Genomic DNA, 57,478 nt, shown 5'->3' with positions numbered 1-57,478 from the left:
ATAAGCAGTGGGTCACTCCTTCAGGGTATTTATGCGGCACCTATGCGGCAGCCGTCTTTTTGGCCTACTATCAAGATTACATCGATGAAACGATCATCCCGAAAGCGTTTCGCCGAAAAAAACAGCGGGATCTGACAGTAGTGACGGAAATGCTGCGTGTGCTGATTCAGCCTCATGGGTTGCCGACGATCGCTTGGCAAGTCAGTCATGGTTTGACTCGGTTTTTCGATCAATTCCAATTGCCTTACCGCGGACGTGCGACCGTTGTTGGCGGTTGGCATCGAGCGTGCAAACGAATCGACGAAGGCAAACCGGTGATCATCGGTATTTTGAAGCCTTTAGGCAGCACATATGGCAATCATTGGGTCGTGGCTTACGCCTACGCTGAAACCGCCAGCGGAGAACGCTATTTTAAAGTTCATGACAACTGGGGCAACTACAAAAAAGTAATTCCCGCCAGTTGGGTAAACGGTACCGTCACACTTCCTTGAACGAGACGGTTAAAAAAACAGTCACTTTGTGCTAGAATAGAAGAAAACAACCACATTCATTGGAGGCAATCATGGGCGAAAGTTATAAAGATAGTTCGTTGAAAATTTTTAGTTTAAATGGAAATTTACCATTAGCAGAAAACATTGCGAAAGTTTTCGGTACAGAACTAGGGAAGTCAAAAGTGACACAGTTTAGTGATGGAGAGATTGCCATCAATATTGAAGAAAGTGTGCGGGGCGACCATATTTATATCATTCAATCGACGAATGAACCCGTCAATGATCATTATTTAGAGTTGCTGATCATGATCGATGCGATGAAACGGGCTAGTGCGAAGACCATCAATGTCGTTTTGCCTTATTACGCATATGCGCGGCAAGACCGAACCGCCAACCCGCATGAGCCGATTACTGCAAAATTGATTGCCAATATGCTGGTGGAAGCAGGGGCTTCTCGGATCTTGACGCTTGATCTGCATGCCGTCCAAGTTCAAGGATTTTTCGACATCCCAGTGGATAATCTCTTTACGATCCCATTGTTTGCCCATTATTATCGCGAACAAAAAATGACTGGTGACGACTATGTCGTTGTTTCACCAAAAAACAGCGGTGTCCAACGGACCCGTAGTTTGGCAGAATACTTAGATACAGCGATCGCGATCGTCGATCAAGATGAAGCCGATGGCGGCTATGTGATTGGTGATGTCGTTGGGAAAAAATGTATTTTAGTTGATGACATTTTAAATACCGGCCATACATTGGCAAAAGCGGCAGACTTGTTGAAGGAAGCTGGTGCCAGCGAAGTGTATGCTTGTGTGTCTCACGCCTTACTTTCGCCGCCAGCTAAAGAAATTTTGGATCAATCAGCGATTGAAAGGATTTGTGTCACCGATTCTTGTTGGACCAGCGAAGAACGCCATCCAGAAAAACTGCACTACATTTCTTGTGCTGAATTGATGGGGGAAGCCGTTCGCCGCATTCACGAAAATACACCAATGAGTCCATTGTTCCGCCTGGAAAGCAAAGAGTATAAATAAAAATATGAAAAGCACCCGCTATCCCTAGGGACAGCGGGTGCTTTTGCGTGTGGGGGAAGTGGACCAGACACAGCGGATCAGTTCAACTGGTTGCGGTTCAAGACTGTTTCTCGTTTGATCAGCTTATGTGGTACGACCAGCTGTACGCCGTTTGAATCTTCATGATTCAATTGCGCCATCAGCCGTTCGGTAGCGATTTTTCCTAAGGACAACACGTTGATATCGATACTAGTCAAATACGGATGTGTCAAAGTAGCAAAGATCGAATTGTTGAAACTGATGATGGATAAATCGTCGGGGACTTTGTAGCCATACATCGTCGCTAATTGAATGATCCGCACAGCGAACAGATCATCGATCACGACGATGGCCGTTGCTTGGGATTCTTTGATCGTTTCTTCAAACGTGACGTAATCTTCCGCTTTTTCAAAGGTCAATGCTGGATAAAAGGGGAGATTTGCCAGCATCATGGCTTTTTGGTAGCCGAAGAAACGCTCGAAATACAGATTTTCATGGGTCGTATTAGTAGCAAATAAAATCTTCGTATGCCCTTGGGCGATCAGATGCTCGGTTGCTTGCTTGCCTAACAACTGGTTGTCATTATCGACAAAAACGATTTTGTCTTCATTGCTGTATGGTTGACCAATCAAGGTAAAGGGGACTTCTTTTTCGACCAGATAATCGATGATGGGGTCTTTTTCATCGGAATAGACCAAGATAAAGCCATCTACTTGTTTTTGCAGGTGCATTCGTTCCACGTTTTTTAGTAATGTAGCAAAGTCACGGGCGGAGGCAACGGCAACCGTCATTTGATGATGGCGGGCCTCTTCATTGATGGCTTCGATCGTTTCTAAATAAAAGGGGTTTCCTAGTCGTTCTTTCGAATCAAGGGGCGGCAAGATCACGCCGATGGCACTAGATATCTGTTTGCCGAGATTTCGAGCCGCAAGATTGGGGACGTAGCCCATTTCTGCCATTACTTTGCGCACTTTCTTCTTAGTATCTTCAGAGATACTGGGATGATCGTTTACGACACGAGAAACCGTGGATGTAGCGACGCCAGCCTTTTTGGCGACATCTTTGACCGTAATGCTCACTGATTTCCCTCCTTTTTTAGCTTATAGTATCACAAAGTGTCGGCACAAGGGTAGAGCCAATCAAAAGAAAGAAGAAATGCAGACATTTCTTCTTTCAGAAGGCTTGTTTAGCGAATCGCTGTACTGATTTCGTCTTCTAAAACATAGTCTTTGCCATACACCTTGATTGGCAATGCCTCACCGCTGATTTTTTTCAAAGTCACCGTCGACTCATTGACGGAAACAAAGAGCAGACGTCCACGATAGTTGATGTGGAAGGCATAGCGGCTCCACGTTTTAGGTAAGAATGGCGCAAACCCTAAGTGGTCGTGATCGGTTTTCATTTGAGCAAAGCCTTGAACGATCGCTAACCAGCTGCCGGTCATAGAAGTGATGTGCAAGCCATCATCGGTATCATTGTTGTAATTGTCCAAATCAAGACGAGCAGTCCGCTCATACATTTCCAACGCTTTTTCTTCCATGCCTAATTCCGCTGCTAAAATCGCATGGATACTTGGAGAAAGGGAAGATTCATGCACTGTCATCGGCTCATAGAAATCAAAGTTCCGTTGTTTTTCTTCTTTGCTGAATTGATCGCCGAAGAAGTAGATCCCTTGCAAAACATCGGCTTGCTTGATAAAGCAAGAGCGCAAGATATGATCCCACGACCAATTTTGGTTCAACGGCAAATGTTTTGGATCAAGATCGGAAACGGGCATCAAGTCTTTGTCTAAGAAGGTATCATGCTGGACGAAGACTCCAAGCTCTTGGTCTTCTGGGAAGTACATATTGTCGATGATGTCTTGCCATTTGGCTTGCTCTTCGTCAGAGATCGTGACAGTCGCTTCGTCTTTGAAGGCTTCATAGCTGGCTAAGGTATAAGCTAAGACCCAAGTAGCCATTTTATTGGTGTACCAGTTGTTATTGATATTGTTTTCGTATTCGTTTGGTCCAGTGACGCCATGGATCATGTATTTTTGCTGACGTTTTGAATAGTGGACACGATCTGCCCAGAAACGTGAAATCGCGCTTAACACTTCTAATCCTTCTTTTTTCAGGTAACTTGTATCGCCAGTATAATTCGTATAGTTGTAGATGGCATAAGCGATGGCACCATTTCGGTGGATTTCTTCGAAAGTGATCTCCCACTCATTGTGGCATTCGATCCCAGTGAAGGTCACCATTGGGTAAAGGGCACCTGCTAAGCCTTGTTTTTGTGCATTGATATGGGCTTGCGGCAATTGGTTGTGACGGTATTTCAACAAGTTGCGGGTCACTTCTGGTTTTGCTAATGCCAAATACAATGGGACTGCATAGGCTTCGGTATCCCAGTAAGTCGCACCGCCATATTTTTCACCAGTAAAGCCTTTCGGTCCAATGTTCAGACGCTCGTCTTCACCATAATAGGTTGAGAACAATTGGAACAGGTTGAAACGAATCCCCTGTTGCGCCGCAGCATCGCCTTCAATGATCACATCGGCTAAATCCCAGCGGGCTTTCCAAGCAGCGACTTGTTCTGCACGCAACGCATCATAATCTGCTTTGTATAAAGTGCCTAATTCGGTGACTTTTGCTGGATGATCATGAGCGGGAACATCACGACTCGTAATGATCAAGACTTCTTTGATCAATGAGAAGGTGTCACCGGCTGCCCCAGAAAAGGCAAAGGTATCAGCGACGCAAAGTTCGCTTTTCACGGAATCAGTCGGTGTTTGGCTATGACGCATAGCAGAAGTGACAGTGAAGCGTTCAATGTCAAAATTATTTTCTACAGTCCGAGTGGTCAAGTAATGGAAGGTTTCGGTTTGGCCATGATCTAATTCTTCCCAGAAACGTTCGTCGTAGTTGCTGTCTTCGTTATGGACGTTGTTATCTAGTTTAGAAACGACTTTAATCTCAGCGTCGCCTTCAATGATCTCAGCATCCATCTTAATGAGGGCAAGTTCACGTTTTACGATGCTCAAGAAGCGTTCAAAAGAGAATTTAACCGTTGCACCTGCCAAAGTGACAGTAAAGTTGCGGCGTAAAATCCCGGTTTCCATGTCTAGTTCTAAACGGAAATCACTTGGGCTGATTTTTGCTAAGTCGACTAATTGGTCATTGACAAATAGGTCCATTGCAATAAAGTTGACCGCATTGATCACTTTGCCAAAATAGTCAGGATAGCCGTTTTTCCACCAGCCAACACGGGTTTTGTCTGGGTACCAGACACCTGCGATATAGGTACCTAAGTGATGATCGCCGCTGTATTGTTCTTCAAAGTTGCCGCGCATTCCCATGTAGCCATTCCCGATGCTTGTTAGCGACTCTTGCAGTCGACGATTTTCTTTATCTAAGGTAGATGTCGCGATTTTCCATGGATCGATCTCGAACAATCGTTGGATTTTTTTCATGAAAGTCCCTCCAGAATCTTTTTGATATCTCTATCATAAGCGCAAACGATTGCATCGTCAAGTGAAAATTGTTGCGTTTAAAGAATTTCCTATTAGGAAACATCGAGAAAGAAAGATTCAGTTATATAAAGGTGGAAAAGCGAATAGAATCCCTTTTGATATTTCTGGGTTTACAAAATCTTTTTTCTCCGTTAGAATGAAATTATTAAGAAACCGATTGCGTAAATCGATTCAGGGAAGGAAGAAGGAAGATGAAAAAATTATTGAGCTTCGAATTTTGGCAAAAATTCGGAAAAGCGCTAATGGTGGTTGTCGCTGTTATGCCAGCCGCTGGTTTGATGATCAGTATTGGGAAAACGATCCCAATGATCAATGCCGACTGGGCATTCTTGATCACCACAGGAGGCGTCATTGAAAACATTGGTTGGGCAATTATTGGTAACTTGCATTTATTATTTGCATTAGCTATTGGTGGTAGTTGGGCTAAAGAGCGAGCTGGTGGGGCATTTGCTGCCGGGATCGCCTTTATTTTGATCAACCGGATCACTGGTTCGATCTTTGGCGTGACGAGCGCGATGTTAACCGAAGAAGGCGCCTTTACCCATACGTTGTTTGGGACAAAGATCATGATCGACGGTTTCTTTACTAGTGTATTAGAAGCACCTGCTTTGAACATGGGCGTCTTTGTCGGGATCATCGCAGGTTTTGTGGGGGCAACAGCTTACAACAAATACTATAATTTCCGCAAATTACCGGATGCGCTTTCCTTCTTTAACGGCAAACGCTTCGTGCCTTTCGTAGTGATTGCTCGTTCAGTAGTCGTCGCATTAGTGTTATCGATCGTTTGGCCCTATATTCAGGCAGGCATCAACAACTTCGGTTTATGGATCGCGCAATCACAAGAAAGTGCGCCCGTTTTAGCACCGTTCTTGTTTGGAACCTTGGAGCGGCTGCTCTTACCATTCGGGCTGCATCACATGTTGACGATCCCGATCAATTACACCGAATTAGGTGGAACTTACACGATTCTTTCTGGCGCACAAGCCGGCACCCAAGTCTTTGGACAAGACCCATTATGGCTTGCTTGGGCAACGGATCTAGTGAACATGCGCAATGCTGGCGATACGTCACAATATCAATTTTTATTGGAAAACTTTGTTCCTGCCCGCTTTAAAGTTGGACAAATGATTGGTTCATCTGGGATCTTGATGGGCTTGTCTTATGCCATGTATCGCAATGTCGATGCGGACAAACGGCACAAATATACCTCTATGTATTTATCAGCTGCTATCGCTGTCTTCTTGACAGGGGTAACAGAACCGTTGGAGTTCATGTTTATGTTTGCTGCCGTACCGCTTTACATCGTTTATGCAGTCGTACAAGGGGCGGCATTTGCGATGGCAGATATCGTCAACTTACGGGTCCATTCTTTTGGGAATATCGAGTTGTTGACCCGTACCCCAATGGCGATCAATGCCGGCTTAGGACAAGATTTGATCAACTTTGTGTTAGTGACCATCGTTTTTGGTGTCGGGATGTATTTCTTGGCAAACTTCTTGATCAAAAAATTCAACTTTGCAACACCAGGTAGAAACGGCAACTATGAAACAGAAGGGGCCAGCGATGCGCCAGCAACTGCTTCGGCGGATGGCAACTTGAACCCAGATTCACAAGTCGTGAAAATCATTCATTTATTAGGTGGACGTGAAAATATCGCCGACGTTGATGCATGTATGACTCGTTTACGGGTCTCTGTGAAAAATCGAGAAGCGGTCGGCGATGAAAAAGCGTGGAAAGCCGCAGGGGCGTTAGGCTTGATCGTAAAAGACAATGGCGTGCAAGCAGTCTATGGACCGAAAGCAGATGTCTTAAAATCAGACATTCAAGATATCTTAGATTCTGGTGTCACGATTCCCGAACCGACTGCTAGTCAAGCACCAGCTGAAACCACTACCCATCAAAGCCAAGGCGTGACAGCTGAACTAGCTGCCGTTGCCACTGGAGAAGTGATGCCGATCACCTCTGTCAAAGACCAAGTGTTTGCGGAAAAAATGATGGGTGACGGTTATGGCGTGCGTCCAGAGCAGACGACAGTTGTCGCACCAATCAGCGGGAAAGTCACCAACATCTTCCCAACGAAACATGCGATCGGCTTGCTTTCTGATGAAGGCATCGAAGTATTGGTTCACATGGGCTTAGATACCGTTGACTTAAACGGTGCCCCCTTTACGGTAGCTGTCACTGAAGGACAACAAGTGGCGGTCGGTGACAAGTTAGCGGAGATGGATCTCGCTGCAGTAAGTGCTGCTGGCAAAGACACCACCATCGTTGTAGTGTTGACCAACAGCGATCAAATCGATTCCTTTGAATTGACCCAAATCGGCAAGCAACAAGCAGCCGCAGTTGTTGGAATCGTAAAACTATAATAAAATGACAAGCGGGTCGACTCTTTTGTTGACCCGCTCTCTTTTATTTTTAAAAGGAATCGTACAAGCAAACCGAGAGAAGGAGCCTTATTCATGAAGGTATTAACATTGAACACCCATAGCTGGTTAGAAGAAAATCAGCTAGAAAAATGCAAAATGATCGCACAAGAGATTGCAACAGGCGACTATGACATCATCGCCTTGCAAGAAGTCAACCAAACGATCGCTGCTCAAACCATCGTTCCTGATGGGCTTTATTGCCCGACAGATACGCTGGTGGAAATCAAGGAGGACAATTTTGCTTTACGCCTAGTGGAAGAACTGCAACTGTTAGACTGTGACTACTATTGGTCATGGACCTACAGTCACGTAGGCTATGACATTTACCACGAAGGCAATGCCTTATTGTCCAAACAGCCCATCATTGCCAAAGAATATCTTGCTTCACAAGCCACGGATGTCTGGGATCATACCACGCGCAAAAACCTGAGCGGCGTGACTGAAGCCGATGGGCAGATCGTACAAGTCGTTAGCTGTCACTTTTCTTGGTGGCAAGACGGTAAATTTGCCTACGAGTGGCAACAGACAGAAGCATTTTTAGCAGAACGGGCAGATACCTTATTGATTCTAGGAGATTTCAACAACGATGCGGCCAGTTCTGGTCATCAACTCGTCCTTGACAGCTCCTTACAGCTGCAAGACAGCTTTTTAACGGCTACCGAAACGATTGGTGAAGCCTCTGTCGTTAAAGCCATTGATGGTTGGCAAGACAATCGAGAAGCATTGCGGATCGATTATGTTTTTGCATCTAATGACCTGCAAGCAACGGAATATGAAGTCGTTTTTGACGGAACGCGTACTCCGATCGTCAGCGATCACTTTGGAATCAAAGTGGTTTTTGCTTCAAAAACAGAGCCAAACTAGCAGAAGCGACAGCAAAAAAGCAGTGCCAACCGGCACTGCTTTTCTTTTTGGGGAAGTTAAATCGCTGATCGAACAAGGAGGAAAAAGAATAAACTCAATAAAAGAATGAATGCTAATGCCCCATAGGTAAAACTCTTTTCGCCCCACGTTGCGGTTTCCTCCTGACTCGAAAGACTTCTTCTTGTAAAAAAGACGAGTCCTGCGCCGATGACATTCGCTGTCAGCAACTGTTGAAAGAAGATCAGAAATAAATACTGACCCAAAAGGCCTTTTTTACTCATGGAAAACCGTTGAATAAAGTACAGGCAAGCCCCTTGCAGCAAAAGGAGACTACTTAACAAGACCCCTAAAGCGGCTAACGGTTGCGAGTTGAGGTACTGGGCAAAGGTCATCCCATGGTTGAAGGCAGTCAAGGAAAGATAAAGATAGTAAGCACCGGCGATCAAAAGCCAATAACTCAGTAAAATCAATGGAAACGCCCATTTTCGTTTAGTCATGGTTGCCCTCCTGTAAAGTGAATAGTCCGTAGGAACGGATCAAATAATCAATCAAGCAGCTCAGTCCGATCAAAGACTGGCTAGGGATTTTCTTGCGACCGATTTGAAAAAAATCGCAATAATAGGTCAGGTGAAACGTTGAATGGCGAGCAAAATAATTATCTCCTGGCGCACTCAATGTCAAAACGGGAATCTGACGAATCGCAAAAGTCGTCAGATTCTCTTTGACGTTTTCTGTTTCGCCGCTCAGTGAGGCGATGATCACACAATCTTCGGCAGTGATCATCGGCATGACCATATCAAATTCCGTTTTGTTCGGCAATACGATCACTCGTTTTTCCATAGAAAGCATCATTTTGGAAAACTCCTCCAGTGCTTTCTTTTGGGAAAACCCAGTTGGGTAGCAGTAGATGGTTTTGCTGCGGTCAAACAAGCGGTTGAGGGCAGCTAAGTCTACCGTTTTTACATAGTTGAGGGTGGCGAAAATATCCTCTTGTTGCTTTTCAAAAATCGTTTTTTGCTGCGAAATCGTTGTTGCCTGTTCTTGCTGATGCCGTAGAAAATATTTGAACTCGGAATAGCCAGAAAAACCAAGTTTTTTCGTCAACCGTAAAATAGAAGACTTTGAGACGTGAACCTGCTCGGATAGCTCGACGATCCCCATAGATAGAACGGTGGCGCCGTTGGAAAGAATATAGTTCAGAATGCCACGATCAAGTTCACTTAACTCTGCTTGGTGCTGTTGAATCAAATACTGTAATTTCACAAAAACCCCTCCTTATTGATTAAGTATAGCTGAAAAGCCAGGAGGGGAGGCGAAGAACGCTGGCTAGTGTAATTCTGGCCAAAAGGCTTGATTTGCTTCGATCAATTCATCGAGTAATTCTTTGGCTACACGGGCATTTGGTACCACTTTTGAAAGAATCAGTGCTTGCCACAGCTTCTGGTAAGAACCCTCTGCCCAAGCCTCCACGACTAATTTTTCTACGGCGACTTGTTGTTCCATCAATCCTTTTTGGAAGCGAGGGATCTTGCCTTGTGTGATTGGTTCTGCCCCGTTACTGCCGACGATACAAGGCACTTCCACCATTGCCTGTTCATCAAAGTTGACGATCGCTCCTTCGTTAGGCACGATCAACAGCATTCGTTCTTGCGTGTTATAAGCAATCGCTCGTGCAAGGTCAACAATGTAGCTGGCGTGTTCATCCACTTCAAGCGTGGTGTCAGTCGCTGTCTGGTTTTCTACGATGCGTTGGCATTCACCAAAAACGTGTTTTTCGCGGCCAGCCATGACTTCATTTGCCCGTGTAAAAGATGGGTTGGTGTGCGCCACTTCATCTTGAGGGAAAAAGTAATACTTCAAGTAGGTATTTGGCAAAGTGGATGGATCAACCTCGTACACTTCTTTTGCTTTGGCAAAGGTGTGCATCCAGCTGGCATCAGCATGTTGGCTCGCTTCGATTTCTTCTGGCAATGAATAGCCGTATTTTGCTACATGCGCTTGGATCTGCGGCAGCAAGTCATTGCCAGCTTTGTCTCGTATATCTGTCCACCAGCCAAAGTGATTCAAGCCATAATAGCGAACGACCAATTCTTTGCGAGAAGCTAAACCGATCGCTTGCGCCATCCGTTCTTCGATTCCCACTGGCATATCACAAATATTAATGATCTTAGCATCAGGGCGCAATTTACGAGTCGCTTCTGCGACGATCGCTGCAGGATTGGAATAATTCAACATCCACGCATCAGGGGAATATTTTTCCATATAATCGACTAACTCCAATACACCGCCGATAGAACGCATCCCATAAGCGATCCCGCCAGGACCACAAGTTTCTTGGCCGACCACACCATATTTCAAAGGGATTTTTTCATCCTTTTCGCGCATCGCATACAAGCCAACTCGGATATGCGCCATCACAAAATCGACATCCTGAAACGCGGTTTCGGGATCAGTGGTTGCTAAAAAGCTGATTTCGGGTGCGCGTTCTTTCAATAAAATCTCGCAAGCTTGTGCCACTTTTTCTTGTCGTTCTTCCAAATTGTCGTAAAACTTGATTTGGCAAATCGGGAAACGATCCAAGTGTTCCAAAAGCATCAAGACGATTCCTGGGGTAAAAGTACTGCCGCCTCCGGCAATCACGATTGAAAATTTTTTCATTTTTGCTTCCTCCTTAGTCTGATACAGCTAATAATTTTTCGAATTGTTCTCTTACTTGTGGCACATCCAGGCCAACGATTACTTGGAAGGCGTTGCCGTTACGAACGACGCCATGGGCACCAGCGCCTTTAAAGATGTCATCTGGCAGCACTTGGTCTTGATCTTTGACGGTGATTCTTAGGCGAGTGGCACAATTAGTGACTTTATCGATATTGTCGCGACCGCCAAACCCTTCTAAGTAGACTGCGGCTTGTTCGGTGTAGCGATTGGCACCGGCAATCACTGGAGTTCCAGTGTTGGCTTGTTTTTCTTTGTAATCTTTTTTGGTGTATAGTTTGACTTCGCTATTGTTTTCTTCCCGTCCTGGTGTGGCTAACTTAAATTTGAGGATCAAGAAGCGGAAAACAAGGAAATAAAGCGCAGTAAAGGCTAACCCAATCACCAACTGCGTGAAGATCATACTGCGATGATTTTGAAATAGCGGAATCCAGACCTTCGCTAACAGATCGATCAAGCCGCCCCCCATATCTCCAACGACCCCGAAGGCAAACATCGTTGCCGCCATGGTCGCTGCTAAAACAGCGTGCACCGCAAAGAGGGGTGGTGAGATAAAGAGGAAGGTAAATTCCAATGGCTCAGTGATACCAGCTAAAACGGCAGTTAAAGTGGCAGGGATCAAAATCGCTAAGACTTTCTTTTTATTCTCAGGCTTGGCTGTGAAATAAAAAGCAGCAGCGATCCCCGGTGCAGCAAAGATCTTAGAATTGCCATGTAAAGCAAAGCCCCCTTCAGGGAAAAGCTCTTTCAATGGTCTGGTGGATTGGGCAAATTCTTGTAAATGTGCCATCCAGTATTTGGAGATTCCTTCTTCGACGACAGCAGGACCAAAAACAAAGGGGGTATACACGAAATGATGGAGACCTGTGGGGATCAATATTCGCTCTAAGAAAGTATAGAGCCAGACCCCAAAGACCCCAGCACTTGCTAGAAACCCTTGCATGGACCCAATGCCAGCTTGGACTTTCGGCCAAATCAATGCAATCAAGAAAGCGACTGGCAACATCAAAAAGAATCCAAGGATCACGACAAAGGAAGAGCCTTGGAAGATTCCGAGAAAATCAGGCAGCTTCGTATCGAAAAACTTGTTGTGAAGATAGACGACGATCGCCGAAATAAAAATTGCTCCGATAATACCAGTATCTAATGTTTTGATGCCGGCGATCATTTTCAAGCCACTCTCACCGCCGGGATCAGCTGCAAAGTTGACACCGAAGAAGTGACCAAAGTACTCGATCATGCCAGAAATAAAATAATTACAAGTAATATAGACGACAAAGGCTTCCATTGCCGCTCGCGCATTGGCTTTTTTTGCGAGACCGATCGGTAATCCAATAACAAATAGTAATTCCATTTGGTTGAAGACCGTCCATGCACCGTTTTCAATGATCGTCCAAATGTTGAACCAAGTAGAGCCTTCAGTGGCGATGCTCCCCACAAGCATCGGATTTTTAAAGATAATACACAGCGCGACCATGATCCCCGAAAATGAAAACAAGAGGACCGGGGTAAACATCGCACCGCCAAACCGCTGAACTTTTTCCATCATAATTTCTTAACATCTCCTTTCAATTTTTACTACAACCTCAGTATAGAAAAGAAAGATAGCGGTTACAATAAAGCGAGGTGGCATAGGAACGTAGAAGCAAACAAAGAGAAAAGGTAGCAACTGCGGGGAAATTTCCCATAAAAAAACAAACCTGCGAAAAACAGGTTTGTTTGCTAAGTACGTGTATTTAAATTTCGACGTTGCCATAACGATTGGCAAGGGCGGTGCGGATCAAGCGCTCTGCCAAATGCTCATTTCTTGCGAGAAGTGGTCCGTGGAAGTAAGAGCCGAACACATTGCGGTAAACCACGCCTTCGGTTTGGTCTTCGCCATTGTTTCCTTGTCCCTGGATGACTTTCCCCAATGGTTTTTCCCCTTTACCTAAGAAAGTACGGCCATTATGGTTTTCAAAGCCATAATAGGTCTCATCGAATTCTTCATTGTGGATCACGATGTCACCGATGAACCGGTTGTTTTCCTGGCTTAAGGTGTAATGATCCAAGGCACCGATCCCCTTGATTTTCTCGCCGTTGGCACCGATGTAGTAATGACCCAGCAATTGATAGCCGCCGCAAATTGCCAGCATCACGCCATCATTTTCGATATAGCTGGTCAGGGCTTCTTTTTTTGATTGGATATCTTGTGAAACGATCACTTGTTCAAAATCTTGCCCGCCACCGAAGAAGACGAGATCATATTTTTCAGGATCGAAGGGCTCGTGAATGCTGACGACTTCTGCGTTGAAGGTCACGCCTAGTTTTTCGGCCACGTAGCGCAGCATCAAGAGATTGCCATTGTCGCCATAAGTATTCAAAATATTTCCATACAAGTGGGCAACATTCAGTTGATACTTAGTCACGACTCATTCCTCCTTTGATATAGCCTTTTTCCGCAAGCTTTTTGCGTAGCTGCAGGACTGCAGTGTAAGTCGCTAAAATATAGACTTTTTCTGTTGGTAAGTCTGCAATTTGCTTGATGACGTCATCAAGTTCAGGGGTTTCAATGATTTTCTCTTCAGGGATCCCCGCAACTTTTAACCGCAACGCCATATCTTTGTGACGATCACCACCAGCGATCACTTGAGGAATCCCCATATCGGCAAACGCTTCATGGTCGCCATCCCAAATCCAGCTGACGTCGATCCCATCTGCGTAGTTGGCATTCAACAAGCTGACTAGTGAGAAAGGATAGGGCGACAGGCCGATCATATCGATGACTTGGTTCAAACCAACAGGGTTTTTAACTAAGACTAACGTACATTCTTTGTCCCCGATGCGGATCACTTCTTGGCGGCCAAAGACTTTTTCGTCATAGGCCAAACCAGATTTGATTTTTGCAGGTGCTACGCCATAATATTCCGCAACCGCAGTTGCCGCCAGCGCATTGTAGACATTGTACATCCCACCAACTTCGATGCGATAGTCATTGCCATCGATCACAAAATCAGCAGAGGTGTTGTCCATTGCGGTCATTTCCGTCAGTTTATAATCCAATTCTGGTCGATGGAAGCCGCAATTTGGGCAGTAGTATTTCCCAAGATTGGCATAGGTGATCATTTTATAATGCAAAATGTGATGACACTCAGGACACAACACGCCATCCGTATTGTAATGGGCCATCTGCTCTTCATCTGGCAAATGATCAAATCCATAGTATTTCCGCGGATTGACAGTTGCCACCGAATTGAACAGTGGCGAATCCCCATTGCAGAGGATCGTTGCTTCCGGTGAGTTTGCGGCACCTTCAACGATCATTTTATAGGTCGTATAGATCTCGCCATAACGGTCCATTTGATCGCGGAAAATATTGGTGAAAACGAACAATTCCGGTTTGATGTACTTCGTTACTTTGCTGAGACTGGCTTCATCGATTTCTAAAACCGCAAATTTTTTGCCTTTTTTAGGGCGTGCCGATAGAAAGGTTGAAACGATCCCTTGGACCATATTGGCGCCGGTGGGGTTCGTTAATACTTCATCAAATTCTTGGCGCAAAATATTGACAGTCAAGGCAGTCGTCAATGTTTTGCCGTTGGTGCCTGTGATCACGACGACTTGGTAATCTTTCGCCAAATGATCTAATATATGTGGATCAACTTTTAATGCTAATTTACCAGGCAGGCTTGAGCCACCTTTGAAAAAGTTCTTTAATACCCATTGAGAGGTCTTACCGACTGAAACAGCCAGATGACTTCGTATTCCCATAATGTAACCCTCCATTAGAGCGAATGCTTTCGTTGTGCAAATTCAATTTATCATACCATATACCAAGAAAAAGGTTAAATTGCTTTTGCGATTCTTTAAATTTCTACAAAGACCATTCTGATAAATGGCTCTTTTACTTGCGATGATCAAAGGCTTGAAAAGCAAAACAGCAAACCTTCTGCCAGGTTTGCTGCTGCTTTAACCGATAATGATTTTTTCCGTTGGGTACTCGTAGCCTAAGTCACGTGTTTCTTTTGGTACGAATAACATCAAGGTGTACAGCATACCGACACGGCCGATAAACATCAAAAGAGCAATCACGAGTTTGCCGATGGTTGATAAATCGCCCGTGATTCCTAAAGAAAGCCCTGTGGTTCCAAAGGCCGAGGAAACTTCAACAATGATGGCGATCAAAGGGATATCCTCGATGGCGGTCAAGAATAAGACACAAAAGAAGCACATGCCCATCGAAAGCATGAAGACCACCACTGATTTACGGACGTCATCTTGATCGATCCGGCGACCGAAGATATTGATATTGTCCTCACTTTTCAAGAAGGCATAGAGGTACAGCCCAATGATGGCAATGGTCGTCGTCCGAATCCCCCCACCAACAGAGCTGGGACTACAACCAATAAACATCAGCAAGGAGAAAACGATCAACGTCGTGGTTTGGAAGTTGCCTAAGTCATGGATCTGCAGGCCAGCATTCCGCGTTGTCATGGAATAAAACATGCTGTTCATCCACATACCACTAAAGCTGTAATCTTTGAATAAATAATCTTTCTCAAGGAAAAAGATCGCTAATGTACCGCCGACAAAGAGGATCACGAAAGCCAAAACAGCAATTTTTGTGAATAAAGAAAAGCGAAACGGCAAGCGGCGGCGTTGTTTTTTCATTTTAAAAAGGACCCATTCCCGAAAGTCCATGATCACTGGAAATCCGATCCCCCCGATAAAAATCAAAATCATGATACACGTCAGGAAGAAATAATCATGGGAAAACGGCAAGATGGAATTGCCCGTCACATCAAACCCTGAGTTGGTCACAGCAGAGATCGCTTGATAAAATCCATAAAAGATCGCGTCACGCCAATTGTCATAATACCCGTAAAGATGAAAATAAACAGCGAAGATCGTACCTGCTACCAACTGACAAACTAAAATGATGGTAAACGTCGTTCGAATCATCCGAACGATCCCGCTAAGCTTTGGCTGGTTCATATCTGTCATGATCAATTGGCGCTGCTTTAAACTGATTTTGCGCCGTGAAACGATCGCAAAAAAGGTCGAGATCATCATGATCCCTAAACCACCAACTTGAAAGAGGACTTCCAATAAAATGACCCCGCGGTCGTTAAATACGTCATTGATCGGGAAGGTAGTCAACCCTGTGACACTGACCGTGCTGACCGCCATAAAGAACAGATCGATAAACGCGACATGAGAGCCCGGTTCCCGAAAGAAGGGAAGTGAAAAAAGCCCCAAAGAGACCACCGTCATCACGATATAATAAAAAACAATCACTTGGATTGAAGATACATTCTGGGAAATAAACGTCTTGCTCCTGCGCTGCGTCAAGCGAGCAAAGCGGGTAAAGTTCATAACAAAAACCCCTCACTAATTAAACTATCCCCAGTATACCAAAGAACCAAGTAGATTTGAAAGAAAGCAGGATAGAATTTATGTGGGGCAGAAATTGCGCAAGGAAACGTTTCTGGAGTGATTCTTTTCATTCGGGCAAAGGAGCCGCCAATCAATCCTTGTGTTTGGCAGCGATGGTCTGCCTTTGAATGATCTTCAATCATTGTAAGGATTTTTGAAAAGGTAGGCACGATTGAATGGTGTAAAGCAGTAGTCTCTTTTTTGAGAGGCACTATCCCTTCAATCGATTTTTTAGCAAGAAAAAGGATGCGGAAGTTGTATATACATGTTAAAATAATAATGTGAGAAAAACGCTTTCTTTAATAAAGAAAGCCAGAATGGAGAGAAGTAGATGAATGCCAACCCTTATGATATCAAGTTAGTAGCTGTCGATATGGATGGAACCTTTATGCGCACGGATTATACGTATGATGTTCCCCGCTTCAAGGCCGTGTTGGCCCGCATGAAAGCAGTCGGCTGTCAGTTTGTCGTTGCCAGCGGCAATCAGTATTACCAGTTGCGGGCTCAATTTCCCGGCTATGATCACGAGCTGAGTTTTGTTGCAGAAAACGGAGCACTTGTCAAAGACAAAGAAACAGTGCTTTTTGCAGCGGACATTCCCCGAGAAACGGTTTTCGCAACCTTAGATTTATGTAAAAAATACCCCGAGGTTAAAAATGTAATGTGTGGGCTCAATAGTGCTTATTGTGAACGGGGAACGGTCAGTGATGCTTTTTTTGAATTAACAAATAAGTATTACCACAAATTGCAATGGGTCGATGACTTTGCCCAAGTAGAGGACACGATCCTGAAATTTGCCCCAACCGTTCCTGTCGAAAAAACGGCCTATTATTCGGAACTATTTCAAAAAGAACTAGCTGGTTTGCTAGTGCCAACAGGCAGTGGGCATGGTGCCGTGGATCTGATCGTGCCTAACTGCCACAAAGCATCAGGATTGGCACGCTTGGTAGAGCGATGGGGGATCACTCCTGAGCAATGTGTCGCTTTTGGCGATGGCGGCAATGATTTGGAAATGTTAGCCTATTGCCAGAGAGGCTATGCGATGGACAATGCGCCAGAAAACGTCAAAGCCGTTGCCACCGCTGTCTGTCCCTCAAATGATGAGGATGGAGTATTAGTCACATTGGATCAGCTGTTCCCGATAGTCTAGGCGTTCTTTAAGATTCTTAAAAATAGGTAAGTATTCCGATCAATTTTCACGATTTCAGAAGAAAACGCTGGCAATTTATGAGAAGATAAAAGAAATAAAAGATAACAGCGACGATCCGCACGGAACAATAGAGAGAAAAGCGCATCAATTTTTTGAAAATCGAGACGGAAATGGGGAAGATCATGAAGAACGTGAAAATTATTTTTTTTGATGTTGATGGCACACTGATCGACATGAACAAAAAGCAAATCTCTGAAAGAATGTTAGCCACATTAAAAACCTTTAAGAAGCAAGGGATCCTGTTGTGCATTGTGACTGGCAGAAGTCCCATCGCGTTGCCGCAATTTGAAGGCGTGACCTTCGATGCGTTTTTGACCTTTAACGGATCGTATTGTTTTAATCAAGCCGAGGGGATCCACCAAAACCCTATTCCTAAAAAAGATGTTCAGCAAATCATAGAAAATGCGACGGCGCTCAAGCGTCCAGTAGCAATCGCAACGAAGGATCGTACCGTTGCCAATGGCAAAGATGCTGATTTAGTTGAGTATTTTTCCTTTGCTCATCAAGAAGTGATCGTGGCAGAAGATTTTGAAGAGTTGATCCAACAGCAAGACATTTTCCAAGTGATGTTAGGTTCAGGGAAAGAAGACTACGCCAAAGTGATGGCAAATACTACAGAGGCGAAAATCACCGCCTGGTGGGATCGGGCAGTCGATATTATTCCAGCCAGCAGCGGGAAAGGAAGCGGCATTGCCAAAATGCTGGCTTACTATGGCTTGGATAAATCCGAAGCCATTGCCTTTGGGGATGGCAACAATGACATTGAGATGCTGGAGGCAGTTGGTTGGGGTCTAGCAATGGCCAATGCTTCGGATGAGTTAAAAGCGATCGCTGACGAAGTGATTGGTCACGTAGCCGAGGAAGGTATTTATCAATACTGCTTAGAAAACGGGTTGCTGGGTGAAGCCGTGCAGTGATGGGCAATGCGTCAGTTGCTGTTGCCCGCTAAGAACATGCGCAGCCAGGATTGCTACTGCGTGTCAGTTTGATCAAATAAAAAAACTGTTTCCGAAATGCATTAGGGAAACAGTTTTTTATTGATATAAAGTTGTTTAGCAATTTGTACGGTTTACAGCGCCTCTACTGCTTCGATCGCCTGATAGACTTTTTCGGGTGTGATCGCAGGATCGATCAAAATAAAGGTTTCTTCTTCCTTGACAGCATAGGTCAGAACCGAGGCGAAGTAATCCCGATCAAGGCGCGTCACGTGGAGATCCTTCAGCTTCATCGGCAAGTGCAAAGCTTCGTAAAACGGCCGTAATTCTTCAATCACATCAAAATCATTGGTATAGGCAAGCTGGACCCAAATGCAGTAGGCGACTTTATTGCCGTGCAAGACACTATGGGTCTCATTCAAATAAGACAAGCCGTCATGCAGCGCATGCGCACCGGACGTGCGGCCAAACTCTACTGCAAAACCGCCAACTTCGCCTGCCAAAGCAATGATCGCGTCGGTGATGCGGGCAAAGGCGGGTGTCAGCTGCCCAGCTTCTAGGTCTTTGACAGCTTGGATCGCATCGGCAATCAGCAAGTTTTTGATCAAAAGAGCGCTTTGGAAACCTAGCCGTACTAAGGCAGTCTTGTCGTCTTCTGCCATGTTGCGGACGATGGCTTCCATTTCATAATATTTGGCTAAGGTATCAGCGATCCCTGCGATAAAGTAATCAACAGGTGTGGCTAGTAAAAAACGGGTGTCGACGATCGTCATGTAGGCACCTTTTTTGGCATAGTCGATTTTACAAATCGTATGATCGGGGTAATAGGCGACGATCACCGGGGTAAAGGGCGCACAGTTGGAAACCAATGTAGGGATCACGATCAGCTCTGCGCCAAGGGTTTGGGCGGTGATTTTTGCTGTATCAGCGACCTTGCCGCCGCCGATTGCCACCACGGCATCTGCTTGCTGGATCGCTTCAGCTAAGGTTTGCGCATTTTCATAACTCGATGATCCATCGTAGCGGTAGATCGGGTAGTCAAATGAATGAGGGTAATAGTTCGAAAACACATCGAATGACTGCTCCCCAGTAATTACTGCTACCTCTTGGAACTCTCGTAAATACTCCGGCAAATCAGTTAAGACCCCATCGCCCGTAATATAACGGTTTGGACCTGGACGGACTTCATTAGCTAACATCAAACAAACACTCCTTTATAATCGTCAGAATTTTCTAATCAGTGTAGCGCGAAAATGCCCTGACTGTCAATTTCCTTTTTGGGAAAAAACAGAAAACAGCCGATCTGCTGACGAGGCAGATCGGCTGTTAGTGATGAATTGTAAGGAACGTTCCCCAAAATGTTAAGCCCAGTTTTGGCGAATAAAGCCGGCTCGACCGGAGCCTTCGCTATAAGCATTGTAATGGGCTGCATTTTTTTTGTAAAAATCTTGATGATAATCTTCTGCAGGATAAAAAAGTTCTGCTGGTTCGATCTTCGTTACGATCGGACGGTCAAAGCGGCCGCTAGCTTGCAACTGCGCCTTTGATTTTTCCGCAATCGCTTTTTGTTCTTCACTATTGTAAAAAATCACTGGACGATAGGAATCACCACGGTCGGCAAACTGACCAAACGCATCCGTGGGGTCTGTCTGCTGCCAATAGATGGCAACTAATTCTTCATAAGAGATGACTTCAGGATCAAAGGTGATTTCAACTGCTTCGGTGTGACCGGTGGTACCTGTCGTTACTTGTTGGTAGGTTGGGTTAGGGACATGGCCGCCAGTAAAGCCCGAAACCACTTTGAGGATGCCTGGCTGTGAATCAAAAGGCTTCACCATGCACCAAAAACAACCACCAGCAAAAATTGCCGTATCATTCATAGGTATTCCTCCTTTGCTTCTATGGTATGCTTCTAGTAGAGAAAAACAAGAGATATGCTTAGATAACTTACTAACGAAGAAAGGAACCGCCCATGGAAAGCATGTTAATTTTACTACGGGGGAATTCTGGCAGCGGAAAAACCACTATTGCCAAAGCTGTTCAGCACGTTTTTGGGGAAGAGGCAGTGCTGATTTCACAAGATGTTTTTCGGCGAGAAATTTTTTGTGTCAAAGATACCCCTAATAATTTAGCCAGCGGTTTGATGAAAGAAGCTGTCCTATATGCGAAGGGGAAAGTGCCGATGATACTTGTTGAGGGGATTTATTCTCGTGAAAAATACCAAGACTTTCTCGACTTTCTAATGAAACTCTTTCCCCAAAAAAAGCTAGTTTATTATTTTGATCTTTCTTTCGAGGAAACGGTCAAAAGACATCAGACCCGAATGCAGCGAGACTATTTTTCCGAGGAAGCGATGCGTAAATGGTGGCTTGAGCGAGACTTGCTTTTCCCAAAAGGATCTTCAGAGGAAAGACTGATCAAAGAAGGCCTAACGATAGCAGAAACAGTCGATCAGATCATCGCAGATTATCAAGAAACAAGAAGGAGTGATTGAATATGGCGCGAATCATTGAACAAGGAACAGACCAAGAATTGGCTGCGTTAGAAACAGCATTAACAGCATACACAAAGCATCAAAAACCATTTACACAAACAGAGACCTATCAGAACTTTAGCAGTGTAATCAAAAAAGAGGGTGTGGTGATTGCTGGCGGTATTGCCTACGCCTCAATGTATCATATCGGCTATCTTGACACCCTGTGGGTCAAAGCATCCGAGCGGGGAAAAGGGTATGGCAAGCAGATTCTTACGGATCTTGAACAGCAGTTGAAAGCATTTGGCTGTGAAAATTGCCAGACGGCGACTTTTGATTTCCAAGCACCAGATTTTTATCAGCGAGTGGGCTATGAAGAAATCGGGAGAATCGCCCATACGCAAAATCAGCTAACAGAAATTTTTCTAGTAAAGAAATTACGTGATTGAATCCCAAAGAAACCGTTGAACAAGGACGAAACCAATGAAAGAGAGGCACAACCAATGTTAGATAAATCAATTCCATATGCAGAAATCTGGATGAAGCGAGCACACAAAAGCACACCGATCCAGCCCATTCAATCCGATAACTATTCGCTACGCAGCTACCAAGCAGGAGACGAAAGGCACTGGGCACGGATCGAAACATCCGTCGGAGAGTTTGACAATGAGGAAGAGGCATTGGCGTATTTTGAAAAAGAATTTATGCCCGAGCAAGCACAGCTAGGACAGCGAATGTTTTTTGCCCTTGATCAAACAGGTACACCGGTCGGCACGGCTACCGCTTGGAAAAAAGCCAAGCAAGACGGTACACCGGTTCCGCTAGTCCATTGGGTAGCAGTAATGCCGCAAGCTCAACGTCAAGGGATCGCTCGCGGCTTGGTCACGCAAGTCGTTTCTGTCTTAGAGGCAGCCAACGAGCCGATGTATCTTCATACGCAAACGTGGAGCCACGCAGCAATCAAGCTCTACCAGCAGCTCGGTTTTTTGATCATTGCAACGGATATCAATGGGAATGAAAATCCAGAATACCCACTGGCTTGTCAAGTATTGGCAGAAGTGGCCCGAAAAGCCAGAAATGATTAAGAAGTACCGGCAGCAAAAAATCCGTTAACTTTTCGTAAAACTCTTGCGTAAAAGGCGGCGTGTGTCGAATTTAAGTCTGTAAAAATTCTCCTTTTTCAAGTATAATACCAAAGGAGTATGAGGAAGGATGGGCGAGATGGCACAGCTTTTTTTTAAATATGGCGCAATGAATAGTGGGAAAACGATCGAGATACTGAAAGTTGCTCACAACTATGAAGAACAAGACAAACCAGTCGTGATCATGACAAGTGGATTGGACACGAGAAGCGGCGTGGGAAATGTTTCGAGTCGCATCGGCTTAGAGCGAGACGCGATCCCGATTTTTGATGAAACGGATCTATTTCATTTGATCAAAGACCTCGGTTATAAACCTTATTGTATTTTGATCGACGAAGCACAGTTCCTAAAGAAGCATCACGTGCTGGCTTTCACCAAAATCGTGGATGAGTTAGGTATTCCTGTAATGGCCTTTGGTTTGAAAAATGATTTCCGCAATGAATTATTTGAAGGCTCAAAATACTTGCTGCTTTACGCAGATAAAATCGAAGAGATGAAAACCATCTGCTGGTTCTGTCACAAAAAAGCAACCATGAACTTGCACTATATCGACGGAAAACCCGTTTACGAGGGCGATCAAGTACAAATCGGCGGCAATGAAGCGTATTATCCAGTTTGCCGCAAGCATTACTTTCACCCGGGAATGAAAAAAGAAGGAGAATAATCAATGTACGATCAGTTACAAGCAATCGAAGACCGTTACGAAGAATTAGGCGAATTACTAAGTGATCCAGCCGTGATCTCTGACACCAAACGCTTCATGCAGCTTTCAAAAGAAGAAGCCAATACACGGGAAACGGTGGAAGTCTACCGCCGTTACAAAGAAGTCGTTGAAGGAATCAAGGACACTGAAGAAATGCTTGGGGAAAACCTAGATGCAGAAATGGCTGAGATGGCCAAAGAAGAACTCTCTGACTTGAAAAAAGAAAAAGACGTTTTAGAAGAACGCATCAAGATTTTGTTGTTGCCAAAAGACCCGAATGATGACAAAAACATCATCATGGAGATCCGTGGTGCAGCAGGCGGCGACGAAGCAGCCTTATTTGCTGGCGATCTTTTCAATATGTATCAAAAATATGCGGAAAACCAAGGCTGGAAAGTCGAAGTCATGGATGCCAACGTCACTGGGATCGGCGGCTACAAAGAAGTCATCATGATGATCACTGGCGACAACGTCTTTTCAAAATTGAAATATGAGAGCGGCGCCCACCGAGTGCAAAGGGTACCGTCTACCGAATCACAAGGCCGAATCCATACGTCTACGGCAACGGTCGTGGTTATGCCTGAAGCAGAAGAAGTCGAAATCGATATCGCAGACAAAGATATTCGGACCGATATTTACCATGCCTCTGGTGCCGGTGGTCAGCACGTTAACAAAACAGCTTCTGCTGTTCGTTTGACTCACTTGCCAACAGGGATCGCTGTTGCGATGCAAGATGAGCGTTCACAGCTGAAAAACCGTGAGAAAGCGATGAAAGTCTTGCGGGCACGGGTCTATGACCAAATGCAGCAAGAAGCACAAAGCGAATACGATGCAAACCGTAAATCAGCAGTGGGTACCGGCGATCGTTCTGAACGGATCCGGACCTATAACTTCCCGCAAAACCGCGTAACAGATCACCGTATCGGGTTGACTATTCAAAAATTGGATCAAATTTTAGCTGGAAAACTCGATGAAATTGTTGATGCACTGATCGTTTACGATCAAACATCAAAATTAGATGAGATGCAAAATGGCTAAAACCTATCGAGAAGTCCTTTCACGGGCTTCTTCTTTTTTAGAAACGAAAGGACTGGACGGGTATGCGATCCAATACCTGTTTTTACAGCGAAAAAACTGGCAGCAACTCGATTGGCTGCTGCAGATGGACCAACCCATCCTAAGGGAAGATGAGGCACAGATCGCAGCAGATCTTGAACAGTTGCTACAGCATGAACCCCCGCAATATTTATTGGGGTATGAAGAATTTTATGGTCATCGATTAAAAGTGACCCCTGCAACCTTGATCCCGCGTCCAGAAACCGAAGAGCTGGTGGAAAACTGTCTGGCAAAACTACCAGCAGATCAGCCGCTAAGAGTCGTTGACATTGGGACGGGTACAGGAGCGATCGCCATTGCCTTAAAATTGGCACGTCCCCAGTGGTCGGTAAGTGCCGTGGATCTTTCAGCAGAGGCGTTAGCCGTTGCTAAAGAAAATGCGACAGCCTTAGGTGCAGAGATCCGCTTTTTCCAAGGAGATACCTTGGAGCCTGTGGCAGATCAGCAATGGGATCTGATCGTTTCCAACCCGCCGTATATCAGTGCTGAAGAGTGGTCGCTGATGGATATCAGCGTACGGGAAAAAGAGCCTAAAATGGCGCTTTTTGCTCAAGAACAAGGGTTAGCGATCTATAAGCAATTAGCACAGCAAGCACCGAAGTGTTTGGCACCAAGTGGGCAAATGGCGCTGGAAATCGGCTTCCAGCAAGGACAAGCTGTTCAACAGCTTTTTGCAGCCGCTTTTCCCAACAAAGAAGTTACCGTAGTAAAAGATCTTGCGGGTCAAGATCGGATGGTGTTTGTCAGTCATCCACAAGATGTGGATAAATAAATTTTTTTTGCTACAGAAAAAGTGCAAAAACCTTATGAAATGAACAATTTGGGAATAAATGGAGTTATAAACAAGGTTATCCACACTTGACAAACGACTTATCCACAAAATGTGGATAAGAAACGAGAAAATGTTGATAAGTGTGGAAACTTCTCAAAAAAGGATGTGGATAAATTGTGGAAACAAAAATTTTTGATCAATCAAAGTTAAACGAAGCAGCAGCTATCTTAGCTGAGGGGGGATTAGTGGCGTTCCCGACGGAAACTGTCTATGGACTAGGGGCTAGCGCGCTTTTGCCAAAGGCTGTTGCGCAAGTGTATCAAGTCAAAGGACGACCTAGTGACAACCCTTTGATCGTTCATATTGCCGAGCCAGAACAGTTGGAACCGTTTGTGGATAACAAGCATCCTTTTGCTGATAAATTGATGGAAACTTTCTGGCCTGGGCCCCTAACCTTGATCTTTTCGATCAAAAAAGACAACTTACCTAGCATCGTTACTGGCGGCTTATCCACAGCGGCGTTTCGGATGCCCAACAACACCAAGACGTTAGCGTTGATCAAACAAGCCCAACAGCCATTGGTTGGTCCTAGCGCAAATACATCTGGTAAACCAAGCCCAACATCAGCTGCGCATGTTCAGCATGATCTGGCAGGCAAAATCGCTGGCATCTTGGACGATGGGGTGACACAGATCGGTGTCGAATCAACGGTCTTAGATTTGAGTGACCCAACGGCACCGCCGATCATCTTACGCCCTGGTGCAATCTCTAAAGAACAGCTTGAAGCAGTCTTACAAACAAAAGTCCTCGTCGATCAGCATTTAGTAACAGAAAGTGAAGCACCCAAAGCGCCAGGCATGAAATACAAGCACTATGCACCGAATACCAACGTCATGATGGTCAATGACCAAGATTGGTCGGCAGCCATGACTTGGGCGAGAGAACAGCAGCTTAAGGTAGGTGTTTTAGCTGGACCGACGATCGCCGAGCAGGTCCGCTTCGAAGCTGCAGCCATCTATTTATTTTTTGATGACAGTGTGGAAGCTGCGACAAAAGGGCTGTTTGCGGGGTTACGGGCGTTAGATGAATCGATTGCTGAGCTAGATGTCTTATTCGCACCCACGTTTCCAGAAAGCGGCTTAGGGGCTGCTTATATGAATCGGTTGAAAAAAGCTGCAAATCAAAGTTTCTTTCAAGAAAATTAGCAAAAAACCAGAATTCATTATAGGTAGCTTATGAAGAAATGTGATACAATGCTACCATTAAGGTAAAGGGGTGTTGTAAGCATGGATTATCAAACGTTTGATCCCGAATTGTGGCAAGCGATCGAAAAAGAAACGAATCGTCAACAAAACAATTTGGAATTGATTGCGTCTGAAAATATCGTTTCAGAAGGTGTAATGGCTGCGCAAGGTAGTATTTTGACAAATAAATATGCTGAAGGTTATCCAGGTCGTCGTTACTATGGCGGTTGTGAATTTGTTGATGTGGTAGAAAACTTAGCAATTGAACGGGCGAAAAGTATTTTCGGTGCGGCATATGCCAATGTTCAACCGCATTCTGGTTCTCAAGCCAACACAGCAGCTTATTTAGCGTTGATCGAAACAGGCGATACAGTATTAGGGATGGATCTTTCCGCAGGCGGTCATTTGACCCATGGCTCACCAGTGAATTTCAGCGGCAAGACCTATAATTTTGTTAGTTATGGTGTTGATCCTGCAACAGAAGTCATTGACTACAATGTCGTTCGTATTTTGGCGCGCAAGCATCAACCGAAACTGATCGTTGCCGGTGCCAGTGCTTACTCACGTACGATCGATTTTGCGAAGTTCCGTGAAATCGCTGATGAAGTTGGCGCAAAATTGATGGTGGATATGGCGCATATCGCTGGTTTAGTAGCGGCTGGTCTTCATCCAAACCCAGTTCCTTATGCGGACATCACGACTTCTACGACCCATAAAACATTACGCGGCCCTCGAGGCGGCTTGATTTTAACAAATGATGAAGATTTAGCGAAAAAAATCAATAGTGCCGTTTTCCCTGGTATTCAAGGCGGCCCATTAGAGCACGTGATTGCAGCGAAAGCTGTTGCATTTAAAGAAGCACAAGATGCGTCGTTCAAAGAGTACTCTGAACAAGTCATTCGCAATGCGCAAGCAATGGCGAAAGTCTTCAACCAAGCACCACAAGCCCGGTTGGTCTCTGGTGCAACAGACAATCACCTATTATTGATCGATGTGCGTGGCTTTGATTTGAACGGAAAAGAAGCAGAAGCATTGCTGGATCAAGTCAATATCACCGTCAATAAAAACTCGATTCCTTTCGAATCATTAAGTCCTTTCAAAACGAGTGGGATTCGCGTGGGGACACCAGCGATCACTAGTCGTGGCTTTAAAGAAGAAGATTGTGTCGAAGTGGCGAAATTGATCGTCAAAGTTTTAGAAAAACCAAATGATGAAGCCGTCTTGGCAGAAGTAGCGACGCAAGTCAAAGAATTGACGGACAACTATCCACTTTACAAAAACAAATAAATTGGGACTGTGACAGAAGTTAAGGTCAGACAAGACGTCTCACGCGTTTTTCCTACGCTCCAGCTCCTTTGATCACCAAAAGTGAAAAAGGGGCTAGAATGAACGTAGAGGCGTGTTACATGCCGTCTTGTCTCCTTCCTTCTAACACAATCCTTTTTTTGAGGAAAAGCAGTATTGCCTGTGGCAGATGGTTGTAACAAGAGCCGATTTGCTTTAAAATAAGAGAAAAACCAAAGGAGATTTTTTTAAATGGGTAAATTTCAAGTAATCGATCACCCGCTGATCCAACACAAATTAACAATGATCCGCGACAAGAACTGTGGAACAAAGGTTTTCCGTGAAGTTGTTAATGAAATCGCAATGTTGATGGCGTATGAAGTGTCTCGCGACATGCCGCTTGAAGATCTAGTGATTGAAACACCAATTGAAGAATCAACACAAAAAACACTATCTGGTAAAAAGGTAGCGATCATTCCGATCCTGCGCGCAGGTCTAGGCATGGTTGATGGTATCCTTGAATTGATCCCAGCCGCAAAAGTTGGTCATATCGGGATGTACCGTGATGAAGAAACGCTAGAACCACACGAATACTTCGTAAAATTACCTGAAGATATCGATGAACGTCAATTATTTATCGTTGACCCAATGTTAGCTACGGGCGGTTCAGCGATCATGGCGATCGACGCACTGAAAAAACGCGGCGCTTCAAACATGAAATTCGTCTGCTTAGTTGCTGCACCAGAAGGCGTGAAAGCATTGCAAGATGCCCATCCAGATGTTGATATCTACACTGCAAATCTTGATGAACGCCTAAATGAACACGGCTATATCGTTCCTGGTTTGGGCGATGCCGGTGACCGTCTATTCGGTACAAAATAAATCAATACAAATAAGACAAAGGCAACTGCTTCAAGTTTTGCCTCGTCAATGATGCCATGGAAGAAGATCGACTGCCAAAACGGTTCGATCGGTTATCCATGGCTTTTTTTAGCTTTTCATAAAATCAGACAATGAAAAAAGGAGAAAATCAACTGATTTTCTCCTTGCATTAAACGGGTTATAGTTTGGTTAATTGTTTGTAATTGATGATCAATACACCATTACTTTGCGAAACTAATTTCTGGTTTTCTGGGGTTTCGTTCAGCTCGACCACCGCAGAGTTTTTCAACTGCTTTGTGATGGTACCAGTTTGTTTCTTCCCATGGAACGTGAACATGACAGGAGTAGCGACCTCAAACGTTGAACCTTCTTGTGACGGGACAATTGTTGTTTCGAATTTACCAAATGTTGCCATGTAAAAACCTCCTTGATACTTCTATTATATCACAATTTTCGGAAAATTTCAGTAAGTAGATTTTTTTCAGCAGACCTCTTTACAAAACAACCGTTTTTGCATATAATTTTCTTTGTGCCATACAACGCCAGCTTAGCTCAGTTGGTAGAGCAACGCACTCGTAACGCGTAGGTCACAGGTTCGAATCCTGCAGCTGGCATAAGAAATGAAAAACCATGAATCTTCTTTTAGAGGATTCATGGTTTTTCTTTTGCAGGTGATAAGTAATCTCAATTTTTCCTGATTTACCCGATAACTGTTCTTATTCGCCCATTAGCATTACATGGCATGTCCTATTTCGCACACGATTTTGATCGAAATCAACAAAATAGATATAGCCTACAGAGCCGATCTCTAGCTTGCCGTTACTTAAAATAAAACTTTCGCTTGCACCGAAAAAACTCGAGCGAATATGGGCATCGCCGTTTAAAATCGTTGCTGGATCTGTTGGGTAGTTTGGATCGTCCAGACTCATCAAAAATTCTAAATGCTTTGGTCCAGGATAACGATAATCGGTATTTTCTGATAGTTCACGAGGAATAATTTTATCGAGAATTCGGTTTAAATCAACTTGAAGAAATTCATCTCCGTTAAAGTCTGTATCATGCATGTATTCTTCAAAGATAACAGAACAGGTCGTATGGGGAGACTGTACGAGACAGATTCCATTTGAAATTCCGCTTTTTTCAACCATCGTTTTCACTTCTTCTGTGATGTTGTGGTAAGACACTCGATTCCCGTTAGAAGTTAACGTCAGTTGCTCTTTTAAAAATTTCACAGTGTTAATCCTCCTTTTTATGCTTCACCGCTTGTTTGATCATTTCTGTAAGGGTTTGAACGGGATCATCTGCTTGCACAATGCCGCTTGTCCCTCCGGTACCATCAGCACCTGACGACAAAGCTTTTTCAACATCGGCCGCACTAGATATACCAGCAGCCTGCAAAATCAGGATTTCTGGATCAATTTCCCGAACAACACGATTTGTTTCCGTCATGTATTGAAGATCACTGGTTTGTCCTGTCCCAATTAGTTCGGTTGGCTCGCAAACCATCACATCCGGTTTCAGGGAAGCCGCGGCTCTCGCTTCAGTCAATGAATTCGCACACACAATTGTTAAGAGACCCAATTCATTTGAGCGCTGAATCGCTTTAGTCAGTTCTTGCAATGTCATGGGGTGTTCAGCATGGTTTAAAAAGGTAGCTTCAGCTCCGGCTTCTGCCACTGCTTCGGGTAAAACATAGCCCATTCCACGACCAATTTCGATTCCGTCTAAATGTTGGACAGTGACGAATAAATGTGTTGTTGCCTGTTTAATTAAAGAAACGTCTGCATGCTGAACAGTAAATAGAATGTCGATGTCATACAAAGATGACAACTCATCAGCAGCTTTTGCCAATGCCAATGCTTGTTTTCCATAAAGATAGGCTTTGGGATTGATGACAAAGAATGGCGTTCTTAAAGTTCTTTTTTTCATTAGCTTTCTCCTTCACGATAAGGTTTGGTATGAAAGACTGTAAAATAGTGCTCGAGTGTCTTGGACATTCCATTGCTTGCTGAATGAAGTAAATCGAAATAGTCATTTGGTTGATTTTTGTGAATTTCATTCATAGCAGCAGTGACAAAGTCAGTAAAAATATTTATTTTCCGGATACCTTCTAAGGCACATTTTTCAAGATTTTCATCGCCAGAAGAGGATCCGCCATGCAGAACAAGAGGAACATTGACAGCATGGTGTATTTCCTTTAAAACGTCAAAATTTATTTTGGGAATCCCTTGATAATGTCCGTGAGAGGTGCCAATAGAAACTGCCAACGAATCAACCCCGGTTAATTTGGCAAATGCAACAGCCTCAGAAGGTTCTGTGTAAATAGATTGACTATTTCCGGCTGATTCCAGACTGTTTTCCGACCCGACGTGCCCGATTTCGGCTTCAACAACGACACCATTTTTATGAGCGTAATCGGCGATCTCCTTTGATCGGCGGACATTTTCTTCAAATGGCTCCTCAGAAGCATCGATCATTACGGAAGTAAAACCTAAATGAATGGCTTTTTTGATGACCTCTTCATCGGTACCATGATCTAGGTGCAGAGCGATAGGTGCAGTGCTTTTCTTTGCCAAAAATTTTCCAATCATGGCAGCCTCTTCTAAAGTCAACATGTTCATATGGGACTGAGCGAAGGCCAATATCAAAGGCTTGTTTAAACGTTCAGCAGTCTCCGCGTATGATCTTGCACTAGTTAAGTCGAAAAAATTTGCTGCAGGTAATGCATAATTGTGTTTTTCTGCATGTGCGAATAGTTCTTTTGTTGTGACCAACATAGGGCATTCTCCTTATTCTTTGATTTTCTTTTCGATTTCCGCGTACATTTCTTCTGTACCAATCCCTGTTAAGAGTGGCAGCCCCATAATTACGCGATCTTTGATTGAGTCTGGAACAACCGTTGTACTCACCACGATGTCATAGTCATCAATTTTATTCATCTCATCTGCCACTTTGGATTGATACAGTTTCACTTGATCAGTCATCCCTTTTTCTTTCAGCCATTCTTTTACCTTGTTTGTTACAATTGTTGAAGTTGCAACACCTGTGCCGCACATAATCAATAGTTTTTTCATTATCATTTCCTCCTATTATTTTGATAGTTGTTTCTTGGGACGAATTTTATTTACATAAATCAATCCAAACAAAACAGAGACACCAATTATGGCTAAACCGCCCCAGCTTAATATTTTGGTTAAGCCGACATAAAGGAATGTGGTCCATAAACCACCTTCAGCCATAGCAGTGATCATAGAGTTTCCTTGTAGATCAAAGTTTGCGGATCGAGCAGCAGTAGTGACAAGCGGTGCTGCCCACGAAGTAATATAGAGAATGCTTACCATATAAATCGTTCCAGCAATTACTGTTCGAATGATGTTTCCTCCAAAAACAGCAGCCATCAAGCAAATCAGAAAGGGAATGGTTGCTAAATCACCAAAAGGTAAGGTCGTATTGCCAGGTAGAACTACGGCTAACAAAATAGTGATCGGAACTAGCAGCAATGAGGAAGAAAGGACAGCTGGATGACCAACTGATAATGCTGCATCCATACCGATGTAAAGTTCTCTTCCAGGAAACCGTTTTTTGACGAACTCATTTGCAGATTCAGAAATAGGTGTTAGTCCTTCCATCAGTAAAGCAACCATTTTAGGCATCAAAACCATCACAGCGCCTGTTTGGACGGCTAATTGGCCGACACCTGCTGTGTCATATCCGGCAAGTATTCCCATGATGAGACCAATCAAAAAGCCCATAACAGTGGAGTCGCCAAAGACACCAAATTTTTTCTGAATGGTTTCTGGATCTGCTTTCCAATCTTTTAGTCCCGGAATACGATCAAAGAGCCAATTCATCGGTAGTGCAAAGATGAATCCGGGTGCGGCGGTACCATGAGGAAAAGTGATATTAGGAAATCCGTAGAACTTATTAATGATCGGACCTAAAATATCTCCCATTAAAAGAATCATCATCAAATAGATGACGGTGGCCGCGATCCCCATTGCAAAGTCTCCAGTGAGGGCATAAATCAGAGAAGAGATGAAGGCTGCGTGCCAAATATTCCAAATATCTACATTCAATACTTTAGTCAGCCCTAAAATGATGAGTAAAACATTTAGGACCACACCAATCGGAATCGCAAGGCTTCCTAAAATCGTCCCGTAAGAAATTGCCGCTGCGGCAGGCCATCCGACATCAATCGTTGTCAAATTTAATCCTAGACGTTCAACCATATGTTGGGCGGCAGGACCCAAGCTGCTGCTTAGAAGGTCAATCACCAAATTCAATCCAACAAACCCGACACCAACAGTTAAGGCTGAAGTAAAGGCTTTGCCAGGCTTGGTTCCCAAAATTATTCCAAAAATAAAAATTAAAATAGGCAAAACAACGATTGAACCTAGATCAACGAACCACTGTAATGCATTTAACATAATTGTTCCTCCTTTTTATTGCAGTCCATTTTTTTCAATAATCGAAAGATACGCTTCTTTAGTCGTTACTGAGGATAGGGCTTCCAAAACCCCTGGTGTTTGAAACATAGAGATAAGATTTTGTAGCATACCCAATTGCTCATGTGGTTCCTTCAATGCAAGCATGAACAACAGAGATACATCGATTTTCTTTTCTTGCGAACCCATTTCAATAAATGAAAGGGGAGAGGCAAGTGACATAAAAGCGACTTGGGATCGTAAAACAAATTTGCTGTCCGTATGTGGGATCGCTACCCCAATGCCGTTAATTTTTAAACCTGTAGGAAAGGTTTCTTCTCGCTGTACGATATTTTGATAGAACTGATCATTTACACAATGAGTTTTGATGAGTTCGTCTGCTAATAGTCGAAAAGCTTCCTCTTTTGTTTTAGAATCTTTTTCAAGTAACACGATTTGGTGATCAAAAAACATGATCAATTTCCTCCTCTTAACAATCTTTGATACAGTTCTTCTTGCGTTTGACTATTAACGATCCATTGAATTTCTTCGGCTGAGTTAAACAATCCGTAAATCGAAGCGATCAACTCTTTTGCCTCGATCATGTTTTCTTCAGCAATCGCAAGCAAAACAATTAGTTGGATTTTTGTGTCTCCCCAAGTAATTGGCGCATCGAGGGTGAGAAAAGCAAGTTTTGTTTCTTTCACTGTATGTGGATCAGCATGTGGAATGGCTACTCCCGTCTTTAAGCCCGTGCTTCCTAGTTCCTCTCGTTCAAATAGAGAATGCTTAAATTTTGTTGTAACAAGCTTTTTTTTCAGATAATCATCTGCTAAAAAATCCAGTACATCTTTTTTTGCTCGAAACTTTTTTTTGACAAAAAGGAAAGTAGGATCTAAATATTTTTGTAATAAAGTCGTTTTCTGGTATTTTTTTGAGTAAAAATTTTTCTCATTCTCATTAAGATTAGATATCTTTGCTGAGATTCTTCCTATTTCTTCGGTAGTAGGAAGCGGCGAAATATAAATAACTGGCGGTGCTGTAATGTCCAATGGAATAGTTGATATGATCAGATCAACAGCCTCAAGAGATGTACTGGCCAGTTTACTCAAAGGAATGATCTCCAATACGGTATCAGCAGCGATCGTCTGTTTGATACGGTTAAAAATCAACTCCGATGTAGCAAAACCAGATTGGCAAACAATTAGTATATGGTTAGTAATTTTTATCTTTTCAAAGGCTAGCTGAAAATGGATCGTCAGAAAAGAAACTTCGTCTTCTGTTAATAAGATTTGAAATCGCTCCTCTAAATCTCCAATTGCATATTTGGTCAATGTATACATTGTTGAGTATTGTTTTTTGATACTTTTTATCAGTGGGTTTTTCAATAAAATTCCTGTCTTTGATCGATGGATCATGGGAACGATATGAGCCAGCAATGTTTGCAGCAATAATTTATCTTGTGTCAGATCTGCGTTTAACATATGTGACATTTTTTGAATAATTTGTATCGTACAATTTGTGATAGTAGATTCGTGAGGCTCATCCATTTGACCAAAAGGTTCGATGCCGTGTGCTAATAACAAGGAACATACATATTGAATATCTGTATCACTAAATTGAACAGGTAGTTGCTGTTGGATCATTTCAGAAAAATCAACCGCGATCATATAGAATTTCATTCGTCTAAGTTCGTCAAATACTAGCTGCTCTTGTTTTTCAATGTGTTTATCTATAAGAAGTCTTGAAAGAAAAATTCGCAATGAAAGCTTCAAGGATTCAATAGAATAATTATTGACTGGATGGCCGATTGTTTGAGTCATGTCTGAGACAAATTTCTTCGTTAAATCGAGAACCTTAGAGTCAAAGAGATTGTTGACCAAAAGATTTTCACTGGCTTTGGCGTCGGTATACTTCTCTAAAAAAGATTTGAATACGTTTTGAGCAGCAGATTCAACTGAGGTTAGCTTGAGTCCGCTAGTAGTCATTTTTGTTGATACTTGATGGAATCGACAGAAAGCAACGATTTCATCAACATCTTTCTTTATTGACTGGTTGCTAATATAAAAATATTCAGAGAATTCCTGATAATGCATTGGTTTTACTGAAAACAGATAGTTAGCGAAAATAAAGATTTTACGATAATTAGGTGAAAATAGTTCGAGTTTAGTCTCTTTTTTTGCTAACAATCGATAACCATTCTGTTTTGCTGATTCAGAACCAGATAAAAAGATTCCTTTTCTTGGTACTTTTTTGATAGCTAGTCCCGAATCTTTTAGTTTCTTTTCTAAAGTCGTTAAATTGTTATAAACCGTTTTTTGGGATACATTTAACTGCTTTTGAAAAAAAGAGGCAGGGCGAAACTCCGTTTGTTCTAATAGTAGTTGCAACAGTAGTTGTTCTCGATCATTTAAAATCATTGGTTCACCTCCGGAAGCGCTTCCTTAATTGTATTCTAGTGAAATTATGTGGTGGCGTAAATAACATTTCATTACCACATTAATGTGGTAAATTAGGCTCGTCGTGCATCAATTTATATTTTGAGCAGCTTAAGAGAAGTAGTCACGGGTTGCTATTTCTTTGAAATGAAAATAGGGTGGCAATTTTTGACTGAGTTAAAGTTGCTTTGTTCGGTTACTTCGGTTACATTGAGCAAAGAATAATCAAAATAAAGAAGAATAGTTGAAATGAAGTGATTTATTACTAATAAGATATAGACGTATTCAGCGAGTTTTAATAGAAAAATATGCTTCTGAACTTCCTGTCTAATAGATATACTGTAATTATACTCTGATTGATCAGATATGAATCAGAAGTTAGGTCCGCTCTCGTTGTAATTCTTATCAATTTGAATTATTTTTAACCCTCTTTTCCCGAAAATCATTAAAGTTTCTAAATTTTTTGTGAATGCTCATGGACAATCCTTTCTTTTCTCCTCAAATATCACTATAATGGATAAAGATTCTACAGAAGAGAGTGTGGACATGGAAAATTCACGAATAAAAACGAACGATAATCGAATTGACTACGGTGTGATTCTACCCGTATTTTTATTATGTCTGATTGGTGTGGCGTCCTTGTATGTGGCGTTGACGCATGATCCAAATAACCCGAATATGTGGCGAACCTTAGGGTTTCAAGCTTTATGGTATGTGTTAGGTATTATTGCGGTGATTATTATCATGCAGATCAAATCAAAATGGCTCTGGAAATTGACTCCCTATATTTATGGAGCTGGATTAGCCGTCATGTTGGCGCTGTTGAAATTTTATGACCGGACAATGGCTACCTCGACAGGGTCAAAAAACTGGTTCCGTTTTGGTCCCTTTACCCTCCAGCCTTCAGAGTTGATGAAGATTGCCTATATTATGATGTTGGCGTTAGTCGTCACGCAGCACAATGTCAAGCATCGGGAACGGGATTTGAAAACAGATGGGTTGCTGATTGCGAAAATGTTGGCCGTCACGATTCCAGTACTGATCCTGATTACCTTGCAAAACGACTTTGGTACGATGCTGGTCTTTCTGGCGATTTTCGGTGGGGTCTTCTTGATGTCGGGGATCTCTTGGCGAATCGTTGTGCCAGTGATTGCGGCATTCGTGATTCTCGGTGGCGGAACGATTTTCTTAGTGACCACCGATGTTGGTCGTGAGTTGCTGTACAATACAGGGATCTTTAAAGAGTATCAGTTCGCCCGTATCGATTCGTGGCTAGATCCTTTTCATGATACCCAAGGGCAATCCTTCCAATTGGCGTACGCTCTGATGGCGATCGCATCTGGCGGGATGTTCGGGAAAGGATTTAATGTCAGCGATGTGTATGTACCAGTCCGAGAATCCGATATGATTTTTTCAGTGATCGGTGAGAATTTTGGGTTTATTGGCAGCGCGTTTGTCATTTTATTGTATTTTATTTTGATCTACCGGATGATCCGCGTATGTTTCGATACCAACAATGAATTTTATGCTTACTTGGCAACTGGGATCATTATGATGATTCTCTTCCATGTGTTTGAAAACATTGGCGCAAACATCGGTCTCTTACCGTTGACGGGGATTCCACTGCCGTTTATTAGCCAAGGAGGATCTGCCCTATTAAGCAATATGATTGGGATCGGTTTGATTTTATCGATGCGCTATCAAGCTGAGACCGCACCAAAAACACTTTAAGGAGTTCACATGATTACATTTTATTGGTACCCAAAATGCAGTACATGCCGAAATGCGAAGCGTTGGTTAGAAGAGCACGAGATTCCCTTTGAAGCGATCGATATGGTGACCACACCGCCTCAACCGGAACAATTGCTGGCTTGGATCCAATCAAGCGAAGCACCGTTAACCCGTTTCTTTAACACAAGCGGCATGAAATACCGTGAATTGCAATTAAAAGAAAAAGTGCCGACCATGACTGCCCAAGACGCAGCCGACGTGCTGGCAACCGATGGTATGTTGATCAAGCGCCCACTGCTAGTTAGCGGCGACCGCTTTTTGATTAATGGATTTAAAGAAAATGAATATGAAGGAGTCTTACTAGAATCATGGAAAAGAAATGCTTAAGAAAAAAAGATAATTTGTGGGTTTTGTTTAACGGGAAAGAATATTGTGTCGGTTTAACAAAAGAAGCGCAAGAAGAACTTGGTGCGGTCACGTTTGCTTCGATTCAAAAAGCAGGAACTGCTTTAAAACAAGGAGAGACCCTTGTTGAGCTAGAAGCGGAAAAAGCAGTCAGTGAATTTCCAAGTCCATTGACGGGCGTGATTTCTTCCGTAAATGAAAAAATCGATCAATCCATTGATACCTTAAATGATGAAGACGAAATGAATGCTTGGCTGGTCAGCTTCAAAGAGGTTGACCCAAGTCAATTTGAAGCTTTGTAAGTCAAATCTGTAAAAACGACTATTTTTTCAAAAAGAATTGACAGTCGGATAAGACGTTGCTATAATTTGCTCAATAAATGAATGCTTTGAAAAGAAGAGTACATGTTCTTAACGTACACAGAGAGCCCTGTTTGGTGCAAATGGGCGACGGAGAGAGGATGGAAGATGGTCTTTGAGCATGATAGGTGAGTGGAAACAAGCCTATCACGGGAGGCACCCGTTACAGTGCAGCAGTATGCGAAGCAATTCAAGTACTGAGCGAGGTTGTTGATGTGAATCGACAGTAAATCAAGGTGGTAACGCGGAAGTTGTGCTTTCGTCCTTTGTAACAGTATAATGTACAGAGGATGAAAGCTTTTTTTGTGTTTAACCAACCAAAGAGGAAAGATGGGAATAACATGGCATTAATCGAATTGTCGCATGTAAAAAAGTCATTCGGCAAAAAGCAAACGGCTGTCCACGCCGTCAATGATGTTTCACTGCAAGTGGAAAAAGGCGATATCTATGGAATCGTCGGCTACTCTGGTGCTGGGAAAAGTACATTAGTTCGTTTGTTGAACGGCTTAGAATTGCCGACAGCAGGAGATGTAGTCATTAACGGTCAAAATATTTTGGCGTTGAAAAACAAAGAATTGAGAAACTTCCGCAAAAAAATCGGCATGATTTTTCAGCACTTTAATCTATTATGGTCTCGAACGGTGGCGGAGAACATCGAATTGCCATTGGAGTTGGCTGGCGTTGAAAAAGCAAAACGACGTCAACGAGCGCAAGAGCTGATTAAATTAGTTGGGTTGGAAGGACGGGAAACTGCCTATCCGGCACAATTGTCTGGCGGGCAAAAGCAAAGAGTCGGGATTGCTCGTGCATTAGCGAATGAACCAGAAATTTTGCTGTGTGATGAAGCAACGAGTGCGTTAGATCCACAAACAACAGAAGAAGTGTTGGATCTCTTACTTTCCATCAATAAAAAATTGCATTTGACGATCGTGCTGATTACCCATGAAATGAACGTCATTCGTAAAATCTGCAACAAGGTCGCGGTGATGGAGCATGGGCAGATCGTTGAAGAAGGATCAGTACAATCGGTTTTCCGTAACCCGCAGCAAGAAGTGACCAAACGTTTTGTTCAGCAAGATTTGGAACCAGAAGAAGATGTTGAAGAACTACGGCAAGCCTTCTTACGAGAAAATCCGCAAGGGCATTTAGTGACCTTGACATTCACACAAGACAACGCCAATGAACCAGTGATTTCACAAGCGATCCGCCGCTTTCAGATCGATGTCAATGTCGTTTACGGAAAGATCCAACAAACCAATGAAGGATCCTTCGGCGGCTTGACGGTCTTATTGACAGGTGAAGCAAGTGAGGTCGAAAAAGCGATCGCCTTTTTCAAAGAGCAGCAAGTGGGCGTGGAGGTGATTGAACGTGGATAAGTCATTTGTAGAAACCTATTTTAATTTTGAAAAAGTCGACTGGACCAACATGCAGCAAGCCACTCTGGACACTTTGTTTATGACTTTTTTCTCAATGGTTTTAGTGGTTGTGATCGGTTTGCTTCTAGGATTGGCGCTTTATTCACTAGGGCGTAAACAAACGGCGGGAGCCAACATTTTCTATAATGTGGTTTCCATCATCAGTAACGCCTTTCGCTCAACGCCATTCATGATTTTGATGGTCTTGATCATTCCGTTTACAACATTATTAGTCGGTTCGTTCCTAGGGGCAAAAGCAGCGATCCCAGCATTAGTTTTATCGGCTGCGCCGTTTTATGCTCGGATGGTGGAAATTGCTTTTCGTGAAGTCAATCCTGGTGTGATTGAAGCCGCCGAAGCGATGGGCGCCAGTTACTGGGAGATCATTTATAAGATCGTGATTCCAGAAAGTGTTCCGGCATTGATTTCAGGACTGACGGTCACAACGATCTCAATGATTGGTTATACCGCCATGGCAGGTGCGATTGGTGCCGGTGGGCTAGGCGCTTTGGCTTGGCAAGAAGGATTTCAACGTGGAAATTACACTGTTACGCTTGTTGCAACAGTGATTATTTTAATTATCGTTTTCATTATCCAAGGGGTCGGCGATTTCCTTGCGAAGGCCACCGATAAACGGTAAATGAAACGAAGAACAAAAAGTGGAAAATATGGGAGGAAATGGATATGAAAAAGATTTTTGGTATTGCAACAACCTTATTGTTAACTGCCGCTTTAGCTGCTTGTGGAACGGGCTCAAATTCAGGAAGCTCTGATTCATCTGCGGCTGAGGGAGAATCAACAAAATTAGTGATCGGTGCATCGGTTACGCCTCATGCGGAAATTTTAGAACAAGCCAAACCTTTACTAGCAGAAGAAGGCATTGATCTTGAAATCAAGACCTTCGATGATTATGTGTTGCCAAACAAAGCATTGGAAAATGGCGATATCGATGCCAATTACTTCCAACACATTCCTTACTTGAACAAACAAATCGCAGACAATGGCTATGACTTTGTTAATGCCGGTGCGATCCATATCGAGCCAATGGGTCTTTACTCAAAACGAATCTCTGATATTTCAGAACTAGAAGATGGTGCAACGGTTCTTACTTCCACTTCTGAATCTGACTGGGGTCGTATCCTAACGATTTTACAAGATGCTGACTTGATTACCTTAAAAGACGGCGTTGATACAGAAACGGCAACCTTTGATGATATTGCTGAAAATCCGAAAAACTTAGAATTTAAACATGACGTCGATCCATCTCTTTTGGCGACTGCTTATCAAAACGACGAAGCAGACCTAATTGCCATCAATGCGAACTTCGCATTTGGGATCGATTTGAACCCAGCGGATGATTCTGTTTTATTAGAAGCGGATAATTCTCCTTATGTCAACGTGATTGCTGTCCGCAGTGGTGACGAAGATAGCGACAAAATCAAGAAATTGATCGAAGTGCTTCATTCAGACGAAATCAAAGACTTTGTTGAAGAACAATGGCAAGGTTCAGTGAAAATCGTTGATGCTGACGCAAAATAATTCACTGATAGTAAAATGATTTTAAAAAGAGCGTACCGCTATTCAAGTGGGCGCTCTTTTTGTTGCGGAAAGGCAATGATGGGTTGGAAGAAAGAGACGTCTTGCCAAATGCATTCATAGAGCAAGGGCAACTCGGGATGCTTCTTTAAAAGTTTTTCGTAGTGGGGAAGCTGTGTCAAGAAAACACGGACCAAGCATTGTGAACGTTCAGATAAGCGAGGATTTAATGGCGGATAGACAAATAAATTGCCCTCCAATAATGCCCCCAGCAGATGGGCTTGGAAAATTTTCGGCAAAAGAACCTCTAACGGCTGCTCGATTGGATACTGCCTCAAAATTGGGGTGATGATTTGGCATAAGAGGACAGATTCTTCTGCAGGTACATAGAAAGGCTCCAGTGTTAGAAGCTGTTTCCATAAAAACAAATAGCTGCGTTCACCGACTAAGTAGAAACTTGGAACAAAGTGTTTGGGAAAAACTTGTTGAGTAAACGTGATTGATGTGTTGGGATAAAAAGCAGTTTTCCGTAACTGATGGATTTGTGTCAGCTCCTGAAACGCTTGATTGGGGGAGATAAGCGCTGGGTTTGCTAAGAGGGTAAGGCGAAAAAGCACATAGCGCAGTTGTCGTTCGTTGCCAGTGATTAAAGGATAACTGCGGCGATCGATAGCTAGTTGATAAGGTGCTAAAAAGTTAGAAAAGGATGAAAAGCGCCGATGCAAACTGGATGGGCTGAGATAATAGCGTTTGTAGAGGTCTGCAAAGGAAATAGTCGGCATTTTTAACAAGAGCAAGAGTAGCTGATAATTTGCACTTTTATTGAATAATGCAGCAATCATTTCCATATGGGGGAGGGAGCAACTGGCTGATTGCTGCAAATGACGGTCTGCACGAATGTGCCCTTGTTGTACATCATAGTGGAAGAATGGGTCCTCGTTTAAATAGCTTGACAGTAGCCGACGGATCGTTTTGACAGAGATTTTTTGGGCGGCAGCAGCTTTATTCAAAGGCAGGGGATTTTCGGTTAAAAGTGTTGTGGAGAGTCGCAGCATTTGCATAATATCTTTTTCAAGGATATTTTTCAACATCATGCACCTCTTTCAGCTAAATTTTGCAACTGTCCTTATTATAAGGGAACTTCATTCGTTATTTTCACTCGCAAAAAATAGTCAATAAAACGTAATAAAAAACGATGTTTTTGTCGAGTATTTATTTGAAATTGCTGCTAGACAGAATTAAATGAAAGGAGGTATGCAAAAAAAAACCACCTTCTAAAATAAAAAGGGTGGTTTTTTATATAGGTGTCGTTATAAAAAGAGAATGGCGAATGGGCGTTAACGAGTCTCGCTAGGCAATAAAATCGTTTGCCGCTGCCCATCATCATACACATAGACTTTTTGGGGATACAGGTCGGAATACCGGTAAGGTAGATCAACACCAAGTTCGATTTGACTTTGTGCTTGAGAAAAAAGCAGGGTGACACGACCATGATTGTTTTGGACTTCAAAGGTGAGCAGATTTGTCAACGGAATAAACCCTTTTAAATCAAGATCAATGATTAACCAGATACTATCGATCAGTTCGCTAGGTAGTGTTTGAACAATACCGCCAGAAGCGTAACGACTGCGGTGATCATCAAATGTTTCAAACATAATAAACCCCTCCTTCAAGTAGGCTTGCCATTAACATCAAATTTGTCTATTTATCATAATGAAGAACCGTCAAAAATGCAACTACTTCTGCTTTTCTTTTTGGTCAGCGACGCATTTTAACTATTTTCTTAAAAATTTGTTGGGTTGGCTGGACCAAGCTTTCCCAAAGACGTCTTTCAATGGGAAATAGTCAGTTGCAGCATACCAGCTCTTCGTAAGAATGAAAAGGACTCTTGAAGGGAAATCCCTTCAAGAGTCCTACATTTCTTAGAAGTGTCTGTTGATTGAAGACGTGGTCTTAAGAACGGTGTTCTATGATTACTCTTCGTCTTCACCGATAACTGCTGGTTCAGCAGCTTCGCCGGCTTCTTCATCTTCAGAGATTTCTTGTGGTTCAGTAACCGCAACGATTTGTTCTTCTGGATCGGTCACGATCGTGTACTCGTCGTTCTTAGGCAGATCAGCCACTGTTAATGAATCGCCGATCTCTAATGACGTCACATCGATCTCAACACGTTCAGGCAATTTGTCTGGTGTTGCTGATACAACGACTGTATACAAGTTTTGTGCTAGAACACCACCAGCTTTGACACCAGCAGATTCACCAATTAAGGTTACTTCTGCTTCTACTTCTGTTTCTTCATTCATATCGACAGATAGGAATTCAACGTGGGTTAAATTGCGTGTGAAGGTATCTGATTGATACTCTTTGATCAGTGTATTGACTTTTTTGCCTTCTAAACTGATCGTGATTACGGTATTCAATCCATTTTCACGCAAGATTTTTTCTAATTCTGCTGCATTGACAGCAATCGGTGTGCTTTCTACTTTGTACCCATTGACAATTGCAGGTACTTTTCCTTCGTGACGCAACTTGTTCCGTAAAGAACGTGGGCGAACTTCTCTTTTCGTAACTTCTAATGATACTGACATAACTCAATTCCTCCTAAAATTTTCTCGTTAGTAACGAGATTTTTTAAGCAAATTTTGTTAACTCTGCACATTAAGTGGTACGTGAGTGAAAACACGCAAAAGGGCAGTTGTGTACACAACTGCCCCAGAAAGTTTTGGTTCAACTTTTCTCCACCAGGTCATAACGCTGTGTATGAGAAACTATATTTACTTTACTCTTTAACCTTACGCAAAAAGACAAAGAAAGTCAAATCATTTGAAATCCTGGCAGTTTCCTTTCGCTAGATCCTAAGCTATAATAGCCACTATGGAGAAAAATTTATGCGTTTAGATAAAGTGATCGAGCAACAATTGAATACATCCCGGAAAGAGATGAAACGGTTGTTTCAGCAAGGAAAAGTCTTTGTGGATCATAGGATTGAGCGAAGGCCCGAGCGCAACGTCGATAGCAGCTTGCATCAAATCATGGTTGCGGGGCGGCAGTTGGAAACACAGGAACGCTATTATATCGTCAACAAACCCAAGGGTGTCGTTACAGCCAATCTGGATCAACAGCACCAGACAGTGATCGCTTTGATTGCACCCGAAGATCAACATCCTGATCTTTATGCCGTCGGTCGATTGGATCGGGACACGGAAGGGTTGGTATTAGTTACGACGAATGGTCAGTTAGGCTATGACTTGCTGCATCCCACCAAAAAGGTGACCAAGCGATATGAAGTGGTGGTCAATGACTTGGTGACTCCTGAGGATGTGGCGGCATTTGCTGCAGGGATCACCTTTCATGGTGGTGTCACTTGCAAACCAGCTGCCCTAACGATCATCGATGCCCGAGCGGATCATTCCTTTGTTTCGTTAGAAATTGCTGAAGGCAAGTTCCATCAAGTGAAAAAGATGTTTTTAGCCCGAGGGAAAAAAGTCATTCAGCTGAAACGAACAGCGATGGGTTCGCTGGTTCTACCAGATGATTTAGCAGTGGGCAGTTATCGCTCGCTGACGCAAGAAGAATTAAAAGGACTGGCGGCGCATTTCCGCTGAGAAAGAGGGAGAAAATGAAGTATAAAACATTATTATTTGATGTCGATGACACGATCCTCGACTTTCAAGATACCGAAGATCAAGCCTTAAAAGCACTGTTTGAAGCTCATGGCTTGGAAATGACTCCAGAGCGCAAACAAAGCTATCAAACGATCAATCATGATTTGTGGCAGCAGTTTGAGCAAGGGAAAATCACGAGAGACCAAGTCATCAATGAGCGTTTTGGCTTGTTTTTTGAAACGCAAGGCATTCAGGTCGATAGTCCAGCAGTTGAATTGGCGTACCGAGAATTTCTAAATGAAGGACATAAACTGTTAGACAACAGTGATGAGATCTTAGCGGAGTTGGCGCAGCATTTTGACCTATACGTGGTTACGAACGGGGTTTCTGAAACCCAGTACCGTCGCTTGGAAGATGCCAAATTGAAGCCCTATTTCCGTGATATTTTTGTTTCAGAAGACACGGGTTATCAAAAACCAATGAAAGAATATTTTGACTACGTGTTTGCCCGCATACCAAACGTTAAAAAACAAGAAACAGTCATTATTGGCGATTCACTGACTTCAGATATCTTAGGCGGACAATTGGCAGGGATCGACACGATTTGGTTTAATCCAAAGAAAAAAAACAGTGGTGAGATTCAGCCTACCGTTGAGATCGAACGTTTGCAGCAATTACTTCCTTTATTGCAGCACTGATTCTACAGAAACAGTAGTAATTTGCCGAATTTTCGCTATAATAGAACCAGTGTGAATTTTTTAAGATGAAAGAGGTTAATTGAATGACGAATGGCAAGCCCATTATTATTGGTGTGACAGGTGGATCAGGTAGTGGAAAAACAAGCGTGAGTCGGGCGATCTTTAATCATTTCCCCAACCATTCTATTATGATGCTTGAACAAGACTCCTACTATAAAGACCAAAGTGATCTGAGCTTTGAAGAACGGTTGAACACCAACTATGACCATCCTTTTGCATTTGATACTGATTTGTTGATCGATCACTTGCAGCAGCTGCTTGCATATCAAACGATCGAAAAACCTGTCTATGATTATGTCGCTCATACTCGCAGCGAAGCAACGATCATTCAAGAACCCAAAGAAGTCATTATCTTGGAAGGGATCTTGATTTTAGAAGATGAGCGATTACGTAATTTAATGGATATTAAACTTTATGTTGATACAGACGATGATATTCGGATTATTCGCCGAATCAAACGTGATATGGAAGAACGTGGCCGGACGTTGGATTCTGTGATCGAACAATACTTGACGGTCGTAAAACCGATGTATCATCAATTTATCGAACCGACAAAACGGTATGCTGATGTCATCGTACCAGAAGGCGGCGAAAACCACGTAGCCATTGATTTGATTACGACCAAAGTGGCAACCTTCTTATCCTAAGGTTTCTTGAATCCATCGATTTGAACGTTTCTTTTGAGAAGAAACAACTGGTTCATGTAAAACTGCTGATAAGTGCTCTTTCTTGAAAGATGTTTATCCGCAGTTTTTGATTTTATAAAAAAAAAAACAGTAGTATTCCGACTAATTTTATGGTAAAGTAATCCTCATGCGACGAGTCGAGAAGGTCTAGCATTAGCTGACCAGATTGATAGCAGAGGCACACCGCGTAAGCAACCTACCGGATTTGTAGGGTGTCGGAATATTCCTTTTGTGGAGATAGGGTATTCTACTAGCAATAGTACTGTGAGTGAAAAAAGCTGTGAACAATTTTGTTCACAGCTTTTTTTTGTTTATTTACGTGAGAGAACAGCGATAGATGGTGGAAGGCTCTCCCCAAGGGTGGTAGCCAGTGCCGATCGGTTCGAAAGCAAACTGCTCATAAAAAGTAGAAAGATCCGTACATAGATACAGAGAATCAAAACCAGCTCCAGCAGCGCGCTGTTTAGCTGTTTCGATCAAAAGGCGGGCACCGCCTTGGCCACGCCACAAAGGGTCCACATACAAGGCGCAAAGCCAAGGCGTCAAATCCATCCGACTGATGAAGTCGTTGGGGATCAAGCCGCCGCAGCCGATGATTTGATAAGGTCCGTCGGATGCCATCTCATCGTTGACCAGCAGTAGCCATTGCGACAAAATGCTTGTTGAAAAACTATGGGTCAGGCTGTCTTCATAAACCATGAGGGAATCGGGGCCAGCCCACTGTTTTTGGAAGTAACGGATCGCTTCTGCTAAGTATTCAGGGTGTTCTTTAAGGGTGATGACCTGCATTTTTTTCTCCTTTATCCTTCTTTAGGTAAGCGAATCTGAAAAATAACCCCTCGTGGCTGCAGATCTTTGACCAGAATTTGTCCTTTGTGCTCTTCGACGATTTGCTTGGCGATCGCTAAGCCTAAACCATAGCCGCCGGTCTCCTTGGAGCGAGAACGATCCTCGCGGTAGAAGCGGTCAAAGATGCGAGCTTTCTCTTCATCGGAAATAGTTGGTCCCGTGTTTTTGACCTCGATCAGCCATTGCTTGTTAGAAATCTCCGATAAGAGCGTAATTTTATCACCACTGCTGGTATATTTTAAGGCATTATCTAGGAGAATCACGAGGACTTGATGAATTTTCTTTTGATCAAAGCAAGCGGTCGTTTTGGCAAAATTTTCGACAATAAAATGTTTTTGATCCAGTTCGGCAATTTCTTTGAAAGGTTTGACTAAGTCATCGATAAAAGGAACTAATTCGACGGTTTCTTTCGTTAACAGCAGTTGATTGGAATCACTGCGGGCAATCGTTAGTAGATCTGCCGTTAATCCAGTTAGCCGTCGGGTTTCCGCTAACGCTTGTGCAATGCTTTCAGATTCTTCAATGATCGTATGATTGGGCTTGGTAAACAGGCGCTCCAGACTATTTTGAATGATCGTCAATGGTGTGCGCAGCTCGTGAGAAGCATTTTCGACAAATTCTTGTTGTTTCTTCCACGAGGCTAAAATTGGGCGCATGTTCAAGCTGGAAAGCAAGTAGCTGATTCCGATCGAGAGAATCCAGAAAAAAATCATCGATAAAATCAAGATGGTTTGGAAATTGTTCATGGCATTTTTGATTTGATTGGTGTTCGCTAAGACTTGGATATAGCCGACCCCGGCGTCATTGGTTGGGGCTTTGGTGGTGATTGAGCGAAACAAAAGTGTCTCTTCTTCCTCTGACAAGGACTGATCCACCACTGAAAAAGACGTGATACTGTCTAAATGGCTCGTATCTAAAGATAGACTTGCCAATTGTGAAAAACGGCCGCCTAAAGTCTGTTTGTTTAAAATCTCGCCGTCCTCAGACCAGAGGATCAACTGGGTGTTGAAGCGATTGGTACCAGGGATCTTCGGCATTGCACTATCTGGTGGCAATACCTCTAGATTGGATTGTGAAGCGCTGATCTCAGCTTGGATCAAGCGGGTATCTTTGACTGCTTGTTCCAAAGAAATATCGGTTTGACGATAAGCCGATTGGTTGAATAATTGGAGCACGATCGTTCCTAAAAGTAAGAAGACCAAAGCAAAGGCACTGACATTTAGGAGAAAGGAGTGCAGCCGTTGTCTCTTAGAGCGTTCTTTATTCATAGACTAGGCTCCTTGCATAATATAGCCGACATTTCGCAACGTACGGATCTCTTTGTCGATTCCTGTCTGGCGCAAGTGTTTTCGCAGATTGCTCATGTAGACTTCTACGACAGTCAGGGTCGTTTCTGAATCGAACCCCCAGATGCGATCAAAAATCTGTTCCTTGGTCAAAATAATGTTTCTATTTTGTAGAAAATAGAGCAGTAGCTCAAATTCTTTCCCTTGAATCGGTAAAAGCTCCCCTTGATAGCTGACCTCGTTGGTGCCAAGGTTACAGAGCAACCCATTATATTCCAGTGTATTTTCATTGAACAAACCTAAGGAGCGTTTTAGCAACGCTTTGATCCGCATCAATAATTCTTCCCGATAAAAAGGCTTAGTCAAATAATCATCAGCCCCTTTTTGAAAGCCGGTTACTTTGTCTTCTAAGCCGTCTTTGGCTGTTAAAATCAGGACGGGTGTTTGGAGTCCTTTTTTTCGTAATGCTGAAAGCACCTCATAGCCGTTCATCTCAGGCATCATCAAGTCAAGAATAATCAAGTCATAGATCCCCGTTTCCGCCTCGTACAAGCCTTCACTGCCATCATATGCTTGCGTGACTTCACCGATTTCGCTGACGATCTCTTTCATATTTTCAGATAATGTTTTGTCATCTTCGATTACTAATAATTTAATCATGTTCCCACCTCTTTAAGGATAAGAATAGCACGAATAGCATAAAAAATGCTTAAAAAAACTGTTTTGTCTTAAGCTGCATTTAAGATAGCTGCCGTAAATTCAGTGCATGGATTTCAAGGGAGGAACATTTTATGAAATTAAAAAAAGTCTTTCAAAGAAAAGAGACGAAATATCTATTAACTAAGGAGCAATTTCCAGCATTTCTTGGCGAGTTGCAGCAAAAAATGACGATCGATGAATATGGGCAACACACGATTATGTCCTTGTATTACGATACCCGGGATTACCGCTTTATTCGTCATTCGATGGACAAACCGAAATACAAAGAAAAATTTCGGGTCCGCAGCTATGGGGTACCGACAGAGCAACAGTTGATTTTTTTAGAGATCAAGAAGAAAGTCAGTGGCGTGGTCTACAAACGCCGCGTTCCGATGCCCTATGCTGACTATTGCCGCTGGATGCAAACGGGGGTCTTGCCGTCAATGGAGGAAGCCCCGCAAATCGCCGCGGAGATCCACTGGTTATTTAAGAAAAACCCGGACCTGCTGCCGAAAGTATTGATTGCCTATGATCGCCTGTCGCTGTTTGTTGATGATGATAGTGAATTTCGTGTGACGTTCGATCAAAACATTCGCTTTCGCACCTGTGATCTCATGTTAGGTTCCGGCAGTGACGGTGCGCTAGTCGCACCGGAAGTCGGAGTGTTGATGGAAGTCAAAGCCCTCGGCTCTTATCCAATATGGTTTGTGGAACTGCTGAACAAATACAGTGTGCGCAAAGGCAGCTTTTCAAAATATGCCCAAACCTATCAACGGCATTTATTCAAGAAGGAGGAACGGTTACATGTTATCTAGTCTATTTTCTGGCGATACGAGCACCCTTGAATGGAGTAGCTTATTGATCTGTATCGCCGCCTCATTGCTTTTAGGATTATTAGTGGCAGCGATCCATATGATCCGCAATGTCTATACGAAAAACTTCGTCATTACCTTGGCAGTCTTACCGATTCTCGTTCAATCGGTGATCATGCTAGTCAACGGCAATCTTGGCACAGGGGTGGCGATCTTAGGTGCCTTCAGTTTGATTCGTTTCCGCTCGGTTCCCGGGGGTTCTAGAGAGATTACCAGCGTCTTTTGGTCGATGGGGATCGGTCTGGCAACTGGGATGGGGTATGTCGGCTATGTTGTCATTTTTTCCATTATCGTGGCGCTTTTCTTGACCCTTTTATATACGATGCCCTTTGGCGATCGACAAGCCACGAGTGAACGGGAACTGAAGGTCACGATTCCGGAAGATTTGGATTATCCACAATTATTCGATGATCTCTTTGAAAAATATACGCATTCTGCCAAACTGACATCGGTTCGAACGACGACGATGGGAAGCTTGTATGAATTGCGCTATCAGTTGCTGTTAAAAGACCAAGCGCAAGAAAAGCAAATCATTGATGAAGTTCGGGTTCGTAATGGCAATTTACCTGTTGTTTTAGGCAAGCTCACCGCTAACCGCGATGAGCTGTAGAAGGAGGAACCTTTTATGAAAAAACTCATTTATCCACTCTTGCTCTCATCGCTGCTCTTAGGCGCTTGCGGGCAAACCGATAGTACTAGCACGAGCAGCAGTTCCAGTTCCGCAGCAGCAGTTTCCGGTTCTGCCGCAGTGACCAACGTTTCAACGACCCTTGATGATTCTGTGGACTATTACGGTAGTTACGAAGAAGAAGATGTTGATGCTTCCTACGATGAGGCAACTGCTACGCAACTTGAATTGAATGGCAGCGACACGACGGCTGTTGATGGCGTTTCAGTGGAAGACCAAACCGTGACGATCACCCAAGCCGGCACCTATGTCGTCAGCGGGTCGTTAAGTAATGGCCAACTGGTTGTCAACGTCAACAAAGAAGAAAAAGTCCATCTGATCTTTGCTGGTGTCACGATCACCAATGAAGACGGGGCGGCCGTCGTCATCGAACAAGCAGAAAAAGTCATCACGACCTTAGCCAGTGATACGACGAATACTCTGACGGATGGCAGCAGCTACACCTTGGCTGAAGGCGAGACAGAACCAGATGCTGCCTTTTATAGTAAAGAAGATTTGTCCATCAACGGCGATGGGACGTTGGTGATCACAGGAAATTACAGCAACGGATTGCGCAGCAAAGATGATTTGGTTTTAGCAGGTGGTACGATTGAAATCACAGCGAAAAACAACGCCATCAAAGGAAAAGATTCCGTATCGATCTTGGCGGGGAACTACACACTGAACACCACTGAAGGAGATGGTATCCAAGCGAATAATACGGAAGATGCGGAAAAAGGCTACGTTGCGATCGATGGTGGTACCTTTACGATCCAAAGTGGTCGTGACGGGATCCAAGCAGAAACAAATTTAAGCATCCAATCAGCTGATATCACGATCAAAACGGCTGACGGAGCCCAAAGTCAGTCGCTAGTGACGGATGAAAGTTACAAAGGATTGAAAGCTGGCGGTGTGATGACCATCAGCAGCGGCACCTTTACGATCGATAGTGCGGATGATAGCTTGCATGCCAATGATACGATCAACATTGCAGGTGGCACGATCACTGCCAGCAGTGGCGATGATGGGATCCACGCCGACAATGAATTGACGATCTCCGACGGAACGATTTCTATCGAAGAATCCTATGAAGGATTAGAAGCAAGTGTAATCACGATTGCAGGTGGCACGACACACGTCGTGGCTAGCGATGATGGGATCAATGCCGGTGGTGGCAGTGATACGGATGAAACAACGGGACAATTTGGTCAAGACAGTTTTGGCGGCGGCCCTGGCGGCGGCGATACCGCGGATGACAGTAAACAGATCACGATCACTGGTGGAACGTTGGTCATTGATGCCGAAGGGGATGGCCTGGATAGTAATGGCAATGTCACCATGAGTGATGGCGTCGTCATCGTAAATGGTCCAACGACCGGTGGCAATGGTGCTTTGGACTATAACGGCACATTTGAACTCACCGGCGGCGTCTTGTTAGCGGCAGGCACGACCGATATGGCCATGAACGTTAGCGGTGGTAGTCAACAGTCGATCGGAATCAGTTTCGATCAAACCCAATCAGCCGAGACCCTAGTGACCTTAAAGGACAGTCAAGGTCAGACGATCTTGTCCTATGCCCCAAGCAAAAGCTACCAACACGTGGTTCTTTCCAGCCCAGATTTGACCGATAGCAGCTATACGTTGGTCAGTGGTGGGACGAATGATGCACAAGCAGTCTCCGGTTATTATGCTGGCGGAACCCTCAGTGATGGGACAGAGTTAGGAACATTGTCCGTCACGGATACTATCGCTAACTTGACCCAATCAGGTGCAACAGCGACAACCAATCAGATGGGCGGTGGTTTTGGTCGTTAGTTGAAGTTTCACCGATCATCACCAAATGGTTATCAATAAATCGAACAGATCGCAGGAAGCCGTTGCGGTCTGTTTCTATGATTCAAAAAATCAGGAGACGGTTTAAGGTCAATTTAAGCTAGGATCCTTATAGTCGAAAGACAATAAATAGCTATTCAGGAGGAACAAAGATGAATTTTTTGAAACGAGGTCTCCAAAGTTTATGGGCGAAAAAAGGCCGGAGCCTGTTGCTGATCGCCGTATTTTCTGCAATCTTGATTTTTGTATTGGCGGGTCTGACGATTCGCAGTGCGGCACTAGTAGCGACTGAAAATGCCCAGAAAAGTGTTGGCGCAACTGTGACGTTGCAAGCAAACCGCGAGCAGGCTTTTCAGCAAAGGAGCTCTTCTTCTGACAGCGATGACCAAAGCACCCGACCAGATCCAGGGAGTTTTCAATCGACACCAGTAGCGATTACTGATGCCCAAGCGATCGCCGATTTAGACGGGGTTGCCTCATATAGTTTTGAAGTCAGCACCTCTGCTGATGCCGTCAGCGGGATCGAACCGATCTCCAGCAGTGACTCATCGACAGAGTCAGAAGCAACCGATAGCAGCGAGACGGGGCAAATGGACGGTATGCCAGGAGGAATGCCTGGCGGTAATATGAGTACGGGTGATTTCCAAATCACTGGTGTATCAAGCAGTGCGGCGTATACGACTTTTTCGGAAGGAACAGCGACGATCACGGATGGAGAAGGAATTACTTCTGAGGATGAAGGTACGAACCAAGTCCTGATCGAATCCTCACTAGCTGAAGCGAATGATTTGGCGGTCGGAGATACGTTTTCGATCACTGATGCAGAGGACAATGAAGTAGACGTGACGATCAAGGGAATCTATGAAACGAGTGAAGTTGGCAACAGCATGAGCCAAATGTTCAACTTTCTCAATCCAGCCAACACGATCTTTGCTTCTTATACCCTTGCCAATACGTTGAGCGGCAATGAGGACACCATTGACTCGGCAACCTATACCTTGAGTGATCCGTCTGAGATGACAGCATTCGTGGAAGAAGCGGAAGGGTTGATCGATACAGAAACCTACAGCATTCAAACCAACGATCAAATGTATCAGTCGATGCTGACACCATTGAATAATGTCGCTAGCTTTGCAAAAAATATTATTGTGTTAGTTGCTGCTGCCGGTATCATTATTTTGACGTTGATCGTGATGATGTCGATTCGGGAACGTCGCTATGAGATTGGTGTATTGCTCTCTTTAGGCGAGTCACGGGCCAAAGTGATCTTACAGTTTTTCACAGAGATTTTTGTCTGTATGGTATTTGCTTTAGGGATCGCGGCCGCTAGCGGCAATCTTGTCGGGAATGCCGTCGGAGAGCAATTGTTGGCACAACAAACAGAGACAACGACTGATCAAGCAGCCACTGAAAACGCTGGTCCTGGAGGCGGGGAGATGCCGCAAATGGGCGGAAATCGTGGTGGTTCTTTCCCATCCTTCACCCAATCAGCAGAAGTGGAGTCCTTGGAGATCACCGTTTCCCCTCAACAAATTGGTTTATTGGCATTACTCGGTCTAGGGATCAGTTTTGGCTCGATCTTACTCTCTTCCGCGGGCATTTTGCGGTTGAATCCGAAAAAAATCTTGGTTTCTTAGGAGGAACGACATGACATTACGAACAGAACAATTAGGATATTGGTATCAAAGCGAAGCAGAAGCGCTGTTTCGTGACGTTGATTTGACCTTTGAACCTGGCAAGATGTATGCGATCTTAGGTTCTAGCGGATCGGGGAAAACAACCTTCCTGTCGCTGATCACGGGCCTAGATACCCCGAAAGAAGGAAAGATCCTTTACAACGAAGAAACGTTAGCAAAAATCGGATTGCGAGAATACCGCCGCAAAGATGTTTCCATCGTGTTCCAAGCGTATAATCTATTGCCTTATATGTCGGCACTGGACAATGTGATCACAGCCATGGCGATCGCGAAGTCGCAGCAAGCCGATAAAAAGGCCTATGCTTTAGCCAACTTAGCCAAAGTTGGTATCACGGAAGAACTGGCACTGAAAAAAGTGACCCAATTATCGGGTGGGCAACAGCAACGGGTCGCTATCGTTCGCGCGTTGTGCTGTGAACATGAACTGATCGTGGCTGATGAACCGACTGGAAACTTGGATGAAACGACATCTAAAGAAATCGTCAAACTATTTCAAGAAATTGCCCATGAGCAAAAAAAATGTATCATCTTAGTGACCCATGAACAAGAAGTAGCAAAGGCTTGCGATGTCGTTTATGAGTTGAAGGAACGAGCATTTTCTAAAATTGAAAGGTGAGCTTTGCGTATGGTAACTGCTAGTTAGTGAGACAAAGATCGTCATTCTTATTCCCTCATTGAGCAAGACTGAAATGAAAATACCGCAAAGTCTGCTTGCATCTTCTAGGTGCTCCTCTTACAATAGAAGTAATTGTAAAAGAAGGAACTTTTGAGAGGAGCAAGCAGATGCGGCTTTTTATTGACGGCGACGGTTCGCCGGTGAAAAATGAAGTGATTGAACTGGCTCAGCAGTATCAGCTGCCGGTAGTGATCGTGACCAGTGTCGATCATTATACGACCAAAGACTATCCCGCCCATGTCCACTTTGTCTATGTCGACAAAGGCTCGGATCGCGCGGATTATGAAATCGTGAAGGAGATAGAACCCGGCGATTTTCTCGTCACCCAAGATTATGGCTTAGCCTCGTTAGTCTTGCCCAAAAAAGCACGAGTTTTTCACCATAACAGTACTGAGTATTTGCCAGAAACGATCGATTTTTTATTAGGTCAACGCTACTTAGGTGCGCAGATGCGTAAAGCAGGCAAGCGCACAAAAGGACCGAAGCCCTTTACGAAAGAGGATCGGGAAGTCTTCAAACGAATCTTTGAAAACGAATTGCGACAGACCCTTGCAAAATAAGCACCCTCAAGACCCAGCTTCTGCATGAAACACGGGAATTGAAGGTGCTTATTTATTTCTTACGAAAACGATCATAAAAGTATTTGCCGACTAAAGCTACGATCGCGAAAAATGCCAAGGTATATCCGAAGATCCCCATCTGATGGACGAAGGCTCCTTGTTGCGGGCTGGCGACCACCAATAAGGAAGAGCCAAGGATGACCGCAGCTAGAATAATACCGATCACCAGTCGATTGACCATCTGATCAAAGCGATCCAATAGCTGTTTTTGTTCGCGGATCTCTAAATTTAACCGGTGTTTACCAGTGGCAAAAGTGTCTAAGACAGCCAAGGTCCGATCAGGAAGATGGCTAAGTGCCCGCAAGCTTTTTGCGGTTGCCAAGGCGCTTTTTTTCACCTCGTCTTCAATACTCAGCTGCTGTAAGAAATATTTTTGTGCAAAAGGCTGAGTGACTTCCATCATTGATAATTCGGGGTCTAAGGCTTTGATCACACCTTCCAAGGTGCCAAAAGCCTTAATCAGCAAGGTGATGTCTCGATGCATCTGCAGTTGGTTATCATGGCAGATCGTGATGACTTCCCCCATCACTTTTTGCAAGTCGATATCCTTTAGCGGCATATTATAGTAGTTTTCAACAAATTTTTGAAGATCCTGATAGAAGGCGACTTCATCAAAGGAACTGCCGCTGCTGTTGCACAAACGCAAGACAGCTTTGCCGACTTCTTGGGTGTCTTGGGTATACAAAGCAATCAATGCATCAGCTAAGCGACTGCGTAATGACTGATCCAAGTGTCCCATCATCCCAAAATCTAAGAAAATCACTTGGTAAGGCGGCATAATCGCTTCTTCTTGCCACTTCAATGAATAATCAACACCGCCGAGGACACCGACGCGCTGTTTGACTTGGAATGGTTTTGGTCGATTGGCTTGATCTGTGAAGACATGTAAAAAAAGATTGCCAGGATGCGGATCAGCGTGAAAGAAGCCATCTTCAAAGACTTGCTTCATAAAGTTTTCGACTAATAGCGTTCCCACTTGTTTTTTCACTGCTTTCACGGACTGATTGTCATAAACGATATCTTGATTGCTGCGGGTCAGCAAGCAGTTCAAACTTTCACCGGCCATGTAATCCATGACTAATACTTTTTGGGTGCACCATTCGGGATAAACTTTTGGCAATGCCAATTGCGGGTTTTGGTGATTGTTACGGTAGAATTCCTGCGCATTTTTCATCTCTTGCAAAAAATTTGTTTCATTGGCAAGGGATCGTCTGACTTCGCTTAACACGCTTTTTAAATCCACCACATTGGCTTCTGGAATTGCACGAACCAACGGTAGAGCCTTTTCAAAAAGATCGAGATCCACTTGAATCGCCGCAATGATTCCCGGATGCTGCACTTTGACGATCACTTCTTTGCCGCTGATCAAGTTTGCTCGGTGGGCTTGTCCGATGGAAGCTGAGGCGACTGGGATTTCATCAAAAGCGGAAAAAACTTCCGTTAGTGGCTGCTGTAGTTCTGCTTCCAGCAGTGCTTTGACCTTGGGAAATGGATCACTTTTGACATTGTCTTGTAACTGCTTGAAGGCATCAACGAAAGTGCTGGAAAGCAGGTCATTGCGGACCGAAAGCATCTGCCCGATTTTGATAAATGTTGGTCCTAATTCTTCAAACGCTTGACGCACCATTTCGGGATGCTGCTGTTTGCTGATATTTTGAACGACTTTGTATTTCAAAAAGACTTGAAGGATTTGTTTTAATCGTCCTTTTCTAGAAGGAGCAGTTTGTTCTGTCATAGGTCCCACCTCTTTAAACGTGCCGTGATATATTCATAGTACTGACAAAATGAAAAACATTCAACTAACGACTGTGTAAGCTTAAAGAAATTTCTGCAAGATTTAATGCCGGTTGGTCGATTTTGTGCTAAAATGTGGAAGACTTAGTTTGGTAGAATCAATGAATACAGGAGGAAATTCTTTTGAAAATCATTTTATTATACGGGGGACGCAGTGCAGAGCATGAGGTATCACTGTTATCCGCTTTTTCAGTTGTTAATGCTGTATATTATAATTACTACCAAGTTCAATTAGTAATGATCACTAAAGAAGGACGCTGGTTAAAAGGCCCATTATTGTCTGAGGCGCCAACGTCACCAGATACTTTGGCATTGACCAACGAAGAGACCAAAGGGGAAGAAATTTCACCTGGGGCCATCTATGAAGAAGACGCGATCGTCTTTCCATTGCTCCATGGACCAAACGGCGAAGACGGCACGATCCAAGGGTTTTTAGAAACCATCGGAATGCCTTATGTCGGAGCCGGTGTCTTGACTAGTGCCTGCGGGATGGACAAAATCATGACCAAGTACATCTTGCAAGCTGCGGGAATTCCGCAAGTTCCCTATGTACCAGTCTTGAAAAATGCGTGGAAAGAAAATCCGAAAAAGATTTTCGATCAATGTGAAGGCAGTCTGCTTTATCCGATGTTTGTCAAACCTGCCAACATGGGCTCAAGTGTCGGTATCTCGAAAGCCGAGAACCGTGAAGAACTGCAAAATGCGCTACAAGAAGCGTATCGCTATGATACCCGAGCGATCGTTGAACAAGGAATCGAAGCCCGTGAGATCGAAGTCGCTGTTCTTGGAAACGAAGACGTGCGGACCACCATGCCGGGAGAAATCGTAAAAGATGTTGCGTTTTATGATTACAATTCCAAATACATTGACAACCGAATCGAGATGCAGAT

The 57,478-nt window shown here is 43.7% G+C and carries 57 protein-coding genes, 1 tRNA gene and 1 other annotated feature (2 of these 59 running past the window's edge); of the genes, 32 read left to right on the top strand and 26 right to left on the bottom strand.

Annotation, left to right across the window (positions count from 1 at the left end; translation table 11 throughout):
- Both IGI86_RS15245 and IGI86_RS15240 read left to right on the top strand, forming a co-directional pair.
- On the top strand, positions 1-491 hold the 3' portion of the coding sequence (locus IGI86_RS15245) for a C39 family peptidase (RefSeq protein ID WP_005233534.1). 49 nt of this gene lie to the left of the window's left edge; only the last 491 of its 540 coding nucleotides appear in the window; its start codon lies off the left edge, out of view; its stop codon occupies positions 489-491.
- A gap of 71 nt (positions 492-562) precedes the next feature.
- Positions 563-1,528, top strand: coding sequence for a ribose-phosphate diphosphokinase (locus IGI86_RS15240; RefSeq protein WP_005233536.1), 966 nt, complete (start codon positions 563-565; stop codon positions 1,526-1,528).
- Positions 1,529-1,605: 77 nt separating this feature from the next.
- Here the strand turns inward: IGI86_RS15240 and IGI86_RS15235 are convergent, their stop codons facing one another.
- Together IGI86_RS15235 and IGI86_RS15230 are read right to left on the bottom strand one after the other, a co-directional pair.
- Entirely contained in the window at positions 1,606-2,625 is a 1,020-nt protein-coding gene (locus tag IGI86_RS15235) for a LacI family DNA-binding transcriptional regulator (protein WP_005227844.1), read from the bottom strand.
- Positions 2,626-2,732: 107 nt separating this feature from the next.
- Entirely contained in the window at positions 2,733-4,997 is a 2,265-nt protein-coding gene (locus IGI86_RS15230) for a glycoside hydrolase family 65 protein (protein ID WP_430617518.1), read from the bottom strand.
- 251 nt (positions 4,998-5,248) lie between these two features.
- Here IGI86_RS15230 and IGI86_RS15225 point away from each other — a divergent pair, with 251 nt between their 5' ends.
- Positions 5,249-7,423, top strand: a complete 2,175-nt coding sequence (locus IGI86_RS15225; RefSeq protein ID WP_086316620.1) for a PTS transporter subunit IIBC — start codon at positions 5,249-5,251, stop codon at positions 7,421-7,423.
- Between the two features lie 93 nt (positions 7,424-7,516).
- Positions 7,517-8,347: an endonuclease/exonuclease/phosphatase family protein gene (locus tag IGI86_RS15220; RefSeq protein ID WP_074934055.1), complete on the top strand. Its 831-nt coding sequence runs from the start codon at positions 7,517-7,519 to the stop codon at positions 8,345-8,347.
- Between the two features lie 56 nt (positions 8,348-8,403).
- On the opposite strand, the gene IGI86_RS15215 is transcribed toward IGI86_RS15220, so the two are convergent.
- The 7 genes from IGI86_RS15215 to IGI86_RS15185 all read right to left on the bottom strand — a co-directional run bounded on the left by IGI86_RS15215 (position 8,404) and on the right by IGI86_RS15185 (position 16,417).
- Positions 8,404-8,844 (bottom strand): hypothetical protein, encoded by a 441-nt coding sequence (locus IGI86_RS15215; RefSeq protein ID WP_016621938.1) that lies wholly within the window; start codon positions 8,842-8,844, stop codon positions 8,404-8,406.
- Positions 8,837-9,610 carry a MurR/RpiR family transcriptional regulator gene (locus IGI86_RS15210; RefSeq protein ID WP_016612954.1) on the bottom strand — a complete coding sequence of 258 codons (774 nt, stop codon included), beginning with the start codon at positions 9,608-9,610 and terminating at the stop codon, positions 8,837-8,839. Before IGI86_RS15210 ends, IGI86_RS15215 begins: the two co-directional genes overlap by 8 nt.
- 63 nt (positions 9,611-9,673) lie before the next feature.
- A complete protein-coding gene (locus IGI86_RS15205; RefSeq protein ID WP_430617517.1) occupies positions 9,674-11,005 on the bottom strand; it encodes a 6-phospho-alpha-glucosidase in 1,332 nt (443 codons plus the stop codon).
- A gap of 13 nt (positions 11,006-11,018) precedes the next feature.
- Positions 11,019-12,611 (bottom strand): alpha-glucoside-specific PTS transporter subunit IIBC, encoded by a 1,593-nt coding sequence (locus tag IGI86_RS15200; RefSeq protein WP_005233553.1) that lies wholly within the window; start codon positions 12,609-12,611, stop codon positions 11,019-11,021.
- A gap of 187 nt (positions 12,612-12,798) precedes the next feature.
- The gene (locus tag IGI86_RS15195) at positions 12,799-13,470 is read right to left on the bottom strand and encodes a type 1 glutamine amidotransferase (RefSeq protein ID WP_430617516.1); all 672 of its coding nucleotides are present in this window, start codon (positions 13,468-13,470) and stop codon (positions 12,799-12,801) included.
- Entirely contained in the window at positions 13,463-14,812 is a 1,350-nt protein-coding gene (locus IGI86_RS15190) for a Mur ligase family protein (protein ID WP_005227862.1), read from the bottom strand. The genes IGI86_RS15195 and IGI86_RS15190 overlap by 8 nt, the downstream gene beginning before the upstream one ends.
- A gap of 198 nt (positions 14,813-15,010) precedes the next feature.
- Positions 15,011-16,417, bottom strand: coding sequence for a TrkH family potassium uptake protein (locus tag IGI86_RS15185; RefSeq protein WP_008379338.1), 1,407 nt, complete (start codon positions 16,415-16,417; stop codon positions 15,011-15,013).
- 391 nt (positions 16,418-16,808) lie between these two features.
- Between IGI86_RS15185 and IGI86_RS15180 the strand changes: the two genes are divergently transcribed.
- Positions 16,809-17,627 (top strand): Cof-type HAD-IIB family hydrolase, encoded by an 819-nt coding sequence (locus IGI86_RS15180; RefSeq protein ID WP_430617515.1) that lies wholly within the window; start codon positions 16,809-16,811, stop codon positions 17,625-17,627.
- Between the two features lie 182 nt (positions 17,628-17,809).
- A complete protein-coding gene (locus IGI86_RS15175) occupies positions 17,810-18,604 on the top strand; it encodes an HAD family hydrolase (RefSeq protein WP_430617514.1) in 795 nt (264 codons plus the stop codon).
- Between the two features lie 152 nt (positions 18,605-18,756).
- Here IGI86_RS15175 and IGI86_RS15170 read toward each other — a convergent pair whose 3' ends face one another.
- Positions 18,757-19,821, bottom strand: coding sequence for an iron-containing alcohol dehydrogenase family protein (locus IGI86_RS15170; protein ID WP_005233563.1), 1,065 nt, complete (start codon positions 19,819-19,821; stop codon positions 18,757-18,759).
- A gap of 162 nt (positions 19,822-19,983) precedes the next feature.
- Positions 19,984-20,502 carry a peptide-methionine (S)-S-oxide reductase MsrA gene (gene msrA / locus IGI86_RS15165; protein ID WP_430617513.1) on the bottom strand — a complete coding sequence of 173 codons (519 nt, stop codon included), beginning with the start codon at positions 20,500-20,502 and terminating at the stop codon, positions 19,984-19,986.
- Positions 20,503-20,594: 92 nt separating this feature from the next.
- On the opposite strand from msrA, the gene IGI86_RS15160 reads away from it, so the two are divergent.
- From IGI86_RS15160 to upp, 9 genes are all read left to right on the top strand, one after another.
- Positions 20,595-21,116, top strand: a complete 522-nt coding sequence (locus tag IGI86_RS15160; RefSeq protein WP_008379349.1) for an AAA family ATPase — start codon at positions 20,595-20,597, stop codon at positions 21,114-21,116.
- Positions 21,117-21,118: 2 nt separating this feature from the next.
- Positions 21,119-21,544 (top strand): GNAT family N-acetyltransferase, encoded by a 426-nt coding sequence (locus tag IGI86_RS15155; RefSeq protein ID WP_005233566.1) that lies wholly within the window; start codon positions 21,119-21,121, stop codon positions 21,542-21,544.
- Positions 21,545-21,598: 54 nt separating this feature from the next.
- Positions 21,599-22,180 (top strand): GNAT family N-acetyltransferase, encoded by a 582-nt coding sequence (locus IGI86_RS15150; protein ID WP_313151139.1) that lies wholly within the window; start codon positions 21,599-21,601, stop codon positions 22,178-22,180.
- A 136-nt stretch (positions 22,181-22,316) separates the two neighbouring features.
- Positions 22,317-22,901 (top strand): thymidine kinase, encoded by a 585-nt coding sequence (locus IGI86_RS15145; RefSeq protein WP_005227882.1) that lies wholly within the window; start codon positions 22,317-22,319, stop codon positions 22,899-22,901.
- A 3-nt stretch (positions 22,902-22,904) separates the two neighbouring features.
- Positions 22,905-23,978 (top strand): peptide chain release factor 1, encoded by a 1,074-nt coding sequence (gene prfA, locus IGI86_RS15140; RefSeq protein WP_005227884.1) that lies wholly within the window; start codon positions 22,905-22,907, stop codon positions 23,976-23,978.
- Complete coding sequence (gene prmC, locus IGI86_RS15135; RefSeq protein WP_430617512.1) at positions 23,971-24,828, top strand: peptide chain release factor N(5)-glutamine methyltransferase; 858 nt, start codon at positions 23,971-23,973, stop codon at positions 24,826-24,828. Before prfA ends, prmC begins: the two co-directional genes overlap by 8 nt.
- A 176-nt stretch (positions 24,829-25,004) precedes the next feature.
- Positions 25,005-26,033, top strand: coding sequence for an L-threonylcarbamoyladenylate synthase (locus IGI86_RS15130; RefSeq protein ID WP_430617511.1), 1,029 nt, complete (start codon positions 25,005-25,007; stop codon positions 26,031-26,033).
- Positions 26,034-26,114: 81 nt separating this feature from the next.
- Positions 26,115-27,359 carry a serine hydroxymethyltransferase gene (gene glyA / locus IGI86_RS15125; RefSeq protein WP_005233585.1) on the top strand — a complete coding sequence of 415 codons (1,245 nt, stop codon included), beginning with the start codon at positions 26,115-26,117 and terminating at the stop codon, positions 27,357-27,359.
- A 249-nt stretch (positions 27,360-27,608) separates the two neighbouring features.
- Entirely contained in the window at positions 27,609-28,238 is a 630-nt protein-coding gene (upp, locus tag IGI86_RS15120) for a uracil phosphoribosyltransferase (protein ID WP_005227894.1), read from the top strand.
- A 178-nt stretch (positions 28,239-28,416) separates the two neighbouring features.
- Here the strand turns inward: upp and IGI86_RS15115 are convergent, their stop codons facing one another.
- Positions 28,417-28,653 carry a hypothetical protein gene (locus IGI86_RS15115; RefSeq protein WP_005227896.1) on the bottom strand — a complete coding sequence of 79 codons (237 nt, stop codon included), beginning with the start codon at positions 28,651-28,653 and terminating at the stop codon, positions 28,417-28,419.
- Between the two features lie 126 nt (positions 28,654-28,779).
- On the opposite strand from IGI86_RS15115, the gene IGI86_RS15110 reads away from it, so the two are divergent.
- A tRNA-Thr gene (locus IGI86_RS15110) sits at positions 28,780-28,852 on the top strand.
- Positions 28,853-28,954: 102 nt separating this feature from the next.
- On the opposite strand, the gene IGI86_RS15105 is transcribed toward IGI86_RS15110, so the two are convergent.
- The 7 genes from IGI86_RS15105 to IGI86_RS15075 are packed head-to-tail and all read right to left on the bottom strand — an operon-like array spanning position 28,955 to position 35,082.
- Entirely contained in the window at positions 28,955-29,470 is a 516-nt protein-coding gene (locus IGI86_RS15105) for a YjbQ family protein (protein ID WP_005227898.1), read from the bottom strand.
- Positions 29,471-29,474: 4 nt separating this feature from the next.
- Complete coding sequence (locus IGI86_RS15100) at positions 29,475-30,167, bottom strand: triose-phosphate isomerase (RefSeq protein WP_005233588.1); 693 nt, start codon at positions 30,165-30,167, stop codon at positions 29,475-29,477.
- Complete coding sequence (locus IGI86_RS15095) at positions 30,167-31,015, bottom strand: class II fructose-bisphosphate aldolase (protein ID WP_005233590.1); 849 nt, start codon at positions 31,013-31,015, stop codon at positions 30,167-30,169. The genes IGI86_RS15100 and IGI86_RS15095 overlap by 1 nt, the downstream gene beginning before the upstream one ends.
- Before the next feature lie 12 nt (positions 31,016-31,027).
- Positions 31,028-31,312, bottom strand: coding sequence for a PTS sugar transporter subunit IIB (locus IGI86_RS15090; protein WP_008379369.1), 285 nt, complete (start codon positions 31,310-31,312; stop codon positions 31,028-31,030).
- A 15-nt stretch (positions 31,313-31,327) separates the two neighbouring features.
- Positions 31,328-32,665, bottom strand: coding sequence for a PTS galactitol transporter subunit IIC (locus IGI86_RS15085; protein ID WP_005233598.1), 1,338 nt, complete (start codon positions 32,663-32,665; stop codon positions 31,328-31,330).
- Between the two features lie 15 nt (positions 32,666-32,680).
- Positions 32,681-33,136, bottom strand: coding sequence for a PTS sugar transporter subunit IIA (locus IGI86_RS15080; RefSeq protein WP_005233600.1), 456 nt, complete (start codon positions 33,134-33,136; stop codon positions 32,681-32,683).
- Positions 33,137-33,138: 2 nt separating this feature from the next.
- The gene (locus IGI86_RS15075) at positions 33,139-35,082 is read right to left on the bottom strand and encodes a BglG family transcription antiterminator (RefSeq protein ID WP_430617510.1); all 1,944 of its coding nucleotides are present in this window, start codon (positions 35,080-35,082) and stop codon (positions 33,139-33,141) included.
- 564 nt (positions 35,083-35,646) lie between these two features.
- Here IGI86_RS15075 and IGI86_RS15070 point away from each other — a divergent pair.
- From IGI86_RS15070 to IGI86_RS15045, 6 genes are all read left to right on the top strand, one after another.
- A complete protein-coding gene (locus IGI86_RS15070) occupies positions 35,647-36,831 on the top strand; it encodes an FtsW/RodA/SpoVE family cell cycle protein (protein WP_008379376.1) in 1,185 nt (394 codons plus the stop codon).
- Between the two features lie 9 nt (positions 36,832-36,840).
- Complete coding sequence (locus tag IGI86_RS15065; RefSeq protein WP_005233612.1) at positions 36,841-37,218, top strand: arsenate reductase family protein; 378 nt, start codon at positions 36,841-36,843, stop codon at positions 37,216-37,218.
- The gene (locus IGI86_RS15060; RefSeq protein WP_010749086.1) at positions 37,200-37,538 is read left to right on the top strand and encodes a glycine cleavage system protein H; all 339 of its coding nucleotides are present in this window, start codon (positions 37,200-37,202) and stop codon (positions 37,536-37,538) included. Before IGI86_RS15065 ends, IGI86_RS15060 begins: the two co-directional genes overlap by 19 nt.
- A gap of 77 nt (positions 37,539-37,615) precedes the next feature.
- Positions 37,616-37,865 (top strand) — a binding site (T-box leader).
- A gap of 71 nt (positions 37,866-37,936) precedes the next feature.
- The gene (locus IGI86_RS15055; protein WP_008379383.1) at positions 37,937-38,971 is read left to right on the top strand and encodes a methionine ABC transporter ATP-binding protein; all 1,035 of its coding nucleotides are present in this window, start codon (positions 37,937-37,939) and stop codon (positions 38,969-38,971) included.
- A complete protein-coding gene (locus IGI86_RS15050; RefSeq protein WP_005233617.1) occupies positions 38,964-39,650 on the top strand; it encodes a methionine ABC transporter permease in 687 nt (228 codons plus the stop codon). The genes IGI86_RS15055 and IGI86_RS15050 overlap by 8 nt, the downstream gene beginning before the upstream one ends.
- Positions 39,651-39,694: 44 nt before the next feature.
- Positions 39,695-40,549, top strand: coding sequence for a MetQ/NlpA family ABC transporter substrate-binding protein (locus tag IGI86_RS15045; protein ID WP_010749087.1), 855 nt, complete (start codon positions 39,695-39,697; stop codon positions 40,547-40,549).
- A gap of 38 nt (positions 40,550-40,587) precedes the next feature.
- On the opposite strand, the gene IGI86_RS15040 is transcribed toward IGI86_RS15045, so the two are convergent.
- From IGI86_RS15040 to IGI86_RS15030, 3 genes are all read right to left on the bottom strand, one after another.
- On the bottom strand, positions 40,588-41,640 hold the full coding sequence (locus IGI86_RS15040) for a helix-turn-helix domain-containing protein (protein ID WP_430617509.1): 1,053 nt from the start codon (positions 41,638-41,640) through the stop codon (positions 40,588-40,590).
- 243 nt (positions 41,641-41,883) lie between these two features.
- Positions 41,884-42,201, bottom strand: coding sequence for a DUF960 domain-containing protein (locus tag IGI86_RS15035; RefSeq protein WP_005233624.1), 318 nt, complete (start codon positions 42,199-42,201; stop codon positions 41,884-41,886).
- Positions 42,202-42,519: 318 nt separating this feature from the next.
- A complete protein-coding gene (locus IGI86_RS15030; RefSeq protein WP_005227923.1) occupies positions 42,520-43,134 on the bottom strand; it encodes a 50S ribosomal protein L25/general stress protein Ctc in 615 nt (204 codons plus the stop codon).
- 300 nt (positions 43,135-43,434) lie between these two features.
- Here IGI86_RS15030 and IGI86_RS15025 point away from each other — a divergent pair, with 300 nt between their 5' ends.
- The 3 genes from IGI86_RS15025 to udk all read left to right on the top strand — a co-directional run bounded on the left by IGI86_RS15025 (position 43,435) and on the right by udk (position 45,556).
- On the top strand, positions 43,435-44,151 hold the full coding sequence (locus IGI86_RS15025; protein WP_008379390.1) for a 16S rRNA pseudouridine(516) synthase: 717 nt from the start codon (positions 43,435-43,437) through the stop codon (positions 44,149-44,151).
- A gap of 14 nt (positions 44,152-44,165) precedes the next feature.
- The gene (locus tag IGI86_RS15020; RefSeq protein WP_008379392.1) at positions 44,166-44,849 is read left to right on the top strand and encodes a YjjG family noncanonical pyrimidine nucleotidase; all 684 of its coding nucleotides are present in this window, start codon (positions 44,166-44,168) and stop codon (positions 44,847-44,849) included.
- Between the two features lie 83 nt (positions 44,850-44,932).
- Positions 44,933-45,556 carry a uridine kinase gene (udk, locus tag IGI86_RS15015; protein ID WP_005227927.1) on the top strand — a complete coding sequence of 208 codons (624 nt, stop codon included), beginning with the start codon at positions 44,933-44,935 and terminating at the stop codon, positions 45,554-45,556.
- 354 nt (positions 45,557-45,910) lie between these two features.
- Here the strand turns inward: udk and IGI86_RS15010 are convergent, their stop codons facing one another.
- Genes IGI86_RS15010 through IGI86_RS15000 form a run of 3 tightly spaced genes read right to left on the bottom strand, consistent with a single transcriptional unit; the run spans position 45,911 to position 48,390 of the window.
- Positions 45,911-46,384: a GNAT family N-acetyltransferase gene (locus tag IGI86_RS15010; RefSeq protein WP_430617508.1), complete on the bottom strand. Its 474-nt coding sequence runs from the start codon at positions 46,382-46,384 to the stop codon at positions 45,911-45,913.
- 11 nt (positions 46,385-46,395) lie between these two features.
- Positions 46,396-47,712, bottom strand: coding sequence for a sensor histidine kinase (locus tag IGI86_RS15005; RefSeq protein WP_005233642.1), 1,317 nt, complete (start codon positions 47,710-47,712; stop codon positions 46,396-46,398).
- 3 nt (positions 47,713-47,715) lie between these two features.
- Positions 47,716-48,390: a response regulator transcription factor gene (locus IGI86_RS15000; RefSeq protein ID WP_005233644.1), complete on the bottom strand. Its 675-nt coding sequence runs from the start codon at positions 48,388-48,390 to the stop codon at positions 47,716-47,718.
- Between the two features lie 131 nt (positions 48,391-48,521).
- On the opposite strand from IGI86_RS15000, the gene IGI86_RS14995 reads away from it, so the two are divergent.
- From IGI86_RS14995 to IGI86_RS14970, 6 genes are all read left to right on the top strand, one after another.
- Positions 48,522-49,244, top strand: a complete 723-nt coding sequence (locus IGI86_RS14995; protein ID WP_196043801.1) for a polyphosphate polymerase domain-containing protein — start codon at positions 48,522-48,524, stop codon at positions 49,242-49,244.
- On the top strand, positions 49,234-49,911 hold the full coding sequence (locus IGI86_RS14990) for a DUF4956 domain-containing protein (protein ID WP_005233649.1): 678 nt from the start codon (positions 49,234-49,236) through the stop codon (positions 49,909-49,911). The genes IGI86_RS14995 and IGI86_RS14990 overlap by 11 nt, the downstream gene beginning before the upstream one ends.
- Positions 49,912-49,926: 15 nt before the next feature.
- Positions 49,927-51,783 carry a carbohydrate-binding domain-containing protein gene (locus IGI86_RS14985; protein WP_016621916.1) on the top strand — a complete coding sequence of 619 codons (1,857 nt, stop codon included), beginning with the start codon at positions 49,927-49,929 and terminating at the stop codon, positions 51,781-51,783.
- A 170-nt stretch (positions 51,784-51,953) separates the two neighbouring features.
- A complete protein-coding gene (locus IGI86_RS14980) occupies positions 51,954-53,438 on the top strand; it encodes an ABC transporter permease (RefSeq protein ID WP_061053335.1) in 1,485 nt (494 codons plus the stop codon).
- Between the two features lie 10 nt (positions 53,439-53,448).
- Positions 53,449-54,114 carry an ABC transporter ATP-binding protein gene (locus IGI86_RS14975; protein WP_008379404.1) on the top strand — a complete coding sequence of 222 codons (666 nt, stop codon included), beginning with the start codon at positions 53,449-53,451 and terminating at the stop codon, positions 54,112-54,114.
- Between the two features lie 167 nt (positions 54,115-54,281).
- The gene (locus IGI86_RS14970) at positions 54,282-54,734 is read left to right on the top strand and encodes a YaiI/YqxD family protein (RefSeq protein ID WP_008379406.1); all 453 of its coding nucleotides are present in this window, start codon (positions 54,282-54,284) and stop codon (positions 54,732-54,734) included.
- A 52-nt stretch (positions 54,735-54,786) separates the two neighbouring features.
- On the opposite strand, the gene IGI86_RS14965 is transcribed toward IGI86_RS14970, so the two are convergent.
- Positions 54,787-56,529 (bottom strand): ABC1 kinase family protein, encoded by a 1,743-nt coding sequence (locus IGI86_RS14965; protein ID WP_008379408.1) that lies wholly within the window; start codon positions 56,527-56,529, stop codon positions 54,787-54,789.
- 182 nt (positions 56,530-56,711) lie between these two features.
- Between IGI86_RS14965 and IGI86_RS14960 the strand changes: the two genes are divergently transcribed.
- Positions 56,712-57,478, top strand: the 5' portion of a protein-coding gene (locus IGI86_RS14960) for a D-alanine--D-alanine ligase (RefSeq protein ID WP_005233659.1). Its footprint extends 328 nt past the window's final position; only the first 767 of its 1,095 coding nucleotides appear in the window; the start codon lies at positions 56,712-56,714; its stop codon lies beyond the right edge, outside the window.

The organism is Enterococcus sp. AZ188, from assembly GCF_050544075.1.
GTDB lineage: Bacteria > Bacillota > Bacilli > Lactobacillales > Enterococcaceae > Enterococcus_D > Enterococcus_D entomosocium.
This window is presented reverse-complemented; position numbering and strand designations above follow the sequence as displayed.

Bases quoted from the DNA above. Each gene is read 5' to 3' on its own strand.
- prfA (WP_005227884.1), top strand. From the start codon at position 22,905: ATGTACGATCAGTTACAAGCAATCGAAGACCGTTACGAAGAATTAGGC.
- IGI86_RS15020 (WP_008379392.1), top strand. From the start codon at position 44,166: ATGAAGTATAAAACATTATTATTTGATGTCGATGACACGATCCTCGAC.
- IGI86_RS15045 (WP_010749087.1), top strand. From the start codon at position 39,695: ATGAAAAAGATTTTTGGTATTGCAACAACCTTATTGTTAACTGCCGCT.
- IGI86_RS15100 (WP_005233588.1), bottom strand. From the start codon at position 30,167: ATGAAAAAAAGAACTTTAAGAACGCCATTCTTTGTCATCAATCCCAAA.
- IGI86_RS15075 (WP_430617510.1), bottom strand. From the start codon at position 35,082: ATGATTTTAAATGATCGAGAACAACTACTGTTGCAACTACTATTAGAA.
- upp (WP_005227894.1), top strand. From the start codon at position 27,609: ATGGGTAAATTTCAAGTAATCGATCACCCGCTGATCCAACACAAATTA.
- glyA (WP_005233585.1), top strand. From the start codon at position 26,115: ATGGATTATCAAACGTTTGATCCCGAATTGTGGCAAGCGATCGAAAAA.
- IGI86_RS14980 (WP_061053335.1), top strand. From the start codon at position 51,954: ATGAATTTTTTGAAACGAGGTCTCCAAAGTTTATGGGCGAAAAAAGGC.
- IGI86_RS15180 (WP_430617515.1), top strand. From the start codon at position 16,809: ATGAATGCCAACCCTTATGATATCAAGTTAGTAGCTGTCGATATGGAT.
- prmC (WP_430617512.1), top strand. From the start codon at position 23,971: ATGGCTAAAACCTATCGAGAAGTCCTTTCACGGGCTTCTTCTTTTTTA.
- IGI86_RS15145 (WP_005227882.1), top strand. From the start codon at position 22,317: ATGGCACAGCTTTTTTTTAAATATGGCGCAATGAATAGTGGGAAAACG.
- IGI86_RS15085 (WP_005233598.1), bottom strand. From the start codon at position 32,665: ATGTTAAATGCATTACAGTGGTTCGTTGATCTAGGTTCAATCGTTGTT.
- IGI86_RS15055 (WP_008379383.1), top strand. From the start codon at position 37,937: ATGGCATTAATCGAATTGTCGCATGTAAAAAAGTCATTCGGCAAAAAG.
- IGI86_RS14995 (WP_196043801.1), top strand. From the start codon at position 48,522: ATGAAATTAAAAAAAGTCTTTCAAAGAAAAGAGACGAAATATCTATTA.
- IGI86_RS14985 (WP_016621916.1), top strand. From the start codon at position 49,927: ATGAAAAAACTCATTTATCCACTCTTGCTCTCATCGCTGCTCTTAGGC.
- IGI86_RS15080 (WP_005233600.1), bottom strand. From the start codon at position 33,136: ATGTTTTTTGATCACCAAATCGTGTTACTTGAAAAAGATTCTAAAACA.
- IGI86_RS15200 (WP_005233553.1), bottom strand. From the start codon at position 12,611: ATGATGGAAAAAGTTCAGCGGTTTGGCGGTGCGATGTTTACCCCGGTC.
- IGI86_RS15115 (WP_005227896.1), bottom strand. From the start codon at position 28,653: ATGGCAACATTTGGTAAATTCGAAACAACAATTGTCCCGTCACAAGAA.
- IGI86_RS15190 (WP_005227862.1), bottom strand. From the start codon at position 14,812: ATGGGAATACGAAGTCATCTGGCTGTTTCAGTCGGTAAGACCTCTCAA.
- IGI86_RS15070 (WP_008379376.1), top strand. From the start codon at position 35,647: ATGGAAAATTCACGAATAAAAACGAACGATAATCGAATTGACTACGGT.
- IGI86_RS15160 (WP_008379349.1), top strand. From the start codon at position 20,595: ATGGAAAGCATGTTAATTTTACTACGGGGGAATTCTGGCAGCGGAAAA.
- IGI86_RS15010 (WP_430617508.1), bottom strand. From the start codon at position 46,384: ATGCAGGTCATCACCCTTAAAGAACACCCTGAATACTTAGCAGAAGCG.
- IGI86_RS15000 (WP_005233644.1), bottom strand. From the start codon at position 48,390: ATGATTAAATTATTAGTAATCGAAGATGACAAAACATTATCTGAAAAT.
- IGI86_RS15040 (WP_430617509.1), bottom strand. From the start codon at position 41,640: ATGATGTTGAAAAATATCCTTGAAAAAGATATTATGCAAATGCTGCGA.
- IGI86_RS15240 (WP_005233536.1), top strand. From the start codon at position 563: ATGGGCGAAAGTTATAAAGATAGTTCGTTGAAAATTTTTAGTTTAAAT.
- IGI86_RS15060 (WP_010749086.1), top strand. From the start codon at position 37,200: ATGGAAAAGAAATGCTTAAGAAAAAAAGATAATTTGTGGGTTTTGTTT.
- IGI86_RS15185 (WP_008379338.1), bottom strand. From the start codon at position 16,417: ATGAACTTTACCCGCTTTGCTCGCTTGACGCAGCGCAGGAGCAAGACG.
- IGI86_RS15035 (WP_005233624.1), bottom strand. From the start codon at position 42,201: ATGTTTGAAACATTTGATGATCACCGCAGTCGTTACGCTTCTGGCGGT.
- IGI86_RS15205 (WP_430617517.1), bottom strand. From the start codon at position 11,005: ATGAAAAAATTTTCAATCGTGATTGCCGGAGGCGGCAGTACTTTTACC.
- IGI86_RS15215 (WP_016621938.1), bottom strand. From the start codon at position 8,844: ATGACTAAACGAAAATGGGCGTTTCCATTGATTTTACTGAGTTATTGG.
- IGI86_RS14975 (WP_008379404.1), top strand. From the start codon at position 53,449: ATGACATTACGAACAGAACAATTAGGATATTGGTATCAAAGCGAAGCA.
- IGI86_RS15025 (WP_008379390.1), top strand. From the start codon at position 43,435: ATGCGTTTAGATAAAGTGATCGAGCAACAATTGAATACATCCCGGAAA.
- IGI86_RS15150 (WP_313151139.1), top strand. From the start codon at position 21,599: ATGTTAGATAAATCAATTCCATATGCAGAAATCTGGATGAAGCGAGCA.
- IGI86_RS15220 (WP_074934055.1), top strand. From the start codon at position 7,517: ATGAAGGTATTAACATTGAACACCCATAGCTGGTTAGAAGAAAATCAG.
- udk (WP_005227927.1), top strand. From the start codon at position 44,933: ATGACGAATGGCAAGCCCATTATTATTGGTGTGACAGGTGGATCAGGT.
- IGI86_RS14970 (WP_008379406.1), top strand. From the start codon at position 54,282: ATGCGGCTTTTTATTGACGGCGACGGTTCGCCGGTGAAAAATGAAGTG.
- IGI86_RS14965 (WP_008379408.1), bottom strand. From the start codon at position 56,529: ATGACAGAACAAACTGCTCCTTCTAGAAAAGGACGATTAAAACAAATC.
- IGI86_RS14990 (WP_005233649.1), top strand. From the start codon at position 49,234: ATGTTATCTAGTCTATTTTCTGGCGATACGAGCACCCTTGAATGGAGT.
- IGI86_RS15155 (WP_005233566.1), top strand. From the start codon at position 21,119: ATGGCGCGAATCATTGAACAAGGAACAGACCAAGAATTGGCTGCGTTA.
- IGI86_RS15065 (WP_005233612.1), top strand. From the start codon at position 36,841: ATGATTACATTTTATTGGTACCCAAAATGCAGTACATGCCGAAATGCG.
- IGI86_RS15030 (WP_005227923.1), bottom strand. From the start codon at position 43,134: ATGTCAGTATCATTAGAAGTTACGAAAAGAGAAGTTCGCCCACGTTCT.
- IGI86_RS15175 (WP_430617514.1), top strand. From the start codon at position 17,810: ATGAAGAACGTGAAAATTATTTTTTTTGATGTTGATGGCACACTGATC.
- IGI86_RS15005 (WP_005233642.1), bottom strand. From the start codon at position 47,712: ATGAATAAAGAACGCTCTAAGAGACAACGGCTGCACTCCTTTCTCCTA.
- IGI86_RS15090 (WP_008379369.1), bottom strand. From the start codon at position 31,312: ATGAAAAAACTATTGATTATGTGCGGCACAGGTGTTGCAACTTCAACA.
- msrA (WP_430617513.1), bottom strand. From the start codon at position 20,502: ATGAATGATACGGCAATTTTTGCTGGTGGTTGTTTTTGGTGCATGGTG.
- IGI86_RS15230 (WP_430617518.1), bottom strand. From the start codon at position 4,997: ATGAAAAAAATCCAACGATTGTTCGAGATCGATCCATGGAAAATCGCG.
- IGI86_RS15170 (WP_005233563.1), bottom strand. From the start codon at position 19,821: ATGTTAGCTAATGAAGTCCGTCCAGGTCCAAACCGTTATATTACGGGC.
- IGI86_RS15225 (WP_086316620.1), top strand. From the start codon at position 5,249: ATGAAAAAATTATTGAGCTTCGAATTTTGGCAAAAATTCGGAAAAGCG.
- IGI86_RS15095 (WP_005233590.1), bottom strand. From the start codon at position 31,015: ATGTTGGTCACAACAAAAGAACTATTCGCACATGCAGAAAAACACAAT.